The sequence below is a fragment of the Marinobacterium aestuariivivens genome (genome assembly GCF_042661465.1).
GTDB lineage: Bacteria > Pseudomonadota > Gammaproteobacteria > Pseudomonadales > Balneatricaceae > Marinobacterium_A > Marinobacterium_A aestuariivivens.
Window position 1 is genome coordinate 852,403 of record NZ_JBHSWE010000001.1, and the last position, 56,218, is coordinate 908,620.

Annotated in this window: 51 protein-coding genes and 13 pseudogenes (2 of these 64 running past the window's edge); 32 read left to right on the top strand and 32 right to left on the bottom strand. The window is 62.3% G+C overall.

Annotation, left to right across the window (positions count from 1 at the left end; genetic code table 11):
- From ACFQDL_RS04455 to ACFQDL_RS04470, 4 genes and pseudogenes are all read left to right on the top strand, one after another.
- A protein-coding gene (locus ACFQDL_RS04455; RefSeq protein WP_379907990.1) for a CHRD domain-containing protein crosses the window boundary here: on the top strand, positions 1 to 215 show its 3' end. The gene continues 319 nt to the left of window position 1, outside the view; only the last 215 of its 534 coding nucleotides appear in the window; its start codon lies off the left edge, out of view; it ends in the stop codon at positions 213 to 215.
- Between the two features lie 652 nt (positions 216 to 867).
- Complete coding sequence (locus ACFQDL_RS04460; RefSeq protein WP_379907991.1) at positions 868 to 1,899, top strand: reprolysin-like metallopeptidase; 1,032 nt, start codon at positions 868 to 870, stop codon at positions 1,897 to 1,899.
- 80 nt (positions 1,900 to 1,979) lie between these two features.
- Positions 1,980 to 2,132 (top strand): annotated as a pseudogene (locus ACFQDL_RS32920) (reprolysin-like metallopeptidase); the annotation flags it as partial.
- Positions 2,133 to 2,557: 425 nt separating this feature from the next.
- Positions 2,558 to 3,415, top strand: a complete 858-nt coding sequence (locus ACFQDL_RS04470; protein WP_379907992.1) for a hypothetical protein — start codon at positions 2,558 to 2,560, stop codon at positions 3,413 to 3,415.
- Between the two features lie 207 nt (positions 3,416 to 3,622).
- On the opposite strand, the gene codB is transcribed toward ACFQDL_RS04470, so the two are convergent.
- Together codB and nirK are read right to left on the bottom strand one after the other, a co-directional pair.
- A complete protein-coding gene (gene codB, locus ACFQDL_RS04475) occupies positions 3,623 to 6,391 on the bottom strand; it encodes a cytosine permease (protein WP_379907993.1) in 2,769 nt (922 codons plus the stop codon).
- Between the two features lie 888 nt (positions 6,392 to 7,279).
- On the bottom strand, positions 7,280 to 8,455 hold the full coding sequence (nirK, locus tag ACFQDL_RS04480; protein ID WP_379907994.1) for a copper-containing nitrite reductase: 1,176 nt from the start codon (positions 8,453 to 8,455) through the stop codon (positions 7,280 to 7,282).
- Between the two features lie 861 nt (positions 8,456 to 9,316).
- On the opposite strand from nirK, the gene ACFQDL_RS04485 reads away from it, so the two are divergent.
- Positions 9,317 to 9,958 carry a PEP-CTERM sorting domain-containing protein gene (locus tag ACFQDL_RS04485; RefSeq protein ID WP_379907995.1) on the top strand — a complete coding sequence of 214 codons (642 nt, stop codon included), beginning with the start codon at positions 9,317 to 9,319 and terminating at the stop codon, positions 9,956 to 9,958.
- A 37-nt stretch (positions 9,959 to 9,995) separates the two neighbouring features.
- On the opposite strand, the gene ACFQDL_RS04490 is transcribed toward ACFQDL_RS04485, so the two are convergent.
- Together ACFQDL_RS04490 and ACFQDL_RS04495 are read right to left on the bottom strand one after the other, a co-directional pair.
- Complete coding sequence (locus ACFQDL_RS04490; RefSeq protein WP_379907996.1) at positions 9,996 to 11,912, bottom strand: RecQ family ATP-dependent DNA helicase; 1,917 nt, start codon at positions 11,910 to 11,912, stop codon at positions 9,996 to 9,998.
- Between the two features lie 144 nt (positions 11,913 to 12,056).
- A pseudogene (locus ACFQDL_RS04495) lies at positions 12,057 to 12,209 on the bottom strand (protein-export chaperone SecB); the annotation flags it as partial.
- 165 nt (positions 12,210 to 12,374) lie between these two features.
- Between ACFQDL_RS04495 and ACFQDL_RS04500 the strand changes: the two are divergent.
- The 17 genes and pseudogenes from ACFQDL_RS04500 to ACFQDL_RS04580 all read left to right on the top strand — a co-directional run bounded on the left by ACFQDL_RS04500 (position 12,375) and on the right by ACFQDL_RS04580 (position 23,150).
- Positions 12,375 to 12,560 (top strand): hypothetical protein, encoded by a 186-nt coding sequence (locus ACFQDL_RS04500; protein WP_379907997.1) that lies wholly within the window; start codon positions 12,375 to 12,377, stop codon positions 12,558 to 12,560.
- Between the two features lie 9 nt (positions 12,561 to 12,569).
- Complete coding sequence (locus ACFQDL_RS04505) at positions 12,570 to 12,860, top strand: sigma 54-interacting transcriptional regulator (protein ID WP_379912875.1); 291 nt, start codon at positions 12,570 to 12,572, stop codon at positions 12,858 to 12,860.
- A pseudogene (locus ACFQDL_RS04510) lies at positions 12,824 to 13,098 on the top strand (AAA-type ATPase lid domain-containing protein). The gene ACFQDL_RS04505 and the pseudogene ACFQDL_RS04510 overlap by 37 nt, the downstream one beginning before the upstream one ends.
- On the top strand, positions 13,044 to 13,298 hold the full coding sequence (locus ACFQDL_RS04515; protein WP_379907999.1) for a helix-turn-helix domain-containing protein: 255 nt from the start codon (positions 13,044 to 13,046) through the stop codon (positions 13,296 to 13,298). Before ACFQDL_RS04510 ends, ACFQDL_RS04515 begins: the two are co-directional and overlap by 55 nt.
- An 11-nt stretch (positions 13,299 to 13,309) precedes the next feature.
- Positions 13,310 to 13,903: an HAD family hydrolase gene (locus ACFQDL_RS04520; RefSeq protein WP_379908000.1), complete on the top strand. Its 594-nt coding sequence runs from the start codon at positions 13,310 to 13,312 to the stop codon at positions 13,901 to 13,903.
- A 698-nt stretch (positions 13,904 to 14,601) separates the two neighbouring features.
- Entirely contained in the window at positions 14,602 to 15,414 is an 813-nt protein-coding gene (locus tag ACFQDL_RS04525; protein ID WP_379908001.1) for a formate/nitrite transporter family protein, read from the top strand.
- A 52-nt stretch (positions 15,415 to 15,466) separates the two neighbouring features.
- Positions 15,467 to 16,654: a protein phosphatase 2C domain-containing protein gene (locus ACFQDL_RS04530; protein ID WP_379908002.1), complete on the top strand. Its 1,188-nt coding sequence runs from the start codon at positions 15,467 to 15,469 to the stop codon at positions 16,652 to 16,654.
- Positions 16,543 to 17,187: a serine/threonine protein kinase gene (locus tag ACFQDL_RS04535; protein ID WP_379908003.1), complete on the top strand. Its 645-nt coding sequence runs from the start codon at positions 16,543 to 16,545 to the stop codon at positions 17,185 to 17,187. Before ACFQDL_RS04530 ends, ACFQDL_RS04535 begins: the two co-directional genes overlap by 112 nt.
- Before the next feature lie 25 nt (positions 17,188 to 17,212).
- On the top strand, positions 17,213 to 17,482 hold the full coding sequence (locus ACFQDL_RS04540) for a hypothetical protein (protein WP_379908004.1): 270 nt from the start codon (positions 17,213 to 17,215) through the stop codon (positions 17,480 to 17,482).
- 95 nt (positions 17,483 to 17,577) lie between these two features.
- Positions 17,578 to 17,805 (top strand): annotated as a pseudogene (locus tag ACFQDL_RS04545) (cyanase); the annotation flags it as partial.
- Positions 17,806 to 18,567: 762 nt separating this feature from the next.
- On the top strand, positions 18,568 to 18,858 hold the full coding sequence (locus ACFQDL_RS04550) for a DUF1330 domain-containing protein (RefSeq protein WP_379908005.1): 291 nt from the start codon (positions 18,568 to 18,570) through the stop codon (positions 18,856 to 18,858).
- Between the two features lie 595 nt (positions 18,859 to 19,453).
- A complete protein-coding gene (locus ACFQDL_RS04555) occupies positions 19,454 to 19,708 on the top strand; it encodes a hypothetical protein (protein WP_379908006.1) in 255 nt (84 codons plus the stop codon).
- A gap of 155 nt (positions 19,709 to 19,863) precedes the next feature.
- Positions 19,864 to 20,226 (top strand): hypothetical protein, encoded by a 363-nt coding sequence (locus tag ACFQDL_RS04560; protein ID WP_379908007.1) that lies wholly within the window; start codon positions 19,864 to 19,866, stop codon positions 20,224 to 20,226.
- Positions 20,227 to 20,754: 528 nt separating this feature from the next.
- Positions 20,755 to 21,474, top strand: coding sequence for a methyltransferase family protein (locus ACFQDL_RS04565; RefSeq protein WP_379908008.1), 720 nt, complete (start codon positions 20,755 to 20,757; stop codon positions 21,472 to 21,474).
- Positions 21,475 to 21,868: 394 nt separating this feature from the next.
- Positions 21,869 to 22,534 (top strand): cold shock domain-containing protein, encoded by a 666-nt coding sequence (locus ACFQDL_RS04570; protein ID WP_379908009.1) that lies wholly within the window; start codon positions 21,869 to 21,871, stop codon positions 22,532 to 22,534.
- Positions 22,535 to 22,635: 101 nt separating this feature from the next.
- A complete protein-coding gene (locus ACFQDL_RS04575) occupies positions 22,636 to 22,830 on the top strand; it encodes a hypothetical protein (protein ID WP_379908010.1) in 195 nt (64 codons plus the stop codon).
- A gap of 155 nt (positions 22,831 to 22,985) precedes the next feature.
- The gene (locus tag ACFQDL_RS04580) at positions 22,986 to 23,150 is read left to right on the top strand and encodes a hypothetical protein (protein WP_379908011.1); all 165 of its coding nucleotides are present in this window, start codon (positions 22,986 to 22,988) and stop codon (positions 23,148 to 23,150) included.
- Between the two features lie 493 nt (positions 23,151 to 23,643).
- On the opposite strand, the gene pepQ is transcribed toward ACFQDL_RS04580, so the two are convergent.
- From pepQ to ACFQDL_RS04640, 12 genes and pseudogenes are all read right to left on the bottom strand, one after another.
- Positions 23,644 to 24,972 (bottom strand): Xaa-Pro dipeptidase, encoded by a 1,329-nt coding sequence (gene pepQ, locus ACFQDL_RS04585; RefSeq protein ID WP_379908012.1) that lies wholly within the window; start codon positions 24,970 to 24,972, stop codon positions 23,644 to 23,646.
- Between the two features lie 30 nt (positions 24,973 to 25,002).
- The gene (locus ACFQDL_RS04590) at positions 25,003 to 25,305 is read right to left on the bottom strand and encodes a LysR substrate-binding domain-containing protein (protein WP_379908013.1); all 303 of its coding nucleotides are present in this window, start codon (positions 25,303 to 25,305) and stop codon (positions 25,003 to 25,005) included.
- Positions 25,302 to 25,943: a LysR family transcriptional regulator gene (locus tag ACFQDL_RS04595; RefSeq protein WP_379908014.1), complete on the bottom strand. Its 642-nt coding sequence runs from the start codon at positions 25,941 to 25,943 to the stop codon at positions 25,302 to 25,304. The genes ACFQDL_RS04590 and ACFQDL_RS04595 overlap by 4 nt, the downstream gene beginning before the upstream one ends.
- A 10-nt stretch (positions 25,944 to 25,953) precedes the next feature.
- Positions 25,954 to 27,093 (bottom strand): M14 family metallopeptidase, encoded by a 1,140-nt coding sequence (locus ACFQDL_RS04600; protein ID WP_379908016.1) that lies wholly within the window; start codon positions 27,091 to 27,093, stop codon positions 25,954 to 25,956.
- Positions 27,093 to 28,111, bottom strand: a pseudogene (locus ACFQDL_RS04605) (ABC transporter ATP-binding protein). Before ACFQDL_RS04605 ends, ACFQDL_RS04600 begins: the two are co-directional and overlap by 1 nt.
- Before the next feature lies 1 nt (position 28,112).
- Positions 28,113 to 29,117 carry an ABC transporter ATP-binding protein gene (locus ACFQDL_RS04610; protein WP_379908017.1) on the bottom strand — a complete coding sequence of 335 codons (1,005 nt, stop codon included), beginning with the start codon at positions 29,115 to 29,117 and terminating at the stop codon, positions 28,113 to 28,115.
- Positions 29,118 to 29,121: 4 nt separating this feature from the next.
- The gene (locus tag ACFQDL_RS04615; protein ID WP_379908018.1) at positions 29,122 to 30,072 is read right to left on the bottom strand and encodes an ABC transporter permease; all 951 of its coding nucleotides are present in this window, start codon (positions 30,070 to 30,072) and stop codon (positions 29,122 to 29,124) included.
- Positions 30,073 to 30,166: 94 nt separating this feature from the next.
- A pseudogene (locus ACFQDL_RS04620) lies at positions 30,167 to 31,146 on the bottom strand (ABC transporter permease).
- Between the two features lie 128 nt (positions 31,147 to 31,274).
- On the bottom strand, positions 31,275 to 32,828 hold the full coding sequence (locus tag ACFQDL_RS04625; RefSeq protein WP_379908019.1) for an ABC transporter substrate-binding protein: 1,554 nt from the start codon (positions 32,826 to 32,828) through the stop codon (positions 31,275 to 31,277).
- Between the two features lie 493 nt (positions 32,829 to 33,321).
- Positions 33,322 to 34,968 carry a chaperonin GroEL gene (gene groL, locus ACFQDL_RS04630; protein ID WP_379908021.1) on the bottom strand — a complete coding sequence of 549 codons (1,647 nt, stop codon included), beginning with the start codon at positions 34,966 to 34,968 and terminating at the stop codon, positions 33,322 to 33,324.
- Positions 34,969 to 35,029: 61 nt separating this feature from the next.
- The gene (locus tag ACFQDL_RS04635; protein WP_379908022.1) at positions 35,030 to 35,323 is read right to left on the bottom strand and encodes a co-chaperone GroES; all 294 of its coding nucleotides are present in this window, start codon (positions 35,321 to 35,323) and stop codon (positions 35,030 to 35,032) included.
- Between the two features lie 375 nt (positions 35,324 to 35,698).
- Entirely contained in the window at positions 35,699 to 36,169 is a 471-nt protein-coding gene (locus ACFQDL_RS04640) for an FxsA family protein (protein WP_379908023.1), read from the bottom strand.
- A 369-nt stretch (positions 36,170 to 36,538) separates the two neighbouring features.
- Between ACFQDL_RS04640 and ACFQDL_RS04645 the strand changes: the two genes are divergently transcribed.
- The 3 genes and pseudogenes from ACFQDL_RS04645 (at position 36,539) to ACFQDL_RS04655 (ending at position 38,919) form a co-directional block, all read left to right on the top strand.
- Complete coding sequence (locus ACFQDL_RS04645; protein ID WP_379908024.1) at positions 36,539 to 37,300, top strand: SDR family oxidoreductase; 762 nt, start codon at positions 36,539 to 36,541, stop codon at positions 37,298 to 37,300.
- A 325-nt stretch (positions 37,301 to 37,625) separates the two neighbouring features.
- Positions 37,626 to 37,922, top strand: a pseudogene (locus ACFQDL_RS04650) (AmpG family muropeptide MFS transporter); the annotation flags it as partial.
- Positions 37,923 to 38,061: 139 nt separating this feature from the next.
- Positions 38,062 to 38,919 carry an MFS transporter gene (locus ACFQDL_RS04655; RefSeq protein WP_379908025.1) on the top strand — a complete coding sequence of 286 codons (858 nt, stop codon included), beginning with the start codon at positions 38,062 to 38,064 and terminating at the stop codon, positions 38,917 to 38,919.
- A gap of 215 nt (positions 38,920 to 39,134) precedes the next feature.
- Here ACFQDL_RS04655 and ACFQDL_RS04660 read toward each other — a convergent pair whose 3' ends face one another.
- Positions 39,135 to 39,617: a YajQ family cyclic di-GMP-binding protein gene (locus tag ACFQDL_RS04660; RefSeq protein ID WP_379908026.1), complete on the bottom strand. Its 483-nt coding sequence runs from the start codon at positions 39,615 to 39,617 to the stop codon at positions 39,135 to 39,137.
- Positions 39,618 to 39,765: 148 nt separating this feature from the next.
- On the opposite strand from ACFQDL_RS04660, the gene ACFQDL_RS04665 reads away from it, so the two are divergent.
- The 3 genes and pseudogenes from ACFQDL_RS04665 to ACFQDL_RS04675 all read left to right on the top strand — a co-directional run bounded on the left by ACFQDL_RS04665 (position 39,766) and on the right by ACFQDL_RS04675 (position 42,113).
- Positions 39,766 to 40,686 (top strand): ketopantoate reductase family protein, encoded by a 921-nt coding sequence (locus ACFQDL_RS04665; RefSeq protein ID WP_379908027.1) that lies wholly within the window; start codon positions 39,766 to 39,768, stop codon positions 40,684 to 40,686.
- Positions 40,687 to 40,795: 109 nt separating this feature from the next.
- Positions 40,796 to 41,323: pseudogene (locus ACFQDL_RS04670) on the top strand (polyphosphate kinase 2 family protein); the annotation flags it as partial.
- Between the two features lie 232 nt (positions 41,324 to 41,555).
- The gene (locus ACFQDL_RS04675; protein ID WP_379908028.1) at positions 41,556 to 42,113 is read left to right on the top strand and encodes a cob(I)yrinic acid a,c-diamide adenosyltransferase; all 558 of its coding nucleotides are present in this window, start codon (positions 41,556 to 41,558) and stop codon (positions 42,111 to 42,113) included.
- 364 nt (positions 42,114 to 42,477) lie between these two features.
- Here the strand turns inward: ACFQDL_RS04675 and ACFQDL_RS04680 are convergent, their stop codons facing one another.
- The 7 genes and pseudogenes from ACFQDL_RS04680 to ACFQDL_RS04710 all read right to left on the bottom strand — a co-directional run bounded on the left by ACFQDL_RS04680 (position 42,478) and on the right by ACFQDL_RS04710 (position 47,198).
- Entirely contained in the window at positions 42,478 to 43,149 is a 672-nt protein-coding gene (locus tag ACFQDL_RS04680) for a GAF domain-containing protein (protein ID WP_379912877.1), read from the bottom strand.
- Positions 43,150 to 43,453: 304 nt separating this feature from the next.
- Complete coding sequence (locus ACFQDL_RS04685; RefSeq protein ID WP_379908029.1) at positions 43,454 to 44,074, bottom strand: HDOD domain-containing protein; 621 nt, start codon at positions 44,072 to 44,074, stop codon at positions 43,454 to 43,456.
- A 33-nt stretch (positions 44,075 to 44,107) separates the two neighbouring features.
- A pseudogene (locus ACFQDL_RS04690) lies at positions 44,108 to 44,730 on the bottom strand (histidine phosphatase family protein).
- Positions 44,731 to 44,732: 2 nt separating this feature from the next.
- Positions 44,733 to 45,052 (bottom strand): annotated as a pseudogene (locus tag ACFQDL_RS04695) (nicotinate-nucleotide--dimethylbenzimidazole phosphoribosyltransferase).
- 103 nt (positions 45,053 to 45,155) lie between these two features.
- A complete protein-coding gene (locus ACFQDL_RS04700; protein WP_379912879.1) occupies positions 45,156 to 45,776 on the bottom strand; it encodes a nicotinate-nucleotide--dimethylbenzimidazole phosphoribosyltransferase in 621 nt (206 codons plus the stop codon).
- Positions 45,777 to 45,783: 7 nt separating this feature from the next.
- Positions 45,784 to 46,296, bottom strand: a complete 513-nt coding sequence (gene cobU / locus ACFQDL_RS04705; protein ID WP_379908030.1) for a bifunctional adenosylcobinamide kinase/adenosylcobinamide-phosphate guanylyltransferase — start codon at positions 46,294 to 46,296, stop codon at positions 45,784 to 45,786.
- On the bottom strand, positions 46,293 to 47,198 hold the full coding sequence (locus tag ACFQDL_RS04710; RefSeq protein WP_379908031.1) for a cobalamin-binding protein: 906 nt from the start codon (positions 47,196 to 47,198) through the stop codon (positions 46,293 to 46,295). The genes cobU and ACFQDL_RS04710 overlap by 4 nt, the downstream gene beginning before the upstream one ends.
- 48 nt (positions 47,199 to 47,246) lie before the next feature.
- Here ACFQDL_RS04710 and ACFQDL_RS04715 point away from each other — a divergent pair.
- Positions 47,247 to 48,421, top strand: a pseudogene (locus tag ACFQDL_RS04715) (NnrS family protein).
- Between the two features lie 105 nt (positions 48,422 to 48,526).
- Positions 48,527 to 49,117, top strand: a complete 591-nt coding sequence (locus tag ACFQDL_RS04720) for a Z-ring associated ZapG family protein (RefSeq protein ID WP_379908032.1) — start codon at positions 48,527 to 48,529, stop codon at positions 49,115 to 49,117.
- Positions 49,118 to 49,243: 126 nt separating this feature from the next.
- On the opposite strand, the pseudogene ACFQDL_RS04725 reads toward ACFQDL_RS04720, so the two are convergent.
- Positions 49,244 to 50,004, bottom strand: a pseudogene (locus tag ACFQDL_RS04725) (Nif3-like dinuclear metal center hexameric protein).
- Positions 50,005 to 50,091: 87 nt separating this feature from the next.
- Between ACFQDL_RS04725 and ACFQDL_RS04730 the strand changes: the two are divergent.
- Together ACFQDL_RS04730 and ACFQDL_RS04735 are read left to right on the top strand one after the other, a co-directional pair.
- On the top strand, positions 50,092 to 51,018 hold the full coding sequence (locus ACFQDL_RS04730; RefSeq protein ID WP_379908033.1) for a trypsin-like peptidase domain-containing protein: 927 nt from the start codon (positions 50,092 to 50,094) through the stop codon (positions 51,016 to 51,018).
- A 44-nt stretch (positions 51,019 to 51,062) separates the two neighbouring features.
- The gene (locus tag ACFQDL_RS04735; RefSeq protein WP_379912881.1) at positions 51,063 to 51,242 is read left to right on the top strand and encodes a PDZ domain-containing protein; all 180 of its coding nucleotides are present in this window, start codon (positions 51,063 to 51,065) and stop codon (positions 51,240 to 51,242) included.
- Positions 51,243 to 51,368: 126 nt separating this feature from the next.
- On the opposite strand, the pseudogene hisD reads toward ACFQDL_RS04735, so the two are convergent.
- From hisD to mlaD, 7 genes and pseudogenes are all read right to left on the bottom strand, one after another.
- Positions 51,369 to 52,678: pseudogene (gene hisD / locus ACFQDL_RS04740) on the bottom strand (histidinol dehydrogenase).
- A gap of 2 nt (positions 52,679 to 52,680) precedes the next feature.
- On the bottom strand, positions 52,681 to 53,325 hold the full coding sequence (gene hisG / locus ACFQDL_RS04745; protein ID WP_379908034.1) for an ATP phosphoribosyltransferase: 645 nt from the start codon (positions 53,323 to 53,325) through the stop codon (positions 52,681 to 52,683).
- A 20-nt stretch (positions 53,326 to 53,345) separates the two neighbouring features.
- A complete protein-coding gene (gene murA / locus ACFQDL_RS04750; protein ID WP_379908035.1) occupies positions 53,346 to 54,608 on the bottom strand; it encodes a UDP-N-acetylglucosamine 1-carboxyvinyltransferase in 1,263 nt (420 codons plus the stop codon).
- A 52-nt stretch (positions 54,609 to 54,660) separates the two neighbouring features.
- A complete protein-coding gene (locus ACFQDL_RS04755; RefSeq protein ID WP_379908036.1) occupies positions 54,661 to 54,903 on the bottom strand; it encodes a BolA family protein in 243 nt (80 codons plus the stop codon).
- Between the two features lie 240 nt (positions 54,904 to 55,143).
- A complete protein-coding gene (locus ACFQDL_RS04760) occupies positions 55,144 to 55,440 on the bottom strand; it encodes an STAS domain-containing protein (protein ID WP_379908037.1) in 297 nt (98 codons plus the stop codon).
- A complete protein-coding gene (locus ACFQDL_RS04765) occupies positions 55,440 to 56,081 on the bottom strand; it encodes an MlaC/ttg2D family ABC transporter substrate-binding protein (protein WP_379908038.1) in 642 nt (213 codons plus the stop codon). Before ACFQDL_RS04765 ends, ACFQDL_RS04760 begins: the two co-directional genes overlap by 1 nt.
- A gap of 8 nt (positions 56,082 to 56,089) precedes the next feature.
- A protein-coding gene (gene mlaD, locus ACFQDL_RS04770) for an outer membrane lipid asymmetry maintenance protein MlaD (RefSeq protein WP_379908039.1) crosses the window boundary here: on the bottom strand, positions 56,090 to 56,218 show its 3' portion. Its footprint extends 330 nt past the window's final position; the window shows 129 of its 459 coding nt (coding positions 331–459); its start codon lies off the right edge, out of view; its stop codon occupies positions 56,090 to 56,092.

The window sequence follows — 56,218 nt, forward strand, 5'->3', positions numbered from 1 at the left end:
TGAACGGCGTCATCGCCGAGGGGACCATTACCGCCGATGATCTCGTGGGCCCACTGGTCGGCATGCAACTTTCTGTCCTCCTGGAAGCAATGCGGACCGACGGCACCTATGTCAATGTCCATACCAATGACGGCATCGACCCTGCCAATTCCGGGCCCGGAGACTTCCCCGGCGGAGAGGTTCGCGGCCAGATCATGGCCGCTGGTTCCCGTTAACCACCCGACAGCCCGCTCGGGTTCCAAGCGCTCATGAGGCGCCGGCCGCACCGGATTATCGCTCTGCAAGGGTGACGGAGATCGGATTTATTCTGTCCTTCACCCTTTTACCGGGCACTCGGCGAACAACTGTCGCAAAATATCCACGGTTTGTAACACAGGCCGAATCAATAAATTCGAAACGCGCTCCTTGCTTCCGATATATTAACCCCCCTCGACTTATATGCTTAAATTATAAACGCATGTTTGATTGTTGGTTTATTTGCTCCTATACCTTTCGTCACATACAGGGACGGCCTTGTCACGAGAGCGAACCGTCGTATTGCCCGCCCAACCCTTCCCGGCATGGAAAGCGCTGACCGGCTCCCTGGATGACCCTGTCCGGACACCGATGCAGTCAGCAAAGAAAGTTTCTGGAGAAAACACCGTTTAAAAACGCTTTGAAAAATCAAATGCATAACCGCTCGATCAACAGCGACACCTATTGTTTTCAGGACCCGGCGTTTCCCGTTGGGATGCAGAAACAGACGCAATGAACAGTTTTCGGCCAGGGTACCGGGACTCGGACGATCGATTGCAGTAAACCGAACCGGTCCGAGTCTGCATTAAGGATACCGGCCGCTCCAGGCCACAGAAATGGAGATCGGATGCCATGATTTTCAGGGACGCATTACGCTTCACTCTCACCATTACGGCAATCTTCATTGCCGTTTTCGGTGCCAACAGGCTGGCGGCACAAACCATCGGCACCGCATCACCCGACGGACTCTGGCAGATAATCGCCGATCCCGAGTATCCTGAAGGCTTCCGCGCCCCCAGGTCCTTTGTCGCGGCGACGCTCAACAAGGCGGCGCTCGAAAGGATTCTGGCCTCGGCGCCGCCGGAGTCATCCGACGCCGAGGGCGGCATAGCGGGCACGGAGTTCACCCTGCCGCTGCCATCCGGCGAATTCAAGTTCGTCCGGGCGGTCCAGACCCTGATGATGGCGCGTGAGCTGGCAGCCGACTTCCCCTCTATTGCCACCTACCGCTTCAATGCGTCCGACGGCGCCAGCGTCGGCGGTCACCTGGTGGGCGACACCCGGGCATTCAATGTGGCCGGGACGGTGGCCGGCGATCTGCTCAGGATAGAGCCGGTCGAGACGGCCAGTGGCGAGATCCTCTACCTGAGCTATTTCGACCGCGACCGAACGGATGGCCGCAACGACTTCATCCACAACGACGAGGAAGCCAATGAGCCGCCGCCTCCGATCCCGGTGGGCGGCTCCGTGCTCGAAGTGTTCGAACCGGCATCCATTGGCCCTGCGATTCAGCCGGCGGCGCTCGCCATTGGCAGCCAGCTGCGGACCTACCGCTTCACGGCGGTGACGACCGGCGAGTTCTACCAGGCCAATGGCGGCAATGACCTGTCCGTGCTCGTATCCCTGATCGTGCGCCTGATCGCCGTCAATGCCGTGTTCGAGCCGGAAGTCGGCGTCCGGCTGATCCTGGCCGCGAACACCTTCGATACGCTGTTCGACGATCCCAATACCGACCCCTTCAACAACGGCCTGTCACCTGGCCAGCTGCGCGAAGAGAACGTGACCAACGCCCTCAACCAGCCGCTCGACGATGACGACTATGACCTCGCCTTCCTGTTCTCGACCGGCACCGGCGGCGGCGCTGCTGGTACGTCGTCTGCCTGAACAACGCGCCGAGCTTCCACAAGGCCCGTGGCGCCGGCAAGTTCGGCAACGACGGCCTCAATACCGGTACCGGCCTGATCCTGCACGAGGTCGGCCATATGCTGGGGGCCCGGCACACCTACAGCGGCGCGGCCGGGGGCTGCAACCTGGCCAATTTCGATGGCGACAACATGGACGGCGTTCCCAGCGCCTATGCGCCGGGCAGCGGCAGCACCATCATGTCGTACTCGGGCTCCTGCTCCGACATGGTGCAGAACGACGAAGTCGACCTCAGTCTGATCGGCGCCGGCCAGTACTATCATGCCAAGAGCTACGAGCAGATCACCGACAATGTCTTCGCCGGCGACGGCGCGAACTGCGGCACCCTGAGCAACACCGGCAACTCGGCGCCGAACAACGTCTCGGCCGGCCCCGATTACACCATCCCGACCGATACGCCGTTCGAGGTCATCGGGTCGGCCAGCGATCCCGATTTCGACGCCCTGACCTACAATTGGGACCAGATCGATCTGGCGACCGTGCAGAAGGACATCGACGTCGACGACGGCGTCGGGCCGATCACCCGCTCGATTCCGCCGACCGGCTTTGCGGCAACGTCGCCGCGAACGTCGATATCTTCTACTCGACCACCGGCGGGCTGGAGGACGTGCCGACGCCCGTGCGCCAGAGCTTCCCGACCGGCCTGGCTCTGGGCACGGCCAACGACGGCTCGGAGTCGGTTACACTGCCGTGCGAAACCACCGACCGGGCCCGTTTCAAGGTCAAGGCGTCCGACAATATCTTTTTCGACGTCAACGACAGCGACCTGGAGGTAGTCAACGACCCGCCGCAGATCGCCATGGACCCGGTGGCCGACGGCGAGGTCGACGACCAGTGCGAGTTTACCCTGAACTTCTCGGCGACGGTGACCGACGCCTGCAGCATCGATGCCGGCGACGTCGACGTCAGCCTGACCAAGGAAGCGCCGGGCGCCTTCACGCTGGGGGCTCCGAATATCTCGATCGTGCAGAACGGTGTCGGCCAGGTCGATGTCAGCGGCGATGTGCTGGTATCGGATCTGCTGTCGTCGCCGGCCGTGGTACGGATCGGCATCGATGCCGAGGACAGCTGCGGCACCACGAGTTCCGACTTCCGGCTGGTGGAGGTGAGCGATACCACGCCGCCGTCGATCGCGGTGTCGCTGTCCCAGGATACGCTCTGGCCGCCGAACCACAAGCTGGCGCAGATCACCGCCAATGTGGTCGCAAGCGACAACTGTCCGGGGGTCAGCTTCGAGCTGGCATCCGTCACCAGCGACGAGCCCGACAACGGCATCGCCGACGGCGATACGACCGGCGATATCCAGAACGCCGATATCGGCACGCCGGACCTGATGTTCGAGCTGCGCGCGGAACGGGCAGGCAACCTGGATGGCAGGACCTATACGGCGGTCTATGAGGCGACGGACGGCTCCGACAATACCGCCAGCGACAGCGACGAGGTCGAGGTACCGCTGAACCAGGCAGGCATGGAATAGTCCGAGCTGCGCAGGGCACACCACAAGCCACAGTCGCATGCCGCAACGGCGGCCGCACAACTCCCGTTGCCGAGTCGAAGATGAAGGCAGTTGGGCACCCAGCGGACCACTGTCGAGGCTCCAGTCTCGGGGTTCGCCAATTGCACCGTGATTTTCCCCAGGCTGAAGGAGATCAACTCCTCCGGCCTGGGGACGGGGCTCACGCCCTTATTGATACTCGGGCTTCAAAGCCGCCGCTTCACTTCGGTAGACCACCCGGTAGATAAGCACGTAAGCGACGATCGCGGTGAGGATGGCGTTCAGGGGCGCAATACTGAAGAGGCCGTCTTCGGGCGAGATAACCGATACGCCGATGGCGACTGTCCAGGCAATCATGGCGGCCCAGTTGATGTTCTTGAACGGATAGCGCTCCGGGGACGGATAGCGGGTTTTGCAGCGCAGGTAGAAGTCGGCGATGATGATGCCTCCAATCGGCGGCAGTGAAACACTCAGAAACACCAGCCAGCCAACGAAGTTGCTGTAGAGGAAATCCGCCAGCAGGGTACCAATGGCACCGGCGGCGATCACCAGGTGCACGCGCTTCAGACCCGTGATGTTGGTCAGGCCGAGTCCCGCTGCATAGAGGGCATTGTCGTTGGTGGTCCAGATGTTCAGTACCAGCAACGCAATCCCGGCGCCCAGCAGCCCCTGGTGCGCCAGCACCTCGGCGATATCCGACATGCCGGTTGCGGTTGCTCCGACCGCTCCGAAGATGAACATCAGGCTGTTGCCGAATGTGAAGCCGATGATGGTGGCCGCCACACCTACACGTCGGTTCCTGGCATAGCGGACAAAATCCGGTGTCAGGGTCGCGCCGCTGATGAAGGATCCCACTGCCAACGCAATGCCCATGGCCATGCTGAGACTTGCGGTCGGTTCGAGGCTGATCAGTGCCTCGAGCCCGCCGTCGGTATCGGTAATGGCCGTGACGACCGAGGTGACGCCCAGGATCAGGATGGCGGGAACGGCGATCGCGCTGAGCCATTCGATCGCCTTGAACCCCACCACCACTGTGTACGTCATCACTATCCCGCCACCGATGATCAGCGGCAGGTGATCGATGCCCATGAACTTGTTGATGGGATAGGCGAACATCGCCACACCGACGCCAAACCAGCCGATCTGAGTGACGGCCAGCATCAGCGACGGCAGCTTGGAGCCGACCCTGCCGAAGGCATAGCGCGACAGGATATGTGTCGACAGGTTCGTTTTCGCCGCGGCATATCCGAGCAGGGCGCCATAGCCCCCCAGTATCAGGTTGCCGGCCAGCACCACGATAATCAGGTCAGGCCAGAGGCGGAAGCCCTGTCCGAGGGTGCCGCCCGTCCACATGCTGGCGGCGAAAAAGGTAAAGCCCAGCATCACCGCCGACATCGAGAGCAGCCCGCGCCGGGCGCTCTCGGGCACGGGGCTCAGCGCATAGTCGTCATGGGCCGCAGCGTAATTGTTATTGTCCTGCTGATCTGTCATTGAAGTTGCTCCTTTCAAGGCAGTGAAGGCCCCGGCGTCGGGCCGGGGACACCGTTCGGGTACTGCGTTCAAGTACTGCTTCTTGTTCCGGCTACCCGGTTGTCCGAGCTCATAATGCAACCGGGTCCCGGATGTCGGCAGGGCAGCTCTCGTGCGAGATCCAGTCCTCCGGCATTCTGGATTGCGGTTAGAAAAGTCCGCGGGAAAAGCTGACCGTTTCCGTGCCCTGCTCCAGCAACACCTCGCTGACGGAGGGGAAGTCCGGGCGATGACCTTGCCAGCCCGGATCACGAACAGCCGGGCGGGCCTCAGTTGCAGCGCCTCGACAATGCCGCTGGCCTGCAGGATGACGATATCGGCGGGGTTGCCTACCTCTAGCCCGTACCCCTCGAGCCCAAGGGCCCGGGCGCCGTTTTCCGTGACGGCCTGAAAGGCCTGGTGCATCTGCTGCAGGCCGGTCATCTGGGCGACATGCGCTCCCATATGGGCGACATCCAGCATGTCGTGGGTACCGAAGCTGTACCAGGGATCCATGACGCAGTCGTGGCCGAAGGCGACATTGATGCCCGCCTCGAGCATTTCCGCCACCCGTGTCATGCCGCGACGTTTCGGATAGCTGTCGCTGCGCCCCTGCAGGGTGATGTTGATCAGGGGGTTGGCGATGGCATGCACGCCTGACTCGCGTATCAGCGGCAACAGCTTGCTGACATAGTAATTGTCCATCGAGTGCATAGAGGTCAGATGGGAACCGCACACCCGCCCCTGCAGCCCGAAACGGTGCGTCTCGGCAGCCAGCACCTCGATGTGTCGGGACTGGGGGTCATCACTTTCGTCGCAGTGCATGTCGACCTGCAGCCCCCATTCCGCCGCGATTTCGCACAGCGCCCTGATTGACGCGCCGCCATCGGCCGTGGTGCGTTCGAAATGGGGAATGCCACCCACGACGTCGACCCCCTTATCCAGTGCGCGCACAAGGTTCTCGTGGGCCCGGGGATAGCGGAGGTAGCCATCCTGGGGAAAGGCCACCAACTGCAGGTCGATGTAGGGCTTCATCTGTTCGCGCACTTCGAGCAACGCCTCGACCGCCAGCAGGCGGTCGTCGCAGATATCCACATGGCTGCGAATCGCCAGAGTGCCGCGGGCAATGGACCATCGGCACATTTCCAGCGCGCGCGCCTTGATCGCTTCCACCGTCAGTTCAGGCTTAAGTTCACGCCAGATGGCGATTCCCTCGAGCAGCGTGCCGCTCTCATTCAAGCGAGGCCGGCCAAGACTCAGCGCCGAATCCATATGGAAGTGGCTATCCACAAAGGGTGGCGATGCGAGGCAACCCCCACCATCGACCTCATGACGGGCCTGGGCCTGAATGGCCGGGGCGATATCCACAATAAGCCGATCCTTGACGGCGATATCAACGCCCTTGCGGCCGTCCGGCAAATTAACGTTGCGAATGAGCATATCAAGCATGCCGAGCTCCTTTGGTTTCAGGGTGATCAGTTTTCGAAGACCTGCTCTGACGACCAGCAATTACCTTGCCGGTTCGGGCCAGGGTCGATAAGCACGAAGTGGAATAAGAGTGACATGGCAAAGGGCAACGATCAGGATGACGTCGCTCCGATACCGGCAGAGGGCGTCAGGCGCAGATGAGGGTAAAAAGCCTGGTTTGTTTCTGGTTGTAGAGGTAGATGGACAGCAACGAAGGCGGGATAACGTGAGAGGCCCTGCCAAGGGTAATCAGCGTCTGTGGCGCTACAGCAATCAAAAAGCGTAAAAGCTGAACAAGCAGATGATGGAGGAGACTGAAGCCGCCCTCGAACAGCAGCGCAACCCAGTGATGCCCGAGAGCGCGGGGACCCCTTCGATCTCGCAGTGGAATAGTCGCCATCTTCAAAACCGTTCTTGTTCTTATTGCAGCCCGGTCGAAGGCTGCACTCGTCGGTGTGCAGCACATTCGAGCCTTGGCATCGAACGTATCCGGCAATAACCCTATCTATTTTTTACCACACGGTCAATACTTTTTATTGGCGACTCTCCAGCTGAGTGTGACGCTCGTTCCGCTCCCCTGTCTGAATGTCCGACGAAGACTGAGCAATACAGCGCACCAGGTAGCTGCTCGGCGTGCTACCGACGACCTTCCTTGAACGCGGTGTTGAAGTTGTGCGAGTTGTCGTAGCCGATGAAGGTTGCCATTTCGGTAACGCTGTTACCGGCAGCCATCATGATTCGAATCTGAATGGAGAGGTCTGCCCTTTCGAACTCCGAACAACTGTATCTCGCTACGGTTGCCCGAGCGGTTATAGCGGCTTGCATGCAGAGGGCGCCCCGAAGGCGCCCTCTGTGTTGCGAAGCGCCGGTTCAGGCCATGATCGGGCGAGGCGCGACCACCTGGGCCATCAGGTCGTCGTTCCACTCACCCTCGACCTGGAAGTGGGCCGCGGCCCCCAGCAGGATCGCCTCGATCAGGTTGTGGTTGACGTAGGCATAGAGTCCCGGCTGATGGAAGGTGTAGAGTGCAGCCATGGCCGCACCGCCCGGTACGAACCAGGTCTCCAGATTCGTGCTGGGGGTGTCGTTGAAGGAACCTCCGGTCCACACCAGGTCGCCATGGCCCCCGATCAGGTGAGGGCGGGAGTCGCGATTGGCCTGGGAGTGGATGACCAGCACCGACTCGCCCACCCTGGCTTTGAGGGCATTGTCACCGGTCAGGGCGCCGACGGCGCCGTTGAACACGACATGGGTCGGGGTCAGGGCCCTCATGACCTCCAGCATGTCGCCCATGCCCTGCGCCAGGGAATCGTACTGCTTGTACTTGCCGTTGGCGTCCTTGGGCAGGTAAAAGTCCTGTTCGCCCACGTAATAGATCCGATCGTAGCGAACCGGATTGCCCTGGTGGTCCTTGAGGCCGTCGCGGGGCAGCACCATGATGGCGCCGTTCATGCCACTGACCACGTGAAATGGAATCATCTGACCACCGGGCGCACAGTGGTAGACGAAGGTGCCGGGCTTGGTGGCACGGAAGCGCAGGACCACCTCCTCACCGGGAGCGACCGCCGTCAGTTCACCACCGCCCATCGCACCGGTACTGGCATGAAAGTCGATGTTGTGCGGGAGCTGATTGGTTTCCGGGTTGACCAGCGTCAGCTCTACGTAGTCGTCCTGATGGCAGACGATCAACGGCCCCGGCACGCTGCCGTTGAACGTGCAGGCCCAAATCCTGGCGCCGCTGCCATCCACGTCGATCAGCTTCTCTTCAACCACCATCCGTAGCTCGACCACCTTGGGACCGCCCTTGGCCACCTGGTCGTGCTTGGGCGCGAACGGCGGCGCCACCAGCTGCTGCTTGACACGCGGCAACGAGGCGATATCGGCGGGAGATACGGCTCTGCCCACCGATTGCTGGGCCGCACCGGCATGCGGGCTCGCCAGGCCGGTGACGGCTGCAGCTGCCCCCACCGCAGCCACGGTGGCGCTGATAAATCCGCGACGGCTCAGGCCATCCTGCTCTTGAACATGCAATGCATCCATTTTCATCACTAATCCCTCAGCATCCAATTTTGCGTTTGAAGAATCCTGGAGTCGAGGCGAGTTTATTCCCCCGCTGCGAAGCGTGACTTGATGGGTATCAATTCAACTCGACCCAGTCTTTTCAGGCATTGAATCCCGAACAGCGCGTTCCGGATGGACGTTATGCCGTTGTCTGCCAATCCAATTTAAGACACGAGTCCCTCGGCAGGACTCAGCTTGGGTGGATGGCCGACTTGCCCCAGGTCAGGGCCGAACCAGGTTTCAAACGAAATGGAAAGGCGCTTGCTTGATCATCGGCAGCATCTTGGCTCGACCGCACCTATAGGGTCAATTAAGTACGTTACTGAGGGGGCTGGAAGCCTGGATGAAGCGCCTACCAGCTTCATCCGGACAGCCTCGTTCTCCACAAGTGGCGATCTTCGACTGGCGGTCTGCAGCCTGAACCGCTCTGCGTATCACTACTGTCGGTTTTTTTACAACTACTGATTTCCGTCGTACTGGTGAATTAAATTTTCTGCTTGAAAACAAAATGTTAAAAGTCATGGCGCGCAACCTGCAGAAAATTCAGCATTGAGGGTTCGTAAATTTCTGCTATTTTTGAATTTTGATCGATGGATCGAGGAAATCATTTTTCCACCATGCAGCTGATGGTTTGTCCTTCAGTAAAGGCGGGCTCGCTTGCCGGGCTCAGAATTGAACCTGAGAACCCCCGCCGGAGATCGTCGCGATGCCTGTGGAGAGATGATGCATGCTGCGGGTAAGACTGCCTTTCGGTACGCCGCCCAAAACGGTAGATAGCCCGAATGTCATTGATCCGACCAGGTTCAGATCATGGCACCTGAAGGCGAACGAACAGGGAGAGTTATTGTGAAAGTACACAAGCAGGTTCTGATTGCCGGCCTCCTTCTCGCGATAGGTGGCCTCGGCAGTACGGCTCAGGCCGGGATCATCAGCGTGTTCGATGGCGGCGGCGTCGGCAGCTTGCGCTTCGATTGGGAGGCCGCAGTCGGCGCCTACATGGAAGAGGACTTTGCGGGCGGTGATTCGGACGACTTCAGCGTTGCCATTGCCGGCGGAGGTCACAATCGTTTTAGTATCAACGGTACCCTGAAAGATCGGCTGTCACCTGGAAGCGGTAGCGTTACCACAATCGCTTTCGATTTTGAGATCTTTGCCTTCGGAGCAAATTGGGATTTGAGTCCCAGGGAGGCAGGACGGGGCATCCGGCTGTATGCAGGAGGTCTCCTGGTCCCGATAGAAGTTCCCACTACCCATACCGGGGAGTTTTTCGGGTTCATATCGGATGTGGGGTTTACCCAGCTCGTCCTTGATGCAGGCACCCAAGGAGGGGCTCCAGACCGATATACCGCTGACGATTTTGTCTATAGCGCTTTCTCTTCACCAATAGCGGAGCCGGTGGCGGTGCCGGTGCCCGGAACCCTTGCCTTGCTGGTACTGGGTGCCCTCCTCGGCATCGGTCTTGGGCGACGCAGGCCCCAACAGGCCTGATGGCGTTCCCAACAAACATCCAGCGAATCCACCTCCTTCATCCAAGACCCAACCGCCGCTCCACTTCGCTCAATACCTGCCGGAACGGCTGATCGGCCAGACAGCCATAGGCGGCATGCTTGCGCAGTCTGAAGGTTGCCGGGCTCGACAGGCCGCAGAGGAAGCGCGCCAGCTGTCGTGGGTGCCGCAATGCCTCCTGCCCTTCTGCAATCAGGGCGTCGATGGCGCTGCGCTGCGCCCCGCTCAGCGCTGTGTCCTCCTGCGCCGGCAGGGTACGGGGGCCCGGGTCGAGGCAACTGCTGCACTGGCCGCAGGGCTCGGTGAGGACGTCGCCGAAGTAGCCGCACAGCTGGGCCGGCAGGCAGCGTCCATCTTCGGCATAGTCGAGCACCTGCTGCAGGCGCGAAAGGCTCTGCTCTTCGCGCCGGACGAAGAGCTGCGCCAGTCGTGCACCGAGTGCCGCGAGATCCGGCGTCTGCAGCCGCCGGTACTGCTGGCGCACGCCCTTGACCTGGGTCAGGATGCTGCCCTGCTGTTCCAGGTACTGCAGCGCCTTCAGCAGGCGCTCCCGCGGCTCGCCCAGCGCTTCGGCCGCCTCGGTCACATCCAGTGTCAGCCAGATCCGCCCCTGCTTGCCGGCGCCGAACATACGCTGCAGGAAATCGGCGCGGGCCGCGTCGTAACCGGCCAGCACCTGCTCCTGCGGTACCTCGAAACGGACCTGGTAGGTGCTGTAGAAGGGCCCCGCGCCGGCGATCACGCCTTCGAGTTCCAGGTAGGTAAGCACCGTGTTGATCACCAGCGGGCGGATATCGAAACGATTCGAGAGATCATGGACCGCGATATCGAAGGCCTCGCCGAGCGACAGCAGGTGCCGGATCAGCGCCTCCAGGTGCTCCGGCGCCGGGGTGTCGCCGTAGGTGAAGTTTTCCAGCACCCGGACATCGTCCGGGCAGGCGAGCAGCTCGCAGCGGGACGGCTCGCCATCGCGACCTGCGCGGCCGATCTCCTGCATGTAGTTTTCCAGCGACTTGGGCAGGTTGTAATGGTAGACGGCCCTGATGTCGGCCTTGTCGATGCCCATGCCGAAGGCGATGGTCGCCACCACGGTACTGACCTCTCCTGCCATGAATTCGTTCTGGATCGCCTCGCGTACCTCCGGCTTCATGCCGGCGTGGTAGGCACGGGCCCGGATACCGGCAGCCTGCAGCTGCGTGGCCAGTTGCTCGGCCTGCTGCTGCAGCGTGACGTAGACAATGCTGGCGTCCTGCGGTGAACCCTGCAGCCCCCGGATCAGTCGCGGCAGCTTCTCATCGTCGCGACAGGGCGTGACGCCGAGCGCGAGGTTGGGCCGGTAAAAGCCCGTCTGGATATGGTTGGCCGACGGGATGCCGAACTGGCGGCAGATATCCTCGGCCACGGACGGTGTCGCCGTCGCCGTCAGCGCCAGCACCCGCTGCACGCGGATCTCGCGGGCCAGTTGTGCCAGCTTCAGGTAGTCGGGGCGAAAATTGTGTCCCCACTCCGAGATGCAGTGGGCTTCGTCCACCGCCATCAGGCCGATTTGCAGCCCCTGCAACAACGAGAGAAAGCGCGCATTCTGCAGACGCTCCGGCGCCACGTACAGCAGCTTGAGCTCGCCGCCGCGCAGCTGCCGGTAGACCTCGCGCACCTCGTCGCCCGAGCGGCTGGAGTCCAGGCGCGCCGCGGCAATGCCGCGTGCCTGCAGGGCCGCCACCTGATCCTGCATCAGCGCGATCAGCGGCGACACCACCAGCGTCAGGCCGTCGATCAGCAGCGCCGGCAACTGGTAGCAGAGGCTCTTGCCGCCGCCGGTGGGAAAGACTGCCAGCGCCGACTCGCCGGCGAGCAGCCGGTCGATCACGGCCCGCTGGCCGTCGCGAAACGCCTCCAGACCGAAGGTGGATCTCAGAGTGTCCAGTGCTGTATTCATGGGCGGCGGCTCCCGGTGCATAAAACAGGACCTGTATTAGACCCTCTCCCGCCCGGTGGCTGCAAACCCGACGGACCGCTACCGGCTGGACACCATCGCCAGCGACTTCCTCAGCAGCCGCGAACAGGAGATCGCCCAACCGGCTCAAGCCGAACGTCGCTGCCGTTCGGCGTAGAGCGCCTCGAAGTTGACCGGCGCGAGCATGAGCGGCGGTTAGCCGCCTTTGAGCAGCAGCTGATCGACGGTCTCGCGCAGGTACGGAAACATCACCGACGGGCAGGCGGCACCGAGCGCCTCGAGCCGTGCCTGAAAGAGACGCTGCATGACTACTGCCTGGCGCTGGCCCTTTCCGGCGCCCGCCGTATCGAAGGCCAGCTGGCCCAGCACAAACTGGCCCAACGGGACCTGCTGATCGATCTCGCCTTCAGCCGCCTCAGCGCACCGGGCAACGACGCCCTGCTGTTGTTCGATCTGCAGGGCAGGCTGGTGCGGGCCAATCACCAGGCCGAAAAGGTTCTGGCGGCACGGGGCATCCGCATCGATCTGAATCCCCATAATCCGCTGCTGACCCTGGGCGACGGCGCCGACGCGACCCCACCGGCCGACGCCGGGACAGCGTCGCCGCTGTTTCGGCTCGACCCGTCCTGAATCGGCGAAATACCGTTGGACCTGCAGCCGATGTTCCTGCGCGTGCTGCAGGAGTCGGAAATCTGCCGCATCGGCGAAACCCGACCGCGCAAGGTCAATTTCCGCCTGGTCGCCGCCACCCACCGCAACCTGACCCAGGAGGTGGCCGACGGCCGCTTCCGGATGGACCTCTATTACCGGGTCTCGTCGATGACACTGACCATCCCGCCCCTGCGGAGCGGCGCGAAGACATTCCGCTGCTGGCCGAACATATCCTCGACCACCTGCACCGGCAGCACGGCGGCGGCGCCAAGCGCCTGAGCGACGAACTGCTGGAACAGCTGTGCGCGCGCCCTGGAGCGGCAATATCCGCGAGCCGACCAACCTGATCACCGCCACCTTTTTCCTCGCCGAAGGCGACACCCTGACGCCGGCCGACCTGCAGGACGACTTCCGCACCGCCCGGCGACCCCGAATGCCAACGCCTGCGAGAATCCGCTGGATATGGCCGAGCGGGACGTCATCGCCCGCGCCATCCGGGAACAGAACGGCAACCTGACCCGGGTCGCGAAGCAGCTTGGCATCGCCAAGAGCACCCTCTACATCAAGCTGCGCAGTACGGTCTGCGACGTTCCCGAGGCCGGCGCTGCCGCGCACCGATCGATGCTATGGTGTTGGTTGCGAGGGTACTACCGTATCTTTGAAGCAGTTCTCTTGCCGGCAGGCCGACGGCCCGCCGCCACTGTCGCATCACCATAGGGGGCGTGTCGATGTTGAACTGGACCTTGCCCGCGGGGTGCCGGGGGCTCATCTTCGATTGCGATGGCACCCTGGTCGATTCGATGCCCCTGCATTATCACGCCTGGGTAACCGTCCTGCGCCGTTACAACCTCGGCTTTACGGAGGCGCGCTTTTATCAATGGGCCGGCGTGCCCGTGGAAGAGATCGTCCGCCGCCTGGCCCTGGAACAGGGACTGACGGTCGATGCCAGGCGTATCGCGGCGGAACGTGATGCCTATTTTCACAGTCTCCCGACCAGTGCGCTGCGCCCCGTGGCCGCGGTCGTCGATATTGCGCGCCGCTTTCATCGGCGTCTCCCGCTGGCGGTGGCCACCGGGAGCACCCGCGCCTCGGCGGAAGCCTCGCTGCGAGCCCTTGGCATTCTCGAGTGGTTTGACGCTGTGGTCAGCTCGCAGGAGGCTGGCCGCCCGAAACCGGCGCCGGATGTATTTTTGCTGGCAGCGGAGCGGATCGCGGTCGCCCCGGGTCACTGCGTGGCTTTTGAAGACGGGGAAGCCGGGCTCCAGGCGGCGCGGGCGGCAGGAATGCACGTGGTCGACATTCGTCCCTGGTTGCCACACTGATGCCCTGGCAGCCTGTCGGACCTAACACTGATCTACTGCAGAAAAGCCGTCTTGTTCATTTTTTGTTCTCTTTCTCGTTAAATAGAACCACTATTCGCCTCAAAAGAGCTCAAAAACTGCCTCAAAACGGACTTCCCTTCGCTACGATCGGTCAAGCCCGACAGGCTGCTAGCAGACCGTTACGGTAAACCGTTTCGCTAACAGCGCCCCAACCGCCGTTCGACCTCCACCCGCACCTGCTGACACCGCTGCTGCCCGAGCAAGCCGTGGGCGGCACACCTGCGCAGACGCAGGGTCGCCGGGCGCGACAGGGCGCCGAGGCCAATCCACGGGCGGGCTCCGCTGGCGCCGCCCCGGCGACAGGCCGGATGATGACCGCTTCGGGCGCAGCCGCATGCTGCAGCGCACCATCCGGGCGCGCCCCCGCGGATCCGGCTGCGGCGATCGGCACTGTCGGCTGCATGAACCGGCACTTTCCGCAATCTGGCATATCCGTTGCTTTCTTGTTGATAACCACAGGGCCGCTGCCGGCCCCGACAAATCGAGCGTGACCAGGACAACGGCGTCCATCATCTTCCGGCAACGGCGGTCAGGTGGTGCGCCGTTTTTATTGCCCAAACGCAAGGGGCGGCAGTCGGCAGCGGGCCCGCGGGATCCATTCCCGGAAATGAATTTTCGCAGCAACGAGAGGCATTACCATGGCTTATCTGAACCCATCCGAATTCGTCACCAAGATGGTCGACGCCGGCGAGTCCAAGATCTACATGTCGACGCGGGACACCCTGATCCGCGCCTACATGGCCGGTGCCATCCTGGCGCTGGCGGCCGTTTTCGCCGTCACCATCGCGGTGCAGACCGGCGTCTTCCTGATCGGCGCCATCCTCTTCCCGATCGGCTTCTGCATGCTCTACCTGATGGGCTTCGACCTGCTGACAGGCGTCTTCATGCTGACGCCGCTGGCCTGGCTCGACCGCCGCCCGGGTGTCACGCCCTCGGCGATCCTGCGCAACTGGGGCCTGGTCTTCGTCGGCAACTTCGCCGGCGCCCTGACCGTGGCTTTCATGATGGCCTTCGTCTTCACCTACGGTTTCAACACCGACGGCGGCGCCATCGCCGAGAAGGTCGGCAGCATCGGCGAGTCCCGCACCGTCGGCTATGCCGCCTACGGCCTGGACGGCTGGCTGACGATCTTCATCCGCGGCATGCTCTGCAACTGGATGGTGTCGCTGGGCGTCGTCGGCGCGATGATCTCGACCCACGTCAGCGGCAAGGTGCTGGCGATGTGGATGCCGATCATGCTGTTCTTCTTCATGGGCTTCGAGCACTCCGTCGTCAACATGTTCCTGTTCCCGTTCGCGCTGATCATGGGCGGCGACTTCTCGATCATGGACTACTTCATCTGGAACGAGATCCCGACCGCCCTCGGCAACCTGGTCGGCGGCCTGGCCTTCACCGGCCTGACCCTCTACACCACCCACGTTCGCACCAAGGCCAAGCGCGTCCTGGCCTGACGGATCCCCCGGCCGCCTGCGGCCGGGGGCCAGCACAGCGGGAACTGTCGTCATGACCTGGAGCATCGGCATCAGCGTCGGCCAGTATTCCGACCGCGGCCGCAAGGCCGTCAACCAGGACTTCCACGGTTTCTGCATGCCCGCAGAGCCGCAGCGCGGTCTCAAGGGCATCGCCTTCGCGGTGGCCGATGGCATCGGCAGCAGCGCCGTCAGCCATATCGCCAGCGAAACGGCGGTGCGCAATTTTCTCGACGATTATTACTGCACCTCCGAGGCCTGGTCGGTACGCACCGCCGGCGAGCAGGTGCTGAACGCGATCAACTCCTGGCTCTGGGCCCAGACGCGGCGCAGCGAACACCGCTACGACCGCGACCGGGGCTATGTCTGCACCCTCAGCGCCCTGGTGCTCAAGGGCGAGCAGGCGCACCTCTTCCACGTCGGCGACAGTCGGATCTACCGCCTGCGGGACGGCGCGCTGGAGCAGCTGACCCACGACCACCGGCTCTGGCTCTCGAGCCGGGAAAGCTATCTGAGCCGGGCGCTCGGCAGTGCCAAAACGCTCGAGCTCGACTACCGCCGCCTGGCCCTGCGCGCCGGCGATATCTTCATCCTGACGACCGACGGCGTCCACGAATACGTCGATGCCGACGCCATCGTCGCCGCCGTCCAGGCGCACCCGGACGACCTCGACGCCGCGGCGCAGGCGACTGCCTGTCAGGCCCTCGACCGCGGCAGCCCCGACAACCTGACGCTGCAGATCCTGCGCATCGACAGCCTGCCGCGCCTCGAGGTCCGCGACTTCGAGCGCCAGGCCGGGCAGCTGCCGCTGCCACCGCTGCTCGAGGCCGGACAGGCGTTCGACGGCTACCGCATCGTCCGCGAGCTCCACGCCAGCAGCCGCAGTCACGTCTACCTGGCCGAGGACGAACAGAGCGGCGCCCGGGTGGCGCTGAAGATCCCGTCGATCGACCAGCGCGACGACCCGGCCTATCTCGAGCGCCTGCTGCTGGAGGAGTGGATCGCCCGGCGCCTCGACAGCCCACACGTGCTCGCCGCCGCCCGGCCGGCCCGCGGGCGCGGCTATCTCTACACTGCCACCGAGTATGTCGAGGGCCGGACCCTGGCGCAGTGGCTGCGCGACACCCCCGCCCCGACCTCGAAACGGTGCGCGGCATCGTCGAGCAGATCGCCCGCGGCCTGCGCGCCTTTCACCGCCTGGAGATGCTGCACCAGGACCTGAGGCCCGAGAACCTCCTGATCGACGCCGGCGGCACCCTGAAGATCATCGATTTCGGCTCGACCCGGGTCGCCGGCATCGCCGAGGCGGCGCTCACCGTCGAGCAGCCCGCCCTGCTCGGCACCGCCCTCTATTCGGCGCCGGAATACTTCCTCGGCGAGCACGGCAGCGTGCGCTCGGATCTTTATTCGCTCGGCGTCATCGCCTACCAGTTGCTGTCCGGGCGCTTCCCCTACGGCACCGAGGTCGCCAGGGCGAAAACCGCCGCCGCCCAGCGCCGCCTCGCCTACCGTTCGGTGCTCGACGACGAGCGGGAGATCCCGGCCTGGATCGACGACACCCTGAAGAAGGCGCTGCAGCCGAACCCGTACAGGCGCTATGCCGAGCTCTCGGAGTTCCTGTACGACCTGCGCCACCCGAGCCCGGGGTTTCTGAACAAAAGCCGGCCGCCGCTGATGGAGCGCGACCCGGTGCTGTTCTGGAAAGGCGTTTCGCTGGCGCTGTCGCTGGCGGTCGTCTTTCTGCTCGTTCGTTAATCCAGAAAGAAGAGGTAATCAGCATATGATCAGCAACCGAGACCAGGTCACCCAGATGATTCTGTCCGCCAAGGTGCGCAAGGGCCTCAAATGGGCCGACGTCGCCGCCGCCGTCGGCCAGTCGAAGGAGTGGACCACCGCCGCCTGCCTGGGCCAGATGACCTTCGACAAAGGCGAGGCCGAAATCGTCGGCGAACTGTTCGACCTCCCCGACGAAGCCGTCGCCTGGCTGCAGATCGCGCCGTACAGGCTGTTGAAAACCGTTAGCGAGGCCGCTAGCGCAAGGCAAAAATAGGTGAAATGAGGGAGTTTATGTTTGATAAATGACCGATTTGAGCCGATTTTTAACGCTGCGATAGCAACGCAGGTAGGGTTTCAACAGCCTGATACAAGGGCTCGCTGCCGACCGCCGTTCTCACCGATCCGCTGATCTACCGCTGGTACGAGCTGGTCAACGTCTACGGCAGCACGATCAAGGAGCTGATCCACGAGGAGTTCGGCGACGGCATCATGAGCGACATCGATTTCTCGCTGGACCTGCAGCGCGAGGAGGACCCGAAGGGCGACCGCGTGAAGGTGGTGATGTCGGGCAAGTTCCTGCCTTACAAAAAGTATTGAGGTTCCGATGTTGCTTGATGGCTCGGCGGTCTTTTAACGAAAACCCCGGCCTGGTTGGGGCCGGGCATGGCCACGCAGGCCGGAGCTACACAGAAAATTGCTCCTGCATTTTCTGCACACAGGCCATCCATGGCCTAGGTCCCTGTGGCTACGGCCTGTTGCGCACATCCCTGTGCGCGGCTTAGTCCATGCCCGGCCCCTCTGACAATTCGGTGGTATCCTTCCGAGCAATATGGGCCAAATGGTTGTTAATCGAGACCAACCTAACTTGTCCAACCGGGCTGTCGGATTTTTAAAGCAAGCATCGAACTCATTGACTTTGCGCACAGCACAGTATCGGCAATTTCAGCAATTTTAGAATATTTGGCAAGCGACCGACTCATGATCTCAAACAACGCATATCAGTTATCCGCTTGCTTACAACGATGAAGTGACGAAAGCTCAGCCATCGTCAGTTGCCTTTCCCTTGAACACTGGCAATCTTCCAGCTTTTGTATAAGAATCAAACGAATCAACGAGTGGACGCAGACAATTTCGGGAATACCTTTTAGGTCGACTGATTTAGTAAAGGTATACCTTATAGAGGGAGTGATAGCGCAATGGACGGAATTTTATCCTTTTGCATCAAACACTTAATCCTGTCCAACGTAACCTAATGACGATTAAAAGGTATACCTGCTAATAAGTATTATGAGGTCGGAGACCTCATTAACGGACTGTTAGCTGTCTGAAAAGGTCGCCACATTAAATCAAGGAGGTTGTATGAGTGGATATATAATTTATCACTACAATATCCTCGACAAGGAACGAATAAACGAGCTTGGGCCACTATCGTTACCTATTTTAGAAAAATTTGGTGGCGAATTGGTTGTGGGCTCTTCCGTAACACGCCTTGAAGGCTCACCGTACAGTCATATGGTTGTTTATAAGTTCGATAGCAACGAAAAAGCGATAGCTTTCTACGAGTCAAAAGAAAGCAAGGAGTTGTCCAAACTCAGGCATGAGATCACTGAAGGGTTCGTTGTGTACGTTCCTGAGTATAGTAATGTTTAGAAAAATACAGCTAACAAGGCCAAGCAGAATCGCGCACTTCGTGCGCTGGACCTCGCTACGCTCGGCCTCTGTTGGCAGCGTTAGGTTAGAGGGATGTGAAAATTGAGCATGTTAGATAAATACCAACGGCTGCGATCTACTAGGGTGTCAAAGAAGGCCGCTGCAATCTTGCTAATTGGTAGCCTCCTACTGGGATTTTTACCCTTCAGTGTTGTTGAACCTCTATATTTTGAGTGGGGAACCTGCCCGCCGGGCATTTTATGCGCATTACTACCGCCTACTTACGGAATTTCTCCTAAGCTGTTATATGCCATTGCGGTAGCGACTTACTGCCTTATTATATCGACAATCGTGCTTTTTATCTGTTTATTCGTGTTTTTGTTATCCAATAATGAGAAGAGGGTAGAAAGAGCTGGTTCTCTTGTAAAGACAAGCCTTGGATTCATAGTCGGATCGGGGACTACACTGCTAGGAACCTTGAGTTTCACTGATACCTAACCAGTTGCTGTTGTCGCCGCTGTGCGGCTGGGACCTTCGTTCCGCTGCGCTTCACTATGGCCCCAAAGCAAAGCGTTAGCTGCATAAGGAAATTACAGTGAAACTAGGAAAGTGCGCACTATGTCTTAGAACAAGACAATTGGAAAAATCGCATATTATTCCTAATTCAGCGTTTAAGCCTATTAAGCGTGGTCTCAATGGTAAGGTAATTGCTGTAACAGGTGATAAAGACACTTGGGTGAAATATACCAATGAAAGTTGGTGGGAGTACCTGCTGTGCTCTGATTGTGAAGATATCTTTGAGAAATACGAAACGTACTCCCTCGGAATATTAAGAAATGATAAAAGTTAATTAACAATATTCACGCTCAGGGCGTAACGATAAAGAACATAGACTTTAGTAAGTTCAAGCAATTCTTAACCTCCGTATTGTGGAGAGCTTCCGTATCTAAGCAGGATGTATTTTCAAAAGTACTGCTACATCCGAACTTGGCTGAGGAGGCAAGATTGTCATTGTTTAATAAGAAGCCACTCTCCCCATTAAGGCTTGGTTGCAAAATAAGCAAGCTAAACGATTCTGTTCCAGGCGGAACATTCAGTGAGGAAAGTCTAAAGCAGGTAGTTATATCTCCTATCCCAAGAAGAAACAGGAAAACAATTTCATTTCTTTTTGCGTATTCTGGCTATTTGTTTGAGTACTTTGCACCAGCAATACCATATGGTGAAAGCAGACAAAAAGGAATTTTTAAGAAAAGTAGCGTTTTTCTAGTTCCTTATCAACCTATAACGAAGGTTCCAGAAATACTTGACGTTATGGCTTACGGGCTAGAGAAAGACATTAAAGGTATGGTTAAATTTAAAAGCAGCTAACCAGTCGCACCAGAGGGACGCCGCGTTCCGCGTCGCCCCTGTGCTCAAACGTTAGATTTCTCTAGGAGCCATTGTGCATATAAGTAATGTATTTATCGATACTCAAGCCTTCGATAGGCTTATGCTTGATTTCGAAAGCGCTCCTCTAAAGCAATTAAAAAGACTGGAATTCCGGGGACAGTATACCTAATTCGGAATGGAACGCAGGAGACTCCGAGGGGCAGAATATGGGCTAAACCGCGCACAGGGATGTGCGCAACAGGCCGTCGATACAGGGACCTAAGCCATGGATGACGGAAGGCTGCCCCGCCATGTGTGCAGCGGTCCGGCGCTCCGGAAATGCAGGAGCAATTTCCTGCGTAGCTCCGGCCTGCGTGTCCGTACCCTGCCCCAACGGCACTTAGGGAAGATGGAGGTCAAGTCTTGTCTTTTGCTACTGTTTATCATTTGAGAGGCAAAAGGCAAGACTTGCCCCTGTAGCATAAAGCATCGGGCACTCATCAAAGTCATGTGACTTGAGGGAATAGCATGTCACCAGATACAGATGCCGGCAAAGTAGCTCAAGCAGCATCCCCTCGTCAGTGGATCAGTTTAGTTGTGCTGTATCTCTTCATACCGTTTGTTCTCCTTGTGTGTGGTGGAGACCTCGGTTGGTGGCAGGCATGGCTCTATTCCCTGCTGATCTTTGCCGCCGGCCTTGGGGGACACTTTTGGGCGGAAAGGCGGCATCCGGGGCTGTTGGCCGAACGACAGAATATGAAGAAGGCCCAAAGCGCTAAGGCCTGGGACAAAGTGCTTGCGCCGTTGATGGCTCTGAGTTTGAGTTTCCCGCTGGTCATTGTGGCCGGGTTGGATCATCGCTTTGGCTGGTCCCCCGTATTTCCGTTTTGGCTCATCGTAATTGGCTTCATTTTGATCTCGCTCGGATACGCTTTTGCTTTATGGGCAATGGCGGAGAACCGCTTTTTCTCCAGCGTGGTACGCATTCAGACGGATCGAGGGCATGTGGTGTGTGACAGCGGCCCCTACAGGATTGTGCGACATCCGGGCTATGCCGGAAATATTTTGGCACTGTTTGGCATCGTGCTGGCGTTAAGCTCGATGTGGACACTTATTCCGGTGGCCTTGGCGCTCATCATCGCGGTTATTCGAACGGTGCTGGAAGACCGGACGCTACAGGACGAGTTGCCGGGCTATCGCGACTATGCACGACGTGTTCGCTATCGGCTGATTCCGGGGATTTACTGAGAGGCTTGGGTTGTGGGTGAATTCCGGGGGACAGTATATCTGATTCGGAATGAAACGCCGGACACTCCGAGGGGCAGGGTATGGGCTAAGCCGCGCACAGGGATGTGCGCAACAGGCCGTCGATACAGGATGTAGCTCCGGCCTGCGTGACCATACCCTGCCCCGACGGCACCGGGCGGAGGCCTAGAGTGTTCAGGAGGAATGCTGGAGCTGTTTATCCAATTCCAGGTTCATCGATGTCCGGTTTGTGCGTGAAGCGCCACCGAATCAGGGTCATACCCCAGTTTCCCTCCGGTTGACCGCCCGTACAGCGCTCACTGGCACGACCTCGTGAAATGGTCCAGTATCAAGGCATTAGGGAATGTGGCCAGACGCATGGAGCACCAGGAGACTTATGAAGGGAAAGGTTTGCCAGTGGAAGGATGACAAGGGCTTCGGATTCATTCAGCCGAATGACGGTTCCGAAAGGCTGTTTTTCCATATATCCAGCGTCAAGACGGGCGCCCGCAGACCGCAGGTCGGGGATGTCGCCCTCTATGATGCCATGCGTGACTCGCATAACAGGCTCAAGGCCAGGCGCGTCGTTATCGAAGGCGTCGCCATGGCATCGGGCCGATCCCCGGAAACACCCGCGCCCCGGACGGCACCTGCGAAGATGGATGCCATCGACTACCTTGCGCTTCTGGCTGTCGCGTGCGCCCTGGCCGCCGCGGTTTTCCAGTTCTATCGATCCGGCGAGGTTGCGCATCTCTGGCCTTTTGGCCTGGCCGCTGCCATCGCCGTTCTCGTATTGAAAAGGCAGAAGAAACCCAGGGAAAAGACGTTCCGCTGTGCCCGCTGCAAAACGACCGCAACGCACGATGCCAGAACGATCAAGGCCTGGAACAACGGCTTCAGCCAGCTGTACTGCAAGGCCTGCCACCGCCAGTGGCTGCTGGACAATCCCCGGCAGGCGAATCCATCGGTACTTGGCAGAGGCGGCGGCTGTCTTGGCGCTCTGACGCTGATGGTCCTCGTGCCGGTTTTCGGTGGGCTGGGCCTGTACCAGTGGCTGGCATAGCGGCCATGAATCCCTGGCGTATGCCTCAACACGGGGCCATCGCTGTGCCTGCCCGCCACACATTCTCCAGGTACCCAAAGCGCTTTCTGCCGGCGATCTGCATGCTGCTCGGGATGCTGTTGCTGAGCGCCTGCGGCCATGTACAGCGCTTCCAGCGCGGCGCTCTCGTCGCCCATGGCGAACGGCTCGACGGCGCCGAACAGCCGCTCTTCTATTCCATCGGCATCGACCTTCAGCAGGCGCCCGATGCCCGCATGCTCGATGCCAGGGTAAAACTGTCCGACAGGGCCCCCTGATCGCCATTGGTCAGCTGCAGCCGGCATTCGTTGCCCGTTATTTACCGCCGTTCACGCCCCCGCCGCAGTGGCCTGAAAGCTGGAAACGAAAGGCGCTGGAGGAGAATGCCTATTCCGGCGAAGGCTTCCATATCAGGTTCAGGAACGGTGAACTGGTGTCGCTGGGGCTCTGCTCCCATTGTGCCGGCGGGCGTGCCTTCCCGAGGGTCGCACCACCCGGCGGCGATGCACTCTATACCCTGCCGCTGACGGAACCTCAGCTGATCGACGTCTTCGGCCCCGCCGACCGTTCCTATCGGGCCAACGAGGTACGGTATTGAGCGGCCAGGCTTATGAACGCCTGGGCCACGGGGCACTCGTGGAATTCCACGGGGACAGCATACCTGATTCCGAGATCCGTACTGATGTCGTCGTATCATCGAGCCATCGTTTGAAAAGCGACTAAAATGATCGGCTTCCGGAACACTTCCAGAGAGTCTGACGCATCCCCCGGGTCCCGTTAGAAGCCGACGAGCACTGGGAGTCTTTTCCGATCAGGCCCGTCAGGGGCGAGGCATGGATGCCAAGCCGCAGATCCAGCACATGGACGTGCTGTAGCTGCGCCCGGAAAAGGCTTCCAGAGCGCAGTGGAGCCGAAGGCTCGGCTTCTCACGGGCGTCGTCTTGTTGTATGAGAGCTTTTGCCTGCTTTTCTTTGCACGAGCAAAGAAAAGTAGGTCGCCGGCAGGCGAAACAGGAGGTATCCGAAAGTGCGAAGCTATTCAGATTGGCAATTAGCCATTTGATTCCGACCGGGCTCGATGGCGCCAGGAACCTAAAACCCTTCCCTCCCCGCTGCGGCGAAGGCATCGCGGGTGAGGTTCTCGTGGCCGTCGGCCGTGACGGCGACATTGTCCTCGATACGGATGCCGCCGTACGGCATCAGCAGTTCGACCTGCTTCCAGCTCACCGCCTCGCCGCCCGGTCCCTGGCGCAACCTGTCGAGCAGCGACGGGATGAAATAGAGGCCCGGCTCCACGGTGACCACGAAGCCCGGCTCCAGTTTGCGGGTCAGGCGCAGGTACGGATGTTCGGCCGGCGGTTCGCGCAGGGTTCCGGATGCGTCCTGCTGCCAGCCGCCGACATCGTGGACCTGCAGCCCCAGCAGATGACCGAGTCCGTGGGGGAAGAAGGCCGAGGTGATGCCCTGGGCCAGTTGCGCTTCGACGGAGGCCTGTACCAGGCCGCTGTCGCGCAGCAGTTGCGCCAGGGCGGCGTGCATCTGCAGGTGCAGCTCGACGAAGTCGACGCCGGCCCGGACAGACTGCAGCAGGGATTTTTGTGCACCATCGAGTCCCGCTATCAGCGCGGCGAAAGCCGACTCGCGATCGGCGGCATGGGTGCGGGTGATATCGGCGGCATAGCCGTGGTCGGCCGCCCCGGCATCGATCAGCAGGGTGCGCATTTCGGCCGGCGCCAGGCGGTCCTGGAACTGGTAGTGCAGCACCGCGGCGTGCTCGTTGAGACCGACGATGTTGTCGTAGGGCAGATCCCGTTCGTTGTGGTCGGTGGCGACAAGATAGCCCTGGTGGATGCGATACTCGCTGGCGCCGACATGGAACAGCTGCTCGGCGGCGATATGACCCCGCGCAGCACAACGGTTGGCACCGCGCAGGCATTCGAGCTCCCAGCCGGTCTTGACCGCGCGTTCGAAGTCGAGGCGCGCCATCAGGTCGGCCGGGTTCTGTGTCCAGTCGTCGGCGGCGAAGACAGGTCGCTCGGCGGCGATCAGTGCGGTGCGCCCCAGCCCCTGCAGCAGCGGCTTCAGGGAGCCGGCGTCGGCGAAGCATTCGATCTCGAAAGCGTGCGTCCAGTCGCCGCTCGGCGCTTCCGGGGTCTGGTGCCAGAAGTCGTCCGGACAGTGCAGATAAAGGGTCGGCGCCTGGCCGGGACGCAGCAGCAGCCAGCTGTCGGGGTGCTCGGTCAGGTGCGGCAGCCACTGCACGAAGGACGGGTGGGCACGGAACGGATAACGGGTATCGTCGAGAAAGCGCCGCGGCGCCGTGCCCGACCCCAGCAAGAGGGCATCGAAGCCGGTTTCGGCCAGCGCCCGGTCGAAGCGGCCCTTGAGAATATCGATATGATTGGCAAATAGCTGGTGCATGGAAACTACTCCGCCCCGCCAGGGCTCGAATCAGGAAAGTGCTGCGGAGGTCGGCTCGAAGCGCTCGGCCAGCAGCGACCAGAGCGCCTCGAGGTTGGCATTGTGATCGTGGCGCCGGCGATAAAGGCGGATCTGCAGCGGGATATACCAGCGTTCGTCGCCGGCCAGGCCCAGCTGACCGTAACGGAGACTGTCGTCGATCAGTCGGCGCGGTACCCAGCCGAGGCCAAAGCCCTCCTTGACCATCGCCTTGACGCTGATGGCATGGACATTCTCGTTCATCGTCACCAGTTGGGGCGGCTCCAGCTGCTGCTGAATGAACTGCTGAATCACCGGACGGGCGAACGCGCCCTCGTGGTAACCGATATAGGGCAGCGGCCTGCGGCGATCCCCCGGCAGCCGGAACAGCGGCTGGCCGGTACCGTCGAGGGGCTGATCGGCACCAGCTCCTCGTCTGTCACCGTCAGATGCTCGAAGCGGTCATCATCCAGCGCGCCCATGAACTCGATCGCCGGATGCCAGTAGCAGAGCACCAGGTCGCATTCGCCCTGAGCCAGGGCGTTGACGAAATCGGCCCCGACCCAGGCGGTGGACTTGAGGTTCAGTTCGAGCTCGAAGCCCCGTTCGGTCGAAAAGGGCTGGATCCAGTCGTTGTAGAAACAGAGATAGAGCGTCTGGGTAGTGGCGAAGTGCAGCCGGTTGCGCTCCTGCTCGCGGATCTCGCTGCAGCGCGCCTTGGTCTCGCGGGCGATGCGGGCGATCTGTTCGGCGCCGGCCAGGAACACCTCGCCGGCCGGTGTCAGCGACAGCGGCAGGGTGTTGCGGTCGATCAGGGTCACGCCCATCTCGTCCTCGAGCAGCTTGATGCGGCGGCTCAGGGTCGGCTGGGTGACGTTGCGCTCGTCGGCGGCGCGGGAGAAGTGCCGCGCCTTCGCCAGCGCAATGAAGTCATCGAGCCATCGGACTTCCATCAGCAGCCCCTCACGACCGGCGTCCCAGCCAGGCCAGAATCGGATCGAGCAGGGAGGCGCCGAGCCGTGCCGAGCGCTCCGGCGACCAGCCCTGCAGCGGGTCGGGACGCAGGTCGTAGTCCTTGAACGGCATCTCCAGCGTCATCGCCGGGCACTGGAAGCGCTTGCCGACCCAGTTGCTGGCCAGGGTGATCGCCTCCTCGGGCACAAACTTGCCGATCGGATAGCCGCGCTCGAGCTGGAAGTCGGCGTTGGCCGCCGCCAGGTCACGCTCGAACTGCCGCTCCTGCTCGAGCAGCGCCTCCGGCGCCCAGGGCAGTCCCTCCTGCCCGGCGATGAAGTTGCACGGCAGGCCCTCGTCGCCGTGCAGGTCGAGATACAGGTTGACGCCGGTTTCCTCCATCCGCCGGCGTACGCAGTAGACCTCCGGGCTGCGTTCGAGGCTCGGGCTGTCCCACTCGCGGTTCAGGTTCACGCCCAGGGCATTGGTCCGCAGATGGCCGCGCACGGCGCCGTCGGGGTTCATGTTCGGCACCAGATAGATCACAGCCTCCTCCAGTATCCTCGCGGCCTGGGCGTCGTGGCGATCCAGCAGCCGTTCGATCAGCCCTTCGGCGCACCACTGCGCCATCGACTCGCCCGGATGCTGACGCGCGGTAACCCAGAGGGTCCGCCGCCCTTCGGCCGGCTCACCGATGCGCAGCATGTCGAAATCGCGCCCATCCAGGGTCTCGCCCAACCGTTCGATGCGCACCCGCTCGGACTGGCCGGCGCGGGCGATCAGGTCGAGATGACGCTCGAAGCTGTAGGGCGCAAAACAAGCATAGTAGAGGCTGTCCTGCGCCGGGGTGTGCTCGATCACCAGCTCACTGCCGTCGTAACGGGTCGGCACCCGGAACCAGTGTTTCCGGTCGTAGGAGGCCACCGCCCGGTAGTCGTCCCAGCCGTCCGGGTAGGAAGCGCCGGCGGCATTGAGCAGCCGCAATCGCAGCGCCTGGTCGCGGGCACCCTGGACCCGGAAATGGAACCACTGGTAGAACTCGGAGCCGCTGTCCTGGCGGATACGCAGCTGGATATCGTCGGGCTTGCCGGCGTCGACCACCTCGATATTGCCGCTGTCAAACTGTGCACTGATATGGATGCCGCTCATCAGATACGTCCTTCCTCTACCGCGTGGCAGGCCACCTGACCGCCCTCGCTCGTCGCGATCAATTGCGGAATCTCGCCCTTGCAGCGCGCGTTGGCATGGGGGCAGCGGCCGTGGAAGACGCAGCCCGACGGCAGGTTGACCGGGGTCGGCACCTCGCCCTGCAGCTTGATGTGGCCGGGCCTTCCGGTTTCGAGGCGCGGGATCGCCGACAGCAGCGCCTGGGTATAGGGATGGCGCGGCGTCGCGAACAGCGCTTTGGTCGGCGCAAGCTCGCAGAGGGTACCGAGGTACATCACCGCCACCCGGGTGCCGAAGTGCTCGACCACCGACAGGTCGTGGGTGATGAACAGGTAGGTGAGATTGCGGCTCTCCTGGGCGTCCATCATCAGGTTCAGCACCTGCGCCTGGATCGAGACATCCAGGGCCGAGATCGGCTCGTCGGCGACGATGAACTCCGGATCCACCGCCAGCGCCCGGGCGATGCTGATGCGCTGGCGCTGGCCGCCGGAGAACTCGTGGGAGAAGCGCTTGCCCCAGCTCGGGTCGATGCCGACCGAGTGCATCACCTCGTGCACCTTGTCGCGCACCTCGGTGGCCGATGCCTTGGGGTTGTGAAAGCGTACCGGCTCCTCCAGCGTCTGGGCGATGGTCATGCGCGGATTCAGCGACGCATAGGGATTCTGGAAGATCATCTGCATCCTGCGCCGGTACGGCAGCACCGGCGGTCGCTGAGGTTGTCGATGCGCTGGCCGTCGTAGCTGATGCTGCCGGCGCTGGGACTCAGCAGGCCCATCACGGTGCGGGCCACGGTCGACTTGCCGCAGCCGGACTCGCCGACCACGCAGAGCGCCTCGCCCCGCTGCACGTCGAGGCTGACGCCGTTGATCGCATGGACATGCTCCTGCTCGCGCACGATCCTGCCGCCGCGGAATTTCAGCTGGTCGAGGAAATCGCCGGAGATCGAGAAGCGCTTGTAGAGGTCGTTGATCCGGACCAGGGGTTCGACTTGGGCGTTCATCTTACTTCACCTCCAGGGCCTGGGCGGCCGCTTCTTCCTCGCGTTTCATCTGCGCCACCAGATGGCAGGCGACACGGCAGCCACCGGAAGGGGTAAAGTCCGGCAGCTGATGACGGCAGACGTCCATCACGTAGTCGCAGCGCGGATTGAAGGCGCAGCCGGCCGGAATCTTCTGCAACGGCGGCATCGAGCCGCGGATCTGGTTCAGCCGCTGGCCCGGAATGGCCATCTGCGGCAGCGCGTTCATCAGTCCCTGGGTATAGGGGTGCTGGGCATCGTTGATGATCTCGCGGGTCGGCCCCTGTTCGATGATCCGCCCGGCGTACATCACCATCGCCTGGCGCGTCACCTGGGAGACCACGCCGAGGTCGTGGGTGATCAGCATCAGCGCCACGCTGTTGCGTTCGCACAGTTCCAGCATCAGGTCCATGATCTCGGCCTGGATGGTGACGTCGAGGGCCGTGGTCGGCTCGTCGGCAATGATGATATCCGGGTCCATCAGCAGGCCGATGGCGATGACGATGCGCTGGCGCATGCCACCCGAGAGCTCATGCGGGTACTGGTCGATACGCTTCTCCGGCGAGGGAATGTAGACCTGCTTGAGCTTCTGCAGCGCGATGCGCCTGGCATCGGCCCGGCTGATGCGACGGTGCGCCAGCAGACACTCGATCATCTGCTGACCGATGGTCAGCACCGGGTTCAGCGTCATCATCGGATCCTGGAAGATCATCGAGATGCGGTTGCCGCGGATCGAACGCAGCTGTTTCGCCGACATCGCCGCGAGGTTCTGTCCTTCGAACAGGATCTCGCCACCGGCGATGTAACCGGGCCTGGACAGCAGGTTGAGGATCGAAAAACCGAGCACCGACTTGCCGGCGCCGGACTCGCCGACCACGCCGAGGCGTTCGCCCCGCTCGAGGCTGAAATTGATGTCGCGCAGGGCCCTGACCTCACCGCTGCGCAGGCCGAAACGGACATCGAGGTTCCTGACTTCAAGAAGCGCCATGAGATTACCCCTTGTAGAGTTTCGGGTTGAGGACGTCGCGCAGCCAGTCACCGAGCAGGTTCATCACCAGTACCAGGCAGATCAGCACCGCGCCCGGGATCACGGTGATCCACCAGGAGCCGGAGAAAATGTACTCGAAGCCGCTGGAGATCAGCGAGCCGAGGGACGGCTGCGATACCGGCATGCCGAGGCCGAGGAACGACAGCGACGCTTCGGCGATGATGGCATTGGCCACCTGCACCGTCGAGATCACCAGGATCGGCGACAGTGTATTGGGCAGAATGTGGCGGAACATGATGCGCGGCGCGCGCAGGCCGATGACGCGGGCGGCGTCGACGTACTCCTTCTTCTTCTCGGCCAGCACCGAGGCGCGGATGGTGCGGGCGTACTGCGGCCACTCGGCGATGCCGATTACCAGGATCAGCATCAGCATCGCCAGGTTCTGATACAGCTCGGTGCCGAAAGTCGCCTGGAACACCGCCAGCACGACGATCGCCACCATCATGGTCGAGAACGACAGCTGCACGTCGGCGCAGCGCATCAACAGGCTGTCGACGCGGCCGCCGCTGTAGCCGGCCAGCAGGCCGATGACGATACCGAGCAGCGCCTGCAGTGCCACGGCGCAGAGGCCGATGGTCAGCGACACGCGGGTCCCGTAAAGAATGGTGGACCAGAGGTCACGGCCCTGGGCATCGGTGCCGAGCCAGAAGGCGGGATCCGCGCCCTCCTCCCAGCTCGGCGGCATCTCGGCATTGAGAATGTCGATCTGCGCCGGGTCGTAGGGATCGTACGGGGCGATCAGCGGTGCCAGCAACGCCAGCACGGCATAGGCGACGAATATCGCCAGGCTCAGTTGCGCCACGCGATCGCGGGTAAAACTGTGCCAGAGGTGGCTGTCGAGGAATCGCTGCCAGGCAGACGGCGGCGCATCCATTGTCTGTACGTGTTCGCTCATGCTGTTTTACCTGCCAGCTGTACAGTGGGATTGACCAGGCCGTCGATCAGATCGACCAGGCCGTATAGGGGGCGTGACGACGAAAATGGCGCGATCATGCTTTTTTACCTGCCAGCTTGACTGTCGGGTTCACCAGGCCGTAGATCAAATCGACGAGTGTATTGGTCACGACGAAGATGGCGCCGACCACGATCAGGTAGGCGACGATCAGCGGCGTGTCCACACGGTTGACGGCCTCGAGGAACAGGAAGCCCATGCCGGGCCACTGGAAGACGGTTTCGGTCAGGATGGTGTAGGCCACCATGGTGCCGATCTGCACGCCGCCGACGGTGATGACCGGCAGCATGGTGTTCTTCAGCGCGTGCAGGAACCAGATGCGACGCGGCGCCAGGCCCTTGGCCCAGGCGAACTTGACGTATTCGGACTGCAGCACTTCCATCATCTCGGCGCGGATCAGACGGATGAACAGCGGCAGCATGATCGAGGCCAGCGAAACGCAGGGCAGCACCAGGTGCGCCAGGCCGTCGGCGGTGAAGAAGCCGCTATCCCAGAAACCGAACACCTCGACGGTTTCACCGCGGCCGAAGGACGGCATCCAGCCCATCTCGATGGAGAAGAAATAGATCAGGCCGATGGCGGTCAGGAATACCGGCACCGAGATGCCGACGATACTGAAACCCATCACGGCACGGGAAAAAAACTGTTGGGTTTGATTGCCGAATAGACGCCCAGCGGCACCGACAGCAGCACGATGATCAGCGTGGCGCCGAACACCAGCTCGAGCGTGGCCGGCAGCTTGTTGAGGATGACCTCGAGCGCGGGCTCCTTGAAGAAGTAGGAGGTGCCGAGGTCACCCTGCAGGGCATTCCTGGCAAAGCGCGCATACTGCACCAGGAACGGGTCGTTGAGCCCCATTTCGTCGCGCAGCGCCTGGCGTTCCGCTTCCGATACCGACTGGCCCACCAGCTCGCGCAGCGGGTCGCCGAGGTTATCCTGTATCGAGAAGCTGACCAGGCTGATGATGAACATCACGACAATCGCCTGAACGACGCGTTTGATCAGAAAAGCAATCATGATTAACAGCCTCGAGTCCTGTCTTCGTCCGTGAAGCAGTCTCTGGTTTGAAGAGATGGACGGCCCCGCGGGCCGTCCTGGAAAACCGATGGAGAACCTCGGCCGGCGCCGTGCCGGCCGAGCACATTTTATTCCTTGATGACCAGGTCACCGAGGTACGGGAAGTTCATCACGTTGAGCACCGGGGCGATGTCGACGTTCTTGCCGGCGGCCCAGGCCAGGTTCTGCCAGTGCAGCGGCACGAAGGCGGCGTCGTCGTACAGCATCTGCTCGATCTGCTGCATGATCTCGGCACGCTGCTGGGTATCGGTCTCGACGTTGGCCTGCGCGACCAGCTTGTCGATTTCCGGGTTGCAGTAGTTGCCACTGTTGTACTGGCCGGCGCCGGTGTCGGCGTTCGGGCACAGGGTCAGGAACTCGAAGAAGTTGTTGGAATCCTCGGTGTCGGCGTGCCAGCCGATCATCATGATATCCGCTTCACGGGCATCGAAGGCCGGCCAGTATTGCGCCTTCGGCACGGTCTTGAGGTCCACCCTGATGTTGATGCGGGCCAGCATCGAGGCGACCGCCTGGGCGATCTTGGCATCGTTCACGTAGCGGTTGTTCGGTGCCATCATGGTGACGCTGAAACCGTCCCCGTAGCCCGCTTCCTGCATCAGTTGCCTGGCCTTCTCGAGGTCATAGCGCGGCTTCAGGTTCGGGTTGTGACCGAGGTAGCCTTCCGGGCTCAGCTGTGCCGCGGTGGTGGCGAAGCCCTTCATGATCTTGTCGACGATGCCCTGCTGGTTGATGGCGTAGTTGACCGCCTGGCGCACGCGCGCATCCTTGAACGCCTCGACGCGATTCTGGTTGAGCTGGAAGGTGATGATGCGGGTACCGCCCATGGTCACCAGATTGGTGCTGTCGCTCTTCTCGATGCGGTCGAGATCGGTCGGCGGCACCGGCGCGATGAAGTCGACGTCACCGGACAGCAGCGCGGCGACGCGGGTCGGCGACTCCTTGATCGGGGTCAGCACTATGGTGTCGACGTTGCCCGGGGACTGTGCGTCCCAGTAGTTCGTATTGCGGCTGAACTCGACGCGCACGCCCTGCTCGCGGCTGGCGACGGTGTAGGGGCCGGTGCCGGACAGGTGGGACGAAGCGAAGGAGTCGCCGTGCTTGACCAGCATGTCCTTCGGATTGCCGTTTTCGTCGGTGCCGCTGTAGAAGGCGCTGTCCATCGGGAACAGGTAGGTGGCGTTGTTCAGCACCAGCGGGAAGGGCTCGTGGGTCACCAGGTCGACCGTGTAGTCGTCCACGACCTTCACGTCCTTGAACGGTGCGAAGATGCTCTTGAAGTCGGCGGAGCCCTTCAGGCGGTTAAAGGTGAACACCACGTCCCGGGCGGTCATCTCGTTGCCGCTGTGGAATTTCACGCCCTGGCGCAGCTTGAAACGCATGGTCAGGTCATCGACGCGCTCCCAGCTCTCGGCCAGGCGCGGCTCGAATCCCAGATCCTTCGTCCAGCGCACCAGCGGATCGAAGGTCATATGGGACAGCTGCAGGGTGCCGCCGGACAGCTGCTCATGCGGATCCAGGGATACCGGGTCGGCATCGTAGGCCATCTTCAGGGTAGCGGCCTGAGCGCTCATGACGCCCAGACTCAGCATGGCGCCGGCCAGAATCGAAACGGTCTTTTTCATCTTGTGTCCTGCGTTTATTGTTGTGTGGCGAATCAGTTAACGCAGACAAGACTATTCGATCGGCGCCAGGCGACCAATCGAAATACCGACTAGGGCTATACGCGTCGCGCATGAGGGACTCATGCGCGACGCGTATAGCAGTTAACAGACCGTAGATGGGTGGAGCCGCCATTAGCACATATCTGTCGCTTTAGCCGGGCTTTGCTGGCGGCGTAACCCATCATCGGCGCCGAAGGCACCTTCGTTTCGGCTGATTTGACCGCGCAGCGTCATTGATGGGTTACGCCGCAAAGGATCTCCTGCGCACCGACAATACAGTGCCGTTGCGGCTTCACCCATCCTACGGTTCCGCTTTTACTGTCCACTGTAAGCTGTTTGCTGTCCTCTAAAAACACCCTGCTCATGCACATCCTGTGCTCGCAGGATAAATATGTCCATATACAGAAAAACCCCGGCGCGAAGGCCGGGGTTTTGGAGTTTCGGGGACTCGGGCTTACATCATGCCGCCCATGCCGCCCATGCCGCCCATGCCGCCCATGTCAGGCATGGCCGGGGCTTTCTCTTCCGGATGCTCGGCCACCATGGCTTCGGTGGTGATCATCAGGCCGGCAACGGAGGATGCCGCCTGCAGTGCGGAGCGGGTGACCTTGGCCGGGTCCAGGATACCCATTTCCAGCATGTTGCCATATTCGCCGGTCGCGGCGTTGTAGCCGTATGCGCCTTCGCCTGCGCGGACCTTGGAAACAACGACGGAACCTTCGTCACCGGCGTTCTCGACGATCTGGCGCAGCGGCGCTTCCATCGCACGGAAGGCCAGCTCGATACCGACGGTCTGGTCGTGGTTGATGCCTTCCAGGCCCTGGACGTTGGACAAAGCACGGATCAGCGCAACGCCACCGCCAGGTACCACGCCTTCTTCGACAGCCGCACGGGTCGCGTGCAGGGCATCTTCGACGCGGGCCTTCTTCTCTTTCATCTCGACTTCGGTCGCAGCGCCGACCTTGATCACGGCAACACCACCGGCCAGCTTGGCCACGCGTTCCTGCAGCTTTTCACGGTCGTAGTCGGAAGAGGTCTCTTCGATCTGAGCACGGATCTGGGCGACGCGGGCTTCGATCGTGGCCACTTCGCCGACACCGTCGACGATGGTGGTGTTTTCCTTGGTGATGTTGATCTTCTTGGCCTGACCCAGCTGATCCAGGGTCGCGGTTTCCAGGCTCAGGCCGACCTCTTCGGAGATCACCTGACCGCCGGTCAGAACAGCGATATCTTCCAGCATGGCCTTGCGACGGTCACCGAAGCCCGGCGCCTTGACGGCCGCGACCTTGACGATACCGCGCATGTTGTTGACCACCAGCGTCGCCAGGGCTTCGCCTTCGACGTCTTCGGCGATGATCAGCAGCGGGCGGGAGGACTTGGCTACCTGCTCCAGGGTCGGCAGCAGATCGCGGATGTTGGAGATCTTCTTGTCGAACAGCAGGATGTACGGCTGCTCCAGTTCGACAGACATGTTCTCCTGGTTGTTGATGAAGTACGGAGACAGGTAGCCGCGGTCGAACTGCATGCCTTCGACGACTTCCAGCTCGTTCTCCAGACCGGTGCCTTCTTCAACGGTGATGACGCCTTCCTTGCCAACGCGCTCCATCGCCTTGGCGATGATGTCGCCGACGATCTCGTCGGAGTTGGCGGAGATGGAGCCGACCTGGGAGATCGCTTTGGAATCTTCACAGGGAACGGCCATCTTGCGCAGTTCCTCGACGACGGCGATGGTGGCCTTGTCGATACCGCGCTTGAGATCCATCGGGTTCATGCCGGCGGCAACGGATTTCAGACCTTCGTTGACGATCGCCTGAGCCAGCACAGTTGCGGTGGTGGTACCGTCACCGGCCACGTCGTTGGCCTGGGAAGCGACTTCCTTGACCATCTGGGCGCCCATGTTTTCGAACTTGTCTTTCAGTTCGATTTCCTTGGCGACGGAAACACCGTCCTTGGTCACGACCGGCGCGCCGAAGGACTTCTCCAGTACAACGTTGCGACCTTTCGGACCCAGGGTGGTTTTGACAGCGTCAGCCAGGATGTTTACGCCCTTGAGCATGCGTTTGCGAGCGTCATCACCAAAACGTACGTCTTTTGCAGCCATTGTCAGTTATTCCTATACAAATCGTTTGGATTCGAAATTCAGTGGTTCAGGCAAGACCGTTTCAGTCTTCCAGCACGCCGAAAATTTCGCTTTCGTTCATGATCAGCAGCTCCTCGCCCTCAACCTTGACGGTGTTGCTACCGGAGTACTGGCCAAACAGAACGACATCACCCACTTTGACGGCCAGCGGCTTCACGTCGCCGTTGTTCAGTGTACGCCCTTCACCGACCGCAACGATGGTGCCGCGGTTGGGCTTCTCGGCTGCGGAACCCGGCAGCACGATACCGCCTGAAGTGGTGGTTTCTTCTTCACTGCGACGAACGACGACTCGATCGTGAAGCGGACGAATTTTCATCTGTTTGTTCTCCTGATCTCGTTAAGATCCAAAGCCATGTTTGCAGAGAAAGGACACCAGCTTGTCTGGCACCCCAAATGTCTGGTTGAACAGGAAGATGGGGGCGGCCGAAGGCATTTCAACAGGGGGAACAAAAAATTTAAAAATTTTTTCTGCGCGGGGTCGGCAGGCGGGGCGAGCAGGCAGGTCGCGAGCAGGCAGGATGGCGCTGAACGCAGCGACTGCCAGGGATGGCGGGAGGCCGCCCCGCGTGAATGCCGGCATTGCGGGAGCTTTTGCCGGCGAAGCCCATCATATCGATCGCCGTACAGATCGATCGATCCCGGCTGACGCAGCCGTTGGGCTTCGTCCTCTGTCCTCAGCCCAACCTACGACTCAATCGTCTTCCCGCCGGTACTCGCCGTCGATCACATCGCCGTGGCGGGCGTCCGGACGCTGCCCCGGCTGGAAATCGGGGTCCTCGAAGGCCGAGTGGTGCTGGTGGTGCATGGCGACAACGGTAAAGCGCTTGATCAGCGTACTGGCCACGAGCTGACGGATCTGGGGAACCAGACAGCAGAAGCCGATCACATCGGTGACGAAGCCAGGCGTGACCAGCAGGGCCCCGCCAACCGCCAGCACGATGCCCTCGACCATCTCCCGCGCCGGCACTTCGCCGGCATTGAGGCGCTGCTGGGCCCGGCTCAGGGTCGTCAGCCCCTGGTAGCGCAGCATGTTGACGCCTATAAAGGCCGAAAGCAGCACCAGGCCGACGGTGTACCAGGTACCGATGATCTGCCCCACCTTGATCAGGACGGTGATCTCGACGATCGGCATGACGATGAAAAGCAGGAACAGAAACCGCATGATTCAGGACCCGAAACTATTTGCTCCATGACACCAGATGAAGGCGAGATCCGCAACCTCGGGTCCCCTTATGCAGCGCATTGCTGCAGCGGCACGAAAACGGAACAAAATTAGACCAAAGTATAATAAAACCGGAAAAAACCCTTATAGCCGGAAAAACCCTCATTCATTCAAATAGTTAAAAACCACCCAACAGACAGAAACAGAGCCCGCCATAGCAGTCCCGCATGACGCTGTAATGACATCGACGCAGATGCGGTAGACATTTGTGCACATGCGGGATAACGTTGTGCAATGCAACATCGTTGCTGTAGACAATAAAAAGAATCAAACAAGCGCAGGCTTGGACTCGAACTGAAGGTAACCGCAATGGAATTGAAAGATAAGGTAATCGTTATCACCGGCGGCGGCCGCGGACTGGGGCGTGCCATGGCACTGGAGCTGGCCGGCAAGGGTGCGCGACTCGCACTGGTCGACATGCATGAAGCCGACCTCGAAATCACCGCCGGCCTCTGTATGGAAAAGGGCGCCGAGGCACGCGGCTATGGTTGCAACGTCACCAGCGAATCGGCCGTCGAGACGACATTTCAGGATATCGCCCGTGACTTCGGTGCTATCAACGGCCTGGTCAACAATGCCGGCATCACCCGCGACGCCCTGCTGATCAAGGCCAGGGAAGGAGCGGTGGTCTCCAAGATGTCGCTGGACAGCTGGAACCAGGTCATCAACGTCAACCTGACCGGCACCTTCCTCTGTGCCCGCGAAGCGGCTTGCCGCATGATCGAGCTGGGCAGCGAAGGCTGCATCATCAATATTTCGTCGATCTCCCGTTCCGGCAACATGGGCCAAACGAATTACACCGCCAGCAAGGCCGGCGTCGAAGCCATGGCGGTAACCTGGGCCAAGGAACTGGCACGCTACGGCATCCGTACCGCCTCGATTGCGCCGGGCTTTATCGCCACCGACATGGTGATGTCGATGAAACCCGAAGCGCTGGAAAAGATGGCCGCCAGCATCCCGCTGCGCCGCCTCGGCAAACCCGACGAGATCGCCCGCACCGTCAGCTTTATCCTCGAGAACGACTATATCAGCGGCCGCTGCTTCGAGATCGATGGCGCCTTGAGGATCTAGTTAACAGAATCCAGTGTACCGTTAACAGAATCCGGTAGCCGTTCCGCCGGTTCCCTGTCAGGCCCGCCTTCCTCGAAAGCGGGCCTTTTCTTTGGTGGACCGTCATTCGTCCGGAGGCCGGGCTCCTGCTTGGCTGACGTTTACATTGCCCACAGTGCCCGACACAATGGCCTGAACCAACGCCCAGGAGCCCCCTTACACCATGCGAGCTGAACCGGAACCACAACGTCAGAGCCTGAGGCAGTGGCTGCAGAGCGCCCGCATCTACCTGCATCCACGAGCGATTACGCTGCTGTTTCTCGGCTTCTCCGCCGGTCTGCCGCTGATGCTGGTGTTCTCGACCCTCTCCTACTGGCTGCGCGAAGCCGGCATCGACCGCGGCACCATCACCTATTTCTCCTGGGTGGCGCTGGCCTATGCCTTCAAGTGGATCTGGTCGCCCATCATCGACCGCACCCCGATTCCGCTGCTGTCGCGCTGGCTTGGGCGGCGCCGCAGCTGGATGCTGGCGGCCCAGGTCGCGATCGCCCTGAGCCTGGTCGGCATGTCCGGTTCCGATCCGCAGCAAAACCTCGAGCTGATGGCGTTCTTCGCCCTCGCGGTCGCGTTCTGCTCCGCGACCCAGGACATCACCATCGACGCCTACCGCATCGAATCAGCCGAAGCGAGGGTCCAGGCCGCGATGGCCGCGACCTACATGCTCGGTTACCGGCTGGCGATGATCGTCGCGACCACCGGCGCGCTGCTGATCGCCGCCTGGTATGACCCGGCCAGCGACAGCTATCATCGAGAATCGGGAGATCGCCTATCTCGCGATGGCGGGCCTGATGCTGGTTGGCATCCTGACCACCCTGCTGGTGCCGGAGCCCGCGCCCAATGGCGCAGCGGCCGAGCGGGAACGCCAGGCCATCGAAACCTTCATGGAACAGCGCCAGCACCTGCCACACAGGGTCGCGCGCCTGCTGGGCTGGCTCTATATCGCCGCCTACTGCCCTTTCGCCGACTTTCTCCGGCGCTACGGCAAACCGGCCCTGATCATTCTGGCGCTGGTCGGCAGCTACCGCATCGCCGATGTGGTGATGGGGATCATCGCCAACGTCTTCTACGTCGACATGGGCTTCAGCAAGGTCGAGGTCGCCGAAATCACCAAGCTGTTCGGCACGCTGATGACGATCCTCGGATCCCTGTTCGGCGGATTGCTGGTGTACCGTTTCGGCGTCATGCGCATGCTTTTTACCGGCGCACTGCTGGCGGCGGCGACGAACCTGCTGTTCTCGGCCCTGGCGCTGACCGGGCACAGCATCCCCTTCCTGGTCGTCGCGGTGTCGCTCGACAACTTCAGCGCCGGCATCGCCACCGCCGCCTTTATCGCCTACCTGTCGAGCCTTACCAGCATCAGCTATACCGCGACCCAGTACGCCCTGTTCAGCTCGGTGATGCTGCTGCTGCCGAAGTTCCTCGCCGGCTTCTCCGGCGACGCCGTCGACCTGGTGGGCTATCCACTGTTCTTTGCCGGCACGGCCCTGCTGGGCATGCCGGTACTGCTGCTGGTCTGGCTCGCCGGGCGCCATACGGTGGTGGCGGTACAAGCAGGCACCGAGGCCAAGCAACCGTCGTAGGTTGGGTGCAGTGCCGAAGGCACGGAACCCAACATCTGCCGACCGATGCCAGTCGATCTGCAATACGATCGATATGGCGGGTTGCGCGATGCCCAATGCGCCGACCGAAAGGCCCGTGCGCCTGATCGCCAACCCACCCGACAGATTCTCGGTGCGCATCGCTGTCGCTCAGCAGCACCCTACATTTTGTTTACTGTCCACTGTTAACTGTCAGCTCAATCCCTGAAATTGTTGAACTGCAGCGGCAGTTCGAGCTCCGAACCGCGCAGCAGCGCGATCGCGTCCTGCAGGTCGTCGCGCTTCTTGCCGTTGACGCGGACCTGATCGCCCTGGATCTGGGCCTGCACCTTGAGCTTGGAGTCCTTGATCAGCTTGGTGATCTTCTTGGCAAACGCCTGGTCGATGCCCTGACGCAGCACCACCACCTGGCGCGCCTTCATGTTGGCGGTTTCCGGGTCCTTCACCTCGAGGCAGCGGATATCGATCTTGCGGGCGGTCAGCTTGCTGCGCAGCACATCCAGCATCTGCTGCAGCTGGAAGTCGACCTCGGCCCAGAGCACGACCTGGTCATCGTTGTGCTCGAAGCGGGCATCCACACCCTTGAAATCGTAACGGTTCTGAATTTCACGGTTGGCCTGATCCACCGCGTTGGTCACTTCGTGCGCATCCAGCTCGGATACGATATCGAATGAAGGCATGCTGCTGTCTCCTGTTGTATGCATCTAGGGCATTGAGTGTGGGCATTCTAGGAAGCCACCTCGCAAGTCGCAATAGGCGCTGCAGGCGTTTCCCACAGACGCCCGGGACCGTTATCATTCACGAATCATTCGACACACTGGAGTCCCGATGGAGTGGACGATACTCGGCGCCGGCGCCATCGGCTGCCTGTGGGCCGCCTATCTGCAGCAGGCCGGCGCCCGTGTCCAGCTGATCCTGCGCGACCCTTCCCGCCTCGACACTTTTCGGCAACAGGGCGGTATCCGGCTGGTGCGGGATGAAAAAGAATGGTTCTGCCCGGTCGAGGCAGGGCTGGCCACGGCCACAGGCCCGATCGAACGCCTGCTGCTCTGTACCAAGGCATTCGACACCGAGTCGGCACTGCGCCCGCTGCTGCCGAGGCTGACGGCCTCTGCCCGGGTACTGGTGCTGCAGAACGGACTGGGCAACCAGCAGCAGGCCGCCGGGCTGGTCGGTTCCGGGCGGGTTCTGATCGGCTCGACAACGGACGGCGCCTGGCTCAGGGCGCCGTTCGAGGTCGTCCATGCCGGCGTCGGTGAAACCGCGATCGGCCCCCTTGACGGCCGTCCCTTTTCATTGCCCGAACTGCTGCCCCCCGGCTTCGGCCTGCGCCTGCGCCCGGATACGGACATCGAACGCACCCTATGGCGCAAGCTGGCGATCAACTGCGCCATCAATCCCCTCACGGCCCTCCATGGCTGTCGCAACGGCGATCTGGCCCGCAACCCCGCGTATCGCGATACGCTGGAGATTCTGTGCCGGGAGTTCGAGCAGGTCGCGGCGGCAAGGGGCATCAGGCTGTTCGACGGCCCGCTGGTGCAACAGGCCCTGAGGGTCGCGGAGAATACCGGCGACAACCTGTCTTCGATGCTGCAGGATATTCGCCACCAGCGGCCAACCGAAATCGAACAGATAACCGGTTATCTGTGCCATGAAGCCAAGCGCGTCGGCGTCGCCGTACCGCGGCATCGCGAGCTGCTCGAGCGGATCCGCCGCCTCGAGTCCGCAAGGATGAACAGCCATGACTGACCCCCTGACAAGTGCCAGGCTGCTGGATCTTGCGATTCAGCGCGCCCAGGAAGAAGACCCGGGCTGGTGTCCGCCGGATACCCCGGAGCGTCGCGGCACCCCGAAGCCGATGTCGAAAAAGCAGTATCTGGAACAGCTGTATCCGCTGCAGGTCGAACTGCAGAAGTTTCAGCGCTGGGTACAGAGCGAAGGCATCCGCATCTGCGTGCTGTTCGAGGGACGGGACGCGGCCGGCAAGGGCGGTGCCATCAAGCGGGTTATCGAGCACCTGAATCCCCGCACCTATCGCGTCGTGGCCCTCGGCAAGCCGACGGAGCAGGAACAGGGGCAGTGGTACTTCCAGCGCTACATCAGACACCTGCCCAACCGGGGCGAAATCGTACTGTTCGACCGCTCCTGGTATAACCGCGCCGGCGTCGAACGGGTCATGGGCTTCTGCAGCGAAGCCCAGACGAAGGAGTTTCTCCACACGGCCCCCGAGCTCGAGCGCATGCTGGTCAATTCGGGGCTGCACCTGGTCAAGCTCTGGTTCTCGGTCAGCAAGAAGGAGCAGCGCAAGCGCTTCCACAAGCGCGAGACCGACCCGCTCAAGCAGTGGAAGCTGAGCCCGATCGACGTCGAGGCGCAGCGGCGCTGGGACGGCTACAGCCGGGCCCGGGACGCCATGTTTCGTCATACCAGCACCGCCGAGGCCCCTGGGTGCGGATCCGCTCCGATGACAAGAAACGGGCCCGGCTCAATGCCATCCGCTACCTGCTGGGCCTGTACGACTATACCGACCGTGACACCTCGGCACTGCAGCTGGACAGGCGCATCGTCTCGATGCCCTGGTCAACAACGACCGTTATCAAAGCCCGGAGCTTCGCTGAATGGCAGACCGTCTCACCCGTATCTACACCCGCAGCGGCGACAGGGGCACGACGGCCCTGGCCGATGGCCGCCGGGTCGACAAGTACCATCCGCGCATCGAGGCGCTCGGCGACCTCGACGAGCTCAATGCACTGCTGGGCGTACTGATCGCGGAACTTGCACCGCAGGACCCGCTGCTCGATCGCCTGACGCAACTGCAACACGACCTCTTCGATCTCGGCGGCGAGCTGGCGATGGCCGACGAGCAGTACCGGGTGATCGATGCCGGCGCCGTCGAGGGACTCGAACAGTGGCTGGACAGCCTCAACGGCGCACTGCCACCGCTGCAGGAGTTCATCCTGCCGGGCGGCAACCGCGCCTCGGCCCTGTGCCAGCAGACCCGGGCGGTCTGCCGCCGCGCCGAACGGCGCCTGGTGGAACTGGCACAGCGGGAGCAGGTCAACCCGGATGGGCTGAAGTTTATCAACCGGCTGTCGGACCTGCTGTTCGTCTGTGCGCGGGTACTGGCGCGCCGCAACGGCGAAGAGGTCTACTGGAAGCCCCGCCACCGGCGCTGAGGCGTCGGCGAAGACGCACAGTGGGCCGATGTGAAAAGCCCCGGAGGAGAAGATGAGAATACCCGCGTTACTGATACTGGCCCTCGCACTGCCCCTGCCGGCACTGGCCGACTGCGCGCTGGAACAGCAGTATTGCCGTGCCGAGTGCGAAGTCCGCCATTTCACCGACGAGGCCGCGGTCACCGGCTGCCGGCCCGCTGCGCCGTCCAGCGCGCGATCTGCTCCACCGGCAAGGGCGCCGAAACCGCCGTCGAGCTGGGCAGGGAGGGGGCCGAGTCGGCCGTCGGCGCCAGCAAGAGTGCCTGGAAAACACCAAGTCGTTCATCAAGGGGATGAGCGAGTAGGCGGGCCCTGCCGATGAGGGTCAGCTGTGCGCAGGAGAGCCGCCCCGGTGCGAAACACCGCCATTGGCGCCACTCCCCTTCGCGGCTGAAGCCGTTCCCACCGACAACGCCAGCCGCGCCTGCAGGAAAAAGCGGCTGAAGGCACGGAAATCGTCGTCACTGACGGCCTCGTTGCCCTGCAGGCGATCGGCATAGAGACAGCCGATGGTGCGCTGTCCCGCCTGCAGCGGCGACAGGATAAAGCCCTGGGGCCCCACCCGCTCGAGAAAACCGGCGGGCAGTCGACGACGCCAGTCGCCCAGATCCAGATCCGCCACCAGCAGGGTGCTGCCCTGTTCCAGCAGCCGGAAGAAGAAATCGCTTTCGCCCCGCCCACGCTGCAATTCAAAATAATCGCTCAGCGCCTCCGGCTCCTCGCCTCTCACCAGCCGTACCGCCAACTGGCGGCCATTCTGGCCCAGCAGACAGAGAGCGGCACGGTCGCAGCCGGTGCTTTCGACGACCGCCTCGACCACCTTGCGCAGCACCTGCTGCGGTGGCGCGGCCGCGCCGAGCAACTCCCCCAGCTCCTGCAGGTAATCCAGCTGTATCGCCTGCCGTTCCCGATCCACCCGCGGCGGCGGGCGTCCGCCGCCGGCCTCGTTGGCCGGAGGGCGGTGGCTTTCGGCCCTTGAGTGCAGGTAGAAAGCCATCCGGCGGTTGAATTCGGCGGCCTCAGTATCACCCGGGTCCAGCGGCGGCACCAGCGGAGCGATCGGCAGGCCGTATTCCAGGGACAGGTCGCAGACCAGCCGGTAGGCGGACTCGATGCTCTGCTCCAGCCGCTCCGGTGCGATACCGGTTTCCTTCTTCAGATGCTCGAGCAGCTCGCCATAGCCGGGTTCGTGCTCGCCGGCCTGGCCGTGCAGGCGCTCCAGCAGCTGCCCGGCGGCACTGACCAGCCGGTGGTTGAGGCGGCCGTCTCCTTCAGTTGCTCGGCCGTCAACGCGTCCATCGTCAGCACCACCGACTTCGGGAACCCCCAGCTCTTGGCAAGATCCTGGCCGATATCGCTGAAATGCCCGCCCAGGGCGCGCAACTGGAGATTGTCCCAGCGCGCCCCCTGGCCTGGCGCAGCTGCAGCAGCCTGGCGTAGAGACTGGGCTGCGTATAGGCCACCACGGTCTCACCGAGATTGTGCAGCAAACCGCAGAGATAGGTCTGTTCGATATCGCGACCGCCGCACTGCTGTGCCAGCTCGCGCACCAGGGCGCCATTGAGAAAGGCCCGCATCAGCAGGCCGGAAATATCGACATCGGGATGATGCTGACGAAAACTCTCGATCAGCTTGAGTGTCACCGACAGGCTCTTGATCCGGTCGAACCCCAGCAGCACCACGGCCCGGGAGACCACCTGAATCGGTCCCTGCCCCCGGTTGTACCCCGGTGCGTTGGCGACCTTGAGCAGTTTCGCCGAGAGATTGGCATCCTTCATCACCGCCATTGCCAGGGCCATCGCATCGGACTCCCCGGAGCTGCTGATCTGCTGGATGCGGTTCACCGTCGCACTGAAGACCGGCAGGTCGCCGAGCCGGTCGAGACGGCTGTATATCTGAGTCAGTATTTGCTGATACTTCACGCCGGAGCTTCCATCCCAGGGATTCGGTTGGCCTCAGCCGGCGCTGCGGCTCTGCGGCAGACGGTTCAAGAAGGATAGCTCGAACCAGTACTGTTGCCGATCATAGCCGATTTTCACCCGACTCAGCGATCCCGTGTCGATCCGCAGCTGCGACCAGGCGGAGGGCGGCAATTGCAGCCGGCGTCCGATCAGGGCCCGGATGACGCCGCCGTGGGTCACCAGCAGCAGATGTTCTGCGGACTGCCGGAGCAGCCGTTGCTCGAGCGCCCCGATGCGATGACAGAGCGCGGCAATGGTTTCGCCCCCGGGGGCGGATGCGCATCGGGGTCCTGCCAGAAGGCCAGCACAGCCGGACGTTCGTCCTGCCAGACCTCGTCGTAGCGGCGCCCGTCCCAGGCACCGAAATCGTACTCGATCAGGGCGGGCTCATCGTCGGCTTCGAGTGCCAGCTGTCGCGCGATCTGCTGCGCCGCCTCGCGACAACGATGCAGCGGCGAACTGAGAATATGCTGCCAGCCCGGGTTTTCACTTCCCCATTCACTGCCCCACTGCAGCATCCGGGCCATCCCCTCGGGCGTCAACGGCGGATCGATACGCCCGCGGTAACGGTCGGCCCCCTCGGCCTCGCCGTGGCGCAGCAGGTCGAGCGTCAACACCTTCAAGCGCTGCCCGCCGAAACGCCGGCCTCGTCGAAGGTCGCCATCTCGCCATGCAGCCGGCAGGCGCTCTGCAGCAGCGGCCAGACCAGAGCGGCGCCGCTGCCCTCCCCAGGCGCATATCGAGCGCCAGCAGCGGTGTTGCCCCGAGCGTCTCGAGCAGCGCCTTGTGACCGGGCTCGGCGGAGCGGTGGCTGTAGAGCAGCCAGGGCGACAACTGCGGCTGTATACGTACCGCCAGCAGCGCCGCCACCGTGCTGATGAAACCGTCGACCAGTACAGGCATCCCCAGCTGTCCGGCCCGAAGGTAGGCGCCTGTCATCGCGGCGATTTCGAATCCCCCAGACAACGCAGCAGCGCGACGGGGTCGGTCCCGGCGGCACGGTGCAGCCCGAGGGCCTGGCGTATCAGGCTCAGCTTGAGCGTCAGCCCCGCCCCTCGACTCCCGTGCCCGGCCCAAGCAGGGTCTCGGGTGCCCGGTCCAGCAGCGCCGCGGCCAGCGCCGTCGCCGATGTGGTATTGCCGATCCCCATTTCGCCGGCAATGAAGAGATCGGCGTTCGCCCCACGGGCCTGGTCGACCCGCCCGGCCCCCGTATCGAGCGCGGCGCCGAGCTGATCCTCCGTCATCGCCGGCTGCCGGCTGATATCCGCCGTGCCGGGCCCGAGCACCCGGGCGACCACCACTGGGTGCGCCGGCAGCGGCTCCACGGTGCCGAGATTGACGACTTCGAAGCGGGCGCTGCTGTGACGGGCCAGTACCGAGATGGCGGCGCCGCCGGAAGCAAAATTCAGGATCATCTGCGCCGTGACCGCCTGGGGATAGGCGGAAACCCCTGCCGCCGCGATACCATGGTCGGCCGCGAAGACACTGATATGGCAACGCTCTAGTCGCGGACAGACCCTTCCCTGCAATCCCGCCAGGCGGATCGCAATCGCCTCGAGCCCGCCGAGGGCGCCGGCCGGCTTGGTCAGGCGCTGCTGGCGCGCGCGGGCACCGGCCTCGGCGACAGCATCGGTTTTTTTACCGGCTGCGAAAGCCAGGATCGCGTCATCATTTCACCTCCAGCGGCAGACCGGCTACCGTCAGGGTCACCCGGTCGCACAGCTGCGCCAGTCGCTGGTGCAGCCAGCCGGTTTGGTCCTGAAAGCGCCGGCTCAGCTCGCCCATCGGCACGATACCGGAACCGACCTCGTTGCTGACCATAATCAGCTGGCCGCCGCTGTTGCCGGCCAGCCCGTACAGCGCCGCGAGTTCCCGTTCCAGCGCCTCGCTGTCATCGTCCAGCAACAGGTTGGTCAGCCAGAGGGTCAGGCAGTCCACCAGCACGCAGTAGCCTTCAGCCAGCAGCGGCGCCACTGCCTGGGCCAGCTGCCGCGGCGCTTCGACGACCGCCCAGTCGGCCGGCCGCTCGGCCCGATGGCGTGCAATACGCGCCTGCATCTCCGGATCCGCTCCCGGCTCCATCGTCACCACCAGCGCGACCGGTCGGCCGCTCTCGAGGGCACGGGCTTCCGCCAGCCGGCTCTTGCCGGAGCGGGCCCCGCCCAGTATCAGTTGTTTCACTTACCGTCTCCATTGTCGGCACGCCCGAGTCTGCGACGGGCGTCATCAAGATAAAGGCACAGCTGTTCGGCCCCCGAGACGGCGCGCAGCGTGGCCCGGTGCATCCAGTCGGCCTCGAGCTGATAGAAGAGCCGGTGCCGTACAGCCGGCAGCTGTGGCCAGCGCTGCCAGCGCTCGATCCAGTCGTCGGGTGCTTCCTCGGTGGTACTGAGGATCACCTCGGGACTGGCCGCCAGCACCGCTTCCACGCTCAGCTGAGGCGCCACTTCGGGGCGATCGGCAAAGGGGTTCGCGCCTCCGCAGATCCGCAGCATCCGGTCGACCAGCTGGGACGCATTGACGGTCATCAGCGGCTCATGCCAGAGCTGATAGAAGACCCTCACCGGTGCGGCATCTCGATAACCCGATTGCAGTCGCGATACCCGCTGCTCGAGCTCGGATGCCACCGCTTCGGCATTCCGCTCGAGGCCCGTCAGGCGACCGAACAGACGCAGCTGGGCGGCGATGCCGGCGAAGCTCTGCGGATCGGACTCGAACACCGGGATACCGAACTGTCGCAGACGCTCCAGCTGGACGGGATCGTTGCCCGGCGGCCAGGCGATCACCAGGTCCGGCTCCAGTGCCAGAGCCTGTTCGAGGCTGAGCCGCTGATAGTCGCCGATGCGCTGAATCGACTGTGCTTGCGGCGGGTAGTCGCTGTAACTGACCGTACCGACGATGCGCGGACCGGCGCCGATGCTGAACAGGTTTTCGGTGATGTGGGGCGCCAGTGCCAGTATGCGCCGGGCCGGCTGGGCCAGCTCGACCCTGTGACCGGCATCATCCACCAGCTGGATCGCTGCCGTGACCGGTAGCGCGAAAATCAGCCACAACAGCTTTATTAAAATGTATTTTTTGCACATAATAAGCTTCAGTCAACGAGCAGCCCGAATTCTATCAGGAGAGTGCCCATGATACCGCTGCAGGAACGGCGCATTCCAACCGCCTTTTCCCTCTTCAATCTCGCCTTCCGGCCGTTTTTCCTGTCGGCAGGTCTCGCCGGCATCCTCCTCATCGGTTACTGGATGCTCAGCTTCGACTCCACCACGGCGGCCCACTACTATGGCGCGGGCCTCTACTGGCACGGTCATGAAATGCTGTTCGGTTTTACCATCGCCGTCATTGCCGGCTTCCTGCTCACGGCGGTACGCAACTGGACATCGATTCAGACCCTGCACGGTCCTTGGCTGGCCGCCCTGACGCTGGTCTGGGTTGCCGGGCGCCTGACGCCCTTCACGCCGCTGCCGGACCTGCTGATCGCCGCTTCGGACCTGATCTTCCTGCCGCTGCTCGCCGCGGCCATCGCCTGGCCGGTGCTGCGGGCCGGGAACTACCGCAACCTGGTGTTCCTGGGACTGTTGGCCGGCTTCCTTGTCGCCAATCTGCTGGTTCACCTGGAACTGCTCGGCCTTACCCAGGCGACCGCCCTCACCGGGCTGCATATCGGACTCTACCTGGTGGTGGTGATGCTGCTGCTGATGGGCGGACGGGTGATTCCGTTCTTCACCGAGCGCGGTCTCGGCCAGTTCGAGGCACGTCGCCACCCTGGCTGGAGCGCCTGGTCGTTCCGCTGGCGGTGCTCTGGGCCCTGGCCAGTGCGCTGGAATGGACGTTGCCGGCGCTGGTGCTGACCGCCCTGAACCTGGTGCTCCATGGCATCCGCCAGGCGGGCTGGCTGACACCGCGCATTGCGCGGGTGCCATTGCTGTGGATTCTTCACCTGGGCTACCTGTTCGTCACCCTTGGCTTTGCACTGCAACTGATGGCCGCCGCCGGCTGGCTCTCCGGTTCGCTGGCGCTGCATGCCTTCGCCGCCGGCGCCATCGGCAGCCTGACCCTCGGCATGATGGCCCGGGTCTCGCTCGGCCACACCGGAAGGCCACTGCAGGTACCGGCCACCGTGGTCGCCGCCTTTGCCCTGATACTGCTGGCCGGCGCCGCCCGGGTGCTGCTGCCGCTGCTGCCGGTTTCCTACGCGTTCGCCATTCAGCTGGCCGGCGGCCTCTGGATGCTCGCCTGGCTGCTGTTTCTCGTCCATTACAGCCGCATACTGATCCAGCCCCGGGTCGACGGTCTCTTTGGCTGAGTAAAAGTGACGGGGCACCGTCCAGAATGTACCTCGAATAGGCTTTGGCGATCGATTGTTTTATTCTATGGGGCTATCTGTGAAATCCAGCTGTGAGGATTGACTGTGGAACAGACCAGTATTTGGATCATCGGCATCGTAGCGCTCGCCATCGGCGGCCTTATCGGTTATCTGCTCGGACGCTCAGGCTCGGACGCCGGCGAACGCCAGACGCTTCAGCGTCAGCTTGACGAGGCGCGCGAAGAGCTTGGCGGCTACAAGCAGGAAGTGACCGAGCATTTCGAGAAAACCGCCGAACTGGTCAATCAGCTGACCCAGTCCTACCGCGACGTGCACCAGCATCTGGCCCAGGGCGCCCAGACCCTCGGCGCCAGCGAAGCGGCCCGCCTGGCGCTCAAGGATGTCATGCAGCCACGCCTCGAAGAGACCGAAGAGGAAAGCCCCCGGGAAGCTGCCGAAGGCCGTGACGAGGCGGCGCCGATTCCGGTGATCACCGACGTGGTGGAGAACGAAGAGGCCGAGAAGATGCCGGAGCCGCCGCGCGACTACGCCACCAAGGCGGCCGACGAAGAGGGCACCCTGTCCGAGCGCTACGGCCTGGACAGCGACAAGGACGAGGGAGAGGACGTGCGCGACCCGTCGCAGCTGGCCGAGCTCAAGCGCAGGCAGAAGGCGACCGAGGAAGTTGCCGGTTGACGGAGGTGACAGCCTGGGTTTGACGTCGGGTTATGCGGGAACCCACCCGGTGGGCGAATGACCACCGCACAGGCCTTGGGAATTCGCCCGGAGGACCGGGCTCCCACGGACCTGTCACCTTGTCACTCAGACCGGATTGTCGATATCGACGAAACGGAATTCGATCCCGAAGCGCTGCGCCAGATGCTCGCCCAGGGCCTGGACACCGTAGCGCTCGGTCGCATGATGACCCGCGGCGATGTAGTGCAGACCGTTTTCCCGGGCGCTGTGCACCGTTGGCTCGGAAATCTCACCGGACAGGTAGGCCTCGACGCCCTGCGCCACCGCCTGTTCGATATAGCCCTGGGCCGCGCCGGTACACCAGGCCAGCCGCTCGATCGGCTGACCGCCCCCTCGATGCACTGCGGCGTGCGCCCGAGCACCTTTTCCACCCGCTGCGCAAACTCGGCCAGGGTCGCAGGCGTCTCGAGACGCCCCACCAGCCCCACTGAACGCGGGTTGTCCGGCTCCAGGTCCCCCTCGACCGTCAGCCCCAGGCGCTGGGCGAGCTGGACGTTGTTGCCGTATAACGGATGGACATCAAGCGGCAGATGGTAGGCCAGCAGGCTGATGTCCTGCTGCAGCAGCGTCGCCAGGCGGCGTTTCTTGATACCGCGAATGCGGCTGTCCTCGCCCTTCCAGAAGTAACCGTGGTGCACCAGCACCAGGTCGGCCTGCCAGGCCATGGCTTCGTCCAGCAGGGCCTGGCAGGCCGTGACACCGCCGACGATGCGCTGTACCTGCGGCCGCCCCTCCACCTGAAGACCATTGGGGCAGTAGTCGGCAATTTTGTGGCTTTGCATCAGCTCGTCGCAATACCGCACCAGCTGACCGAGTTCAATCGACATATGCGCTTCCTTCAGCCCGGAATTCACAACAGTTGTTTACCCGACGTATAATTGCATGATTTCACACGACAATCATCCGAGCTGCCCATGCGCAAGTCTTCCTATCTGATCTGGCCGATCGTCACCGGCATACTGGCGGCGGTGCTGATACTGCAGCTCTTTCCGGACCTGCTCAGTCCCCAGGTCACCACCGTCGAGATCCGCGAAGCCGCGCCCGCCGACAGTGGCACCCCGCACCTCGGAAGCGGGCCGGTGTCCTACTCGGCAGCGGTCGAGCTGGCCGCGCCGGCGGTGGTCAATATCTATACCCGGACCTTGGTGAAGCAACAGCTCAACCCGCTGTTCAACGACCCCTTCTTCCGGCGCTTTTTCGATCTGGGCACCCCGCCACAGCGCGAGCGCATCGAGTCGAGCCTCGGCTCCGGCGTGATTCTCAGCAAGCAGGGCTACATCGTCACCAACAACCATGTGATTGCCGGTGCCGACAGCGTGCTCGTGGCACTGAGGGACGGCCGCGAATCCCAGGCCGAGGTGATCGGCACCGATCCGGAAACGGACCTGGCCGTGCTGAAGATCAATCTGCCGGACCTGCCGAGCATCGCGCTGGCCTCGTCCGACAGCCTGCGCGTCGGCGACGTCGTGCTGGCCATCGGCAACCCCTTCGGCGTCGGCCAGACCGTCACCATGGGCATCATCAGCGCCACCGGCCGCAACAGCCTGGGGCTCAACACCTACGAGGACTTCATCCAGACCGATGCGGCGATCAATCCGGGCAACTCGGGCGGCGCTCTGATCGATGCCTACGGCAACCTGATCGGTATCAATTCGGCGATCTTCTCCCGCTCGGGCGGCTCCCAGGGCATCGGCTTCGCGATTCCGTCCAACCTGGCACGGCAGATTCTGCAGGACCTGGTCGAAAACGAACGGGTGATTCGCGGCTGGATCGGCGTAGAGATACAGGAACTCACCCCCGCCTGGCCGAGAGCTTCGGCCTTGACGAAGCCCGCGGCCTGATCATCGCCGGCATCTTCCGGGACGGGCCGGCCCACCGCGCCGGCCTGCAGCCGGGCGATATCATGACCGCGATCGGGGGCGTACCGGTCGATGACAGCCGGGCCTCGATGAACCAGATCGCCGGCCTGAAACCGGGCGAAACGGTGAAGATCGACATCCTGCGCAATGGCAAGCCGTTGCAGCTGAGCGTCGCGATCGGCGAAAGGCCGCCGGAAGAGAAGTAGGGTGGAATGAGCACCGAAGGTGCGAATTCCACCGGTGGCTTCAGGTGACTACGAAGTTTGTTTGTGCTCGCTCCGCTGCCTGCTGATATCACCGGTGGAATTCGCAGGCTCATTCCACCCTACGGGTCAATCCGCCTTTATCCGATACTCGGCCGAACGCGCATGGGCGGTCAGGCCTTCGCCACGGGCCAGGGTCGAGGCGACCGACCCCAGCGACGAAGCGCCGTCGGCGGAAAACTGGATCAGCGACGAGCGCTTCTGGAAATCATAGACCCCCAGCGGCGACGAGAAACGGGCAGTGCCCGACGTCGGCAGCACATGGTTCGGACCCGCGCAGTAATCGCCCAGGGCTTCGGCCGTATAGCGGCCCATGAAGATGGCCCCGGCGTGGCGAATCCGCGGCAGCAGTGCCTGCGGATCCTCGACCGACACTTCCAGGTGCTCCGGCGCGACACGGTTCGACACCTCCACCGCCTGCTCCAGATCCCGGACCTTGATCAGCGCCGCCCGGTTGCGCAGCGAGGTCTCGATGATTTCGCGCCGCTCCATGGTCGGCAGCAGCCGCAGCATGCTCTGCTCGACGCGGTCGAGGTAATCGTCATCGGGGCAGACCAGGATCGACTGGGCGTCCTCGTCATGCTCGGCCTGGGAGAACAGATCCATCGCCACCCAGTCCGGATCGGTCTTGCCGTCGCAGATCACCAGGATCTCCGAGGGGCCGGCGATCATGTCGATGCCGACCAGGCCGAATACCGCCTTCTTCGCCGTGGCGACGAAGATGTTGCCGGGGCCGACGATCTTGTCGACAGCCGGCACCGTCTCGGTGCCGTAGGCCAGCGCCGCCACCGCCTGGGCACCACCGATGCAGAAGACACGGTCGACGCCGGCCGGGCCGCCGCCGCCAGCACCAGCTCGTTGAGTTCACCGCCCGGAGTCGGCACCACCATGATGATTTCGCGAACACCGGCGACCCGTGCCGGCATGGCGTTCATCAGCACCGACGACGGATAGGCCGCCTTGCCGCCCGGAACATAGATGCCCACCCGGTCCATCGGCGTCACCTGCTGGCCCAGCAGGGTACCGTCGGCCTCGGTATAGCTCCAGGACTCGCCCTTCTGCCGCTCATGGTAGCTCCGGACCCGCGCAGCCGCTTCTTCCAGCGCCTCGCGCTGCAAGGCCGGCAAGCCTCCGAGCGCCTGTTCGAGACGCTCGCGGCTGAGTTCGAGCTCGGCCATTTCGGTGGCGTCGAGACGGTCGAAGCGATTGCTGTATTCGATAACGGCGGCATCGCCCTCGGTGCGCACCCGCGCGAGGATCTCGTTGACGATGGCGTTGACCTTGTCGTCGGACACCGACTCCCAGGCCAGCAGACCGGAAAGCGCCTGCTCGAAGTCTGGCTGGCTCGCATCGAGCCGCTGAACACTCAGTTCGGACATAATCAACCTCCGCGCCGCGATGCGACGGCTTTTGCCATGCCGTCGACAATCGGCTGAATCTGATCGTATTTCATTTTCATCGACGCCTGCCCCACCACCAGGCGGGAGCTGATTGGCGCGATCAGCTCGAGCGGCTCAAGGCCATTGGCGCGCAGGGTGTTGCCGGTATCGACGATATCGACAATCTGGTCGGCCAGCCCCATGATCGGGGCCAGCTCCATGGCACCGTAAAGCTTGATGATATCGACCTGGAGCCCCTGGCGGGCGAAGTACTCCTTGGTGATATTGACGAACTTGGTCGCGATCCGCAGTCTTCCGGACACCGGCGCCGCCCCGACCAGGCCCGCGGTCATCAGCCGGCAGCGGGAGATCTCCAGGTCCAGCGGCTCGTAGAGGCCTTCACCGCCATGTTCCATCAGCACATCCTTGCCCGAGATGCCCATATCGGCGCCGCCGTACTCGACATAGGTCGGTACATCGGTGGCGCGGATGACCACGAGCTTCACATGCGACTGGTTGGTGTCGAAGATCAGCTTGCGGCTGCTGAAGATATCTTCGGCCGGCGTGATACCGGCGGCTTCCAGCAGCGGCAGGGTCTCTTTCAGGATACGCCCCTTCGAGAGCGCGATGGTCAGCGGTTGCGTCATAAGTCCTCTGTCAGAATGATCTAGCCCGGTACACGGCGGATGCGCGCGCCCAGCAGCCGCAGTTTTTCTTCAATGCATTCGTAGCCGCGATCGATATGGTAGATGCGGTCGATCAGGGTGTCGCCGTCGGCAACCAGCGCCGCGATCACGAGGCTCGCCGAGGCCCGCAGATCCGTGGCCATCACCGGGGCGCCCTTGAGCCGCGCGACGCCCTCGATGATGGCGGTATGGCCGTCGATGGTGACATTGGCGCCCATGCGCAGCATCTCCTGCATGTGCATGAAACGGTTCTCGAAAATGGTTTCCTTGATCCGGCCAACACCCTCGGCAACGGCGTTCAGGGCTGAGAACTGCGCCTGCATGTCGGTCGGAAATGCCGGATAGGGCGCGGTGGTGATACTGACCGCCTTCGGTCGCTGCCCCTTCATGTCGAGTTCGATCCAGTCCTCGCCGCAGCTGATCTCGGCGCCGGCCTCGGTCAGTTTCTGCAGCACCGCATCGAGAATATCGGGCTGGGTCTGGTAGCAGCGCACCCGGCCGCCGGTGGCGGCCGCGGCCACCAGGAAGGTGCCGGTTTCGATACGGTCCGGCTGCACCGAATAGCGGCAGCCCTTGAGGCTCTCGACGCCCTGTACCCGTATGGTGTCGGTACCATGACCGCTGATCTTCGCCCCCATGGCGATCAGGAAATTCGCCAGGTCGACCACCTCGGGCTCGCGCGCAGCGTTCTCGAGAATGGTTTCGCCATCGGCCAGCGCCGCGGCCATCAGGATGTTCTCGGTACCGGTCACCGTGACCATGTCGAAGAACACCCGCGCGCCCTTCAGGCGGCCGTTGCTGCGGGCGTGGATATAGCCACCCTCCACCAGCACCTCGGCGCCCATCGCTTCGAGGCCGCGGATATGCTGATCCACCGGCCGGCTGCCGATGGCACAGCCACCGGGCAGCGAAACCTGGGCTTCGCCGAAGTGCGCCAGCAACGGGCCCAGCACCAGAATGGAGGCGCGCATGGTCTTGACCAGATCGTAGGGCGCATGGAATTCCCGGATGCTGCGCGGGTCCACCTCGACGTTCATTTTCTCGTCGACGATCAGCTCCACGCCCATCCGGCGCACCAGCTCGAGCATGGTGGTGATGTCGTTGAGGTGCGGCAGGTTGCCGATGGTCACCGGCTCGTCGGCCAGCAGCGTTGCCGCCAGAATCGGCAGCGCGGCGTTCTTGGCACCGGAAATGCGCACGTCACCCTTCAGGGTGACGCCACCCTCGATCAAAAGCTTGTCCATCAGGACTCCTGTTCTAAAACGACTGACGGGCCAAGGCCCGGCGATCCCGCGATCAGGCCTGTAGCGCCTGCCACTGCTCCGGGGTATAGGTCTTGATGGTCAGCGCATGGATGGTGCCGTCGGCGATCTGCTGCTGCAGGCACTGATAGACCAGCTGCTGCTTTTTCACCGGCGACAGACCGGCGAACATCTCGCCGACGACGGTGACCTGGAAGTCGCAGCCTTCGCCGGCGGGATACACGGTGCAGCCGTCGAGCCGGGATTCGATAATCTGTTTCACTTCTTCAGCTTGCATGCCGCTCTCCAACATTGAAACTTTTCTTGAACAGGCGCCGAATAATAGCGGAATGCGTGCGAAAAGGCGAAGCCGCCTAAACGGCCGAAACCGTGTAGGATGCCGCAGAACGCAGCGAAGCGCATCATGCTCCGGTGTTGGGCTTCGGCCTGCGGCCTCAGGCCAACCTACATGTCCGCAGTCGCCGAAAACGCCATGAAATGCTGCAGAGCACAGCGAAGCGCTTCATGCTCCGGCAGGTCAGGCCGGGAAGATGTGCTCCAGACCCACCAGCCGGGCCACCGACATCAGCTCGGCCGGTACCTCGCGCGCCTCGAGCACAACGCCCTGGCGCTGTGCTTCGCGCCGGCAGCAGAGCCAGAGCGAGAGTGCCGAGCTGTCGGCGCTTTTGACCGCCGAGAAGTCCACCACGCAGGTCGGACTTCCGGTGGCGATCAGCTGCTCGAGGCGCTCGCGGATCGCCACCACCGTGGCAAATCGCAGGTCGCCGCTCAGCCTGAGCTGATCAGGCTCGCGCACCTCGACGAAGGCCTCCATCAGGCGTCCTCGGACCGCAGCGCACGGGTCTCGATCTGGCTCTGCCAGCTGTCGATCGCAACGGTGACATTGCCATTGCTGCGCTCGGCCATATCGGCGAACTGGTTGGTGAAGGTCAGACGCAGGTTGATGCCATCGACGATCACGTTCACCAGTTGCCACTGACCGTCACGCTCGAGCATGTAGTTGACCAGGGTGTACTTGGTGCCGTTGCCGGAATAGACATCGAGGGTCACCACCTGCTTGTCCGGCTCCGGGCTCTCGACCGTCGGTGCGACCAGCTCGACCCGGGTGATCTCGAAGCCGGCCAGCGCCTTGGTATAGGTCTTGACCATGGTTTGACGGAACACCTCGGCAAAGCGCGCCCGCTCCTCGTCGCTGGCGCGGCGATAGTACTTGCCCATCACACGCTGGGCGATGTAACCGAAGTCGATGACCCCCTCCACGGTTTGCTCTATCGTCGCCATCGAGGCCTGGAAGGAGGCATCGTCGTTGACGTCGACGCCCTGCTCGATCAGCGTCACCATGTCGGCGGTCACTTTTTCGACCACCTTGCTCGCCGCATCCCATTGGGGATCGGCTTGCACGACCGGCGCCAGCAGCATGCCGATCAGCGCGAAACACTTCAGCAATTCTTTCATTGCCCACCTCACTCACTGATTTTGTTGAACAGGAACTTGCTGACCAGGCTTTCCAACACCAGCGCAGACTGGGTGTTTTCGATGGTATCGCCGTCTTTCAGCATCTCGTCATCGGCCCCCGGGGTAATGCCGATATA

What these genes read in the sequence shown, in the direction of transcription:
- ACFQDL_RS04460 (WP_379907991.1), top strand. Translation starts at nt 868, where the DNA reads ATGATTTTCAGGGACGCATTACGCTTCACTCTCACCATTACGGCAATC.
- codB (WP_379907993.1), bottom strand. Translation starts at nt 6,391, where the DNA reads ATGCTTGATATGCTCATTCGCAACGTTAATTTGCCGGACGGCCGCAAG.
- nirK (WP_379907994.1), bottom strand. Translation starts at nt 8,455, where the DNA reads ATGAAAATGGATGCATTGCATGTTCAAGAGCAGGATGGCCTGAGCCGT.
- ACFQDL_RS04490 (WP_379907996.1), bottom strand. Translation starts at nt 11,912, where the DNA reads ATGAATACAGCACTGGACACTCTGAGATCCACCTTCGGTCTGGAGGCG.
- ACFQDL_RS04515 (WP_379907999.1), top strand. Translation starts at nt 13,044, where the DNA reads ATGGCCGAGCGGGACGTCATCGCCCGCGCCATCCGGGAACAGAACGGC.
- ACFQDL_RS04520 (WP_379908000.1), top strand. Translation starts at nt 13,310, where the DNA reads ATGTTGAACTGGACCTTGCCCGCGGGGTGCCGGGGGCTCATCTTCGAT.
- ACFQDL_RS04525 (WP_379908001.1), top strand. Translation starts at nt 14,602, where the DNA reads ATGGCTTATCTGAACCCATCCGAATTCGTCACCAAGATGGTCGACGCC.
- ACFQDL_RS04530 (WP_379908002.1), top strand. Translation starts at nt 15,467, where the DNA reads ATGACCTGGAGCATCGGCATCAGCGTCGGCCAGTATTCCGACCGCGGC.
- ACFQDL_RS04540 (WP_379908004.1), top strand. Translation starts at nt 17,213, where the DNA reads ATGATCAGCAACCGAGACCAGGTCACCCAGATGATTCTGTCCGCCAAG.
- ACFQDL_RS04550 (WP_379908005.1), top strand. Translation starts at nt 18,568, where the DNA reads ATGAGTGGATATATAATTTATCACTACAATATCCTCGACAAGGAACGA.
- ACFQDL_RS04565 (WP_379908008.1), top strand. Translation starts at nt 20,755, where the DNA reads ATGTCACCAGATACAGATGCCGGCAAAGTAGCTCAAGCAGCATCCCCT.
- ACFQDL_RS04570 (WP_379908009.1), top strand. Translation starts at nt 21,869, where the DNA reads ATGAAGGGAAAGGTTTGCCAGTGGAAGGATGACAAGGGCTTCGGATTC.
- ACFQDL_RS04575 (WP_379908010.1), top strand. Translation starts at nt 22,636, where the DNA reads ATGCTGCTCGGGATGCTGTTGCTGAGCGCCTGCGGCCATGTACAGCGC.
- pepQ (WP_379908012.1), bottom strand. Translation starts at nt 24,972, where the DNA reads ATGCACCAGCTATTTGCCAATCATATCGATATTCTCAAGGGCCGCTTC.
- ACFQDL_RS04595 (WP_379908014.1), bottom strand. Translation starts at nt 25,943, where the DNA reads ATGGAAGTCCGATGGCTCGATGACTTCATTGCGCTGGCGAAGGCGCGG.
- ACFQDL_RS04600 (WP_379908016.1), bottom strand. Translation starts at nt 27,093, where the DNA reads ATGAGCGGCATCCATATCAGTGCACAGTTTGACAGCGGCAATATCGAG.
- ACFQDL_RS04610 (WP_379908017.1), bottom strand. Translation starts at nt 29,117, where the DNA reads ATGGCGCTTCTTGAAGTCAGGAACCTCGATGTCCGTTTCGGCCTGCGC.
- ACFQDL_RS04615 (WP_379908018.1), bottom strand. Translation starts at nt 30,072, where the DNA reads ATGAGCGAACACGTACAGACAATGGATGCGCCGCCGTCTGCCTGGCAG.
- ACFQDL_RS04625 (WP_379908019.1), bottom strand. Translation starts at nt 32,828, where the DNA reads ATGAAAAAGACCGTTTCGATTCTGGCCGGCGCCATGCTGAGTCTGGGC.
- groL (WP_379908021.1), bottom strand. Translation starts at nt 34,968, where the DNA reads ATGGCTGCAAAAGACGTACGTTTTGGTGATGACGCTCGCAAACGCATG.
- ACFQDL_RS04635 (WP_379908022.1), bottom strand. Translation starts at nt 35,323, where the DNA reads ATGAAAATTCGTCCGCTTCACGATCGAGTCGTCGTTCGTCGCAGTGAA.
- ACFQDL_RS04640 (WP_379908023.1), bottom strand. Translation starts at nt 36,169, where the DNA reads ATGCGGTTTCTGTTCCTGCTTTTCATCGTCATGCCGATCGTCGAGATC.
- ACFQDL_RS04645 (WP_379908024.1), top strand. Translation starts at nt 36,539, where the DNA reads ATGGAATTGAAAGATAAGGTAATCGTTATCACCGGCGGCGGCCGCGGA.
- ACFQDL_RS04655 (WP_379908025.1), top strand. Translation starts at nt 38,062, where the DNA reads ATGACCCGGCCAGCGACAGCTATCATCGAGAATCGGGAGATCGCCTAT.
- ACFQDL_RS04660 (WP_379908026.1), bottom strand. Translation starts at nt 39,617, where the DNA reads ATGCCTTCATTCGATATCGTATCCGAGCTGGATGCGCACGAAGTGACC.
- ACFQDL_RS04665 (WP_379908027.1), top strand. Translation starts at nt 39,766, where the DNA reads ATGGAGTGGACGATACTCGGCGCCGGCGCCATCGGCTGCCTGTGGGCC.
- ACFQDL_RS04675 (WP_379908028.1), top strand. Translation starts at nt 41,556, where the DNA reads ATGGCAGACCGTCTCACCCGTATCTACACCCGCAGCGGCGACAGGGGC.
- ACFQDL_RS04680 (WP_379912877.1), bottom strand. Translation starts at nt 43,149, where the DNA reads ATGGCTTTCTACCTGCACTCAAGGGCCGAAAGCCACCGCCCTCCGGCC.
- ACFQDL_RS04710 (WP_379908031.1), bottom strand. Translation starts at nt 47,198, where the DNA reads ATGTGCAAAAAATACATTTTAATAAAGCTGTTGTGGCTGATTTTCGCG.
- ACFQDL_RS04730 (WP_379908033.1), top strand. Translation starts at nt 50,092, where the DNA reads ATGCGCAAGTCTTCCTATCTGATCTGGCCGATCGTCACCGGCATACTG.
- hisG (WP_379908034.1), bottom strand. Translation starts at nt 53,325, where the DNA reads ATGACGCAACCGCTGACCATCGCGCTCTCGAAGGGGCGTATCCTGAAA.
- murA (WP_379908035.1), bottom strand. Translation starts at nt 54,608, where the DNA reads ATGGACAAGCTTTTGATCGAGGGTGGCGTCACCCTGAAGGGTGACGTG.
- ACFQDL_RS04755 (WP_379908036.1), bottom strand. Translation starts at nt 54,903, where the DNA reads ATGCAAGCTGAAGAAGTGAAACAGATTATCGAATCCCGGCTCGACGGC.
- ACFQDL_RS04760 (WP_379908037.1), bottom strand. Translation starts at nt 55,440, where the DNA reads ATGGAGGCCTTCGTCGAGGTGCGCGAGCCTGATCAGCTCAGGCTGAGC.
- ACFQDL_RS04765 (WP_379908038.1), bottom strand. Translation starts at nt 56,081, where the DNA reads ATGAAAGAATTGCTGAAGTGTTTCGCGCTGATCGGCATGCTGCTGGCG.